The organism is Nocardiopsis coralliicola (assembly GCF_054779695.1).
Window position 1 is genome coordinate 1 of record NZ_BAAGXT010000028.1, and the last position, 57,388, is coordinate 57,388.

The window sequence follows — 57,388 nt, forward strand, 5'->3', positions numbered from 1 at the left end:
GGCCTGCTCCGGACCGCCCGGGTTGCCGCCGCTGGACGGGTTGCCGCCCGCCGCGGAGCCGCCGGCGAGCAGCCCGGCTCCGGCAGCTCCGGCCGCAGCGGCTCCGGCGGCGCCCGCGCCATCGACACCGCCCTGCTCGCCGGGGCCGGACGCGGCCGCGACCGGCGGCAGGCTGTCCAGCATCTGCAGGGCGGACTCGGCGTCGAGGCGCTCGTCCGGATTGCGCTCCAGCAGCCGTGCCACCAGCTCCTCCAGCGGCCCGGCCTGGGGCAGCGGCGCGATCGGCCCCGAGATGACGGCCGCGATGGTGCTGGTCAGCGTCGTACGCCGGAACGGGGAGGCGCCCGACAGCGCGGCGTAGAGGGTGACACCCACGCTCCACAGGTCGCCGGCCGGCGTGGCCGGCTGCGACTCCAGGCGCTCCGGCGGCATGTACTCCGGCGAACCGACCAGCGCGCCGGTCCGGGTGATGGAGGCGTCGCCCTCGGCGGTGGCGATGCCGAAGTCGGTGATGACGACCCGCCTGCTGCCGTCGATCATGATGTTGCCCGGCTTAATGTCCCGGTGGACCACGCCGCGCGCGTGCGCCTCCCGCAGGCCGTCCAGGAGCGGGCGGGCCATGGCCGCCACGTCGGCGGCCGTCATCGGGCCCGCGGCCAGGATGTCCTCCAGCGAGCGGCCGGGGAGGATCTCCATCACCACCCACGGGTTGTCTTCGAAGTCGAAGACGTCGTGCACGGTGACGACGGCCGGGTGCGGCACGCGCGCTGCGGTGCGCGCTTCCCGGAAGACGCGGGCGCGCGCCTCGGCGCGCTCCCGCTCGTCCAGGTGGGTGGGGAGGAGGATCTCTTTGACGGCGACGGCGCGCTGGAGCTGGGTGTCCCAAGCCTTCCAGACGACGCCCATTCCGCCGCGCCCGAGTTCCCCGTCCAATCGGTAGCGCTCGGCGACGATGCGGGCTCCGCTGTCGGTCGGCATAGGGCGGCCTCTCCAGGGGGATGACGCGCTGTGGGCAGCTGGCTGCTCCCGAGGCAGCCGCGGCACCGGGGGGATTCCCGCTTCGGGGCCGCTGTGCTCCGGTGGTGATGAGACGCAGCCCGCCCGGCAGAAGGTTCCCCGGCGCCGCCCATCATCGCGCACAGATCGGACGCGGTGCGACCCGGGCGCCACCCGCTGCGCCCCGGCGCAGCCGGACTTCCGGCCCTCGCGCGCGCCCGTCCGCGGGCGCCGGCACCCGCCACCTGCACGTCTCCCGCCACCGCGCCGGCGGGCAGCGTTCGAAGAGCTCCGCCGGACAGCGCTCAGGCCGGTGCGCCGCAGCGCACCGGCCTGAGCACCACCGCCCCGAACCGGGCGCGGCGGCGCTACTTGGAGTTGGTCATCGACAGCACGTCGAGAGCCGCGTCCAGCTGCTCCTCGGTGAGCTTGCCGTCCTCGATGTAGCCGCGCGCCAGCACGACCTCGCGGATCGTCTTCCGCTCGGCGAGGGCCTGCTTGGCGACCTTGGCCGCCTCCTCGTAGCCGATGTAGCGGTTCAGCGGCGTGACGATCGACGGCGAGGATTCGGCGTACTCGCGGCAGCGCTCCTCGTTGGCCTCGATGCCGGCGACGCAGCGGTCGGCGAAGACCCGCGCGACGTTGCCCAGCAGCCGGGCCGACTCCAGCACGTTGCGGCCGATCATCGGCAGCTGCACGTTGAGCTCGAAGTTGCCCGAGGCGCCGCCGAACGCGACTGCGGCGTCGTTCCCCACGACCTGCGACGACACCTGCAGCATCGCCTCGCACAGCACCGGGTTCACCTTGCCCGGCATGATCGAGGAGCCCGGCTGCAGGTCCGGCAGGAAGATCTCGGACAGCCCGGTGCGCGGGCCAGAGCCCATCCACCGGATGTCGTTGGCGAGCTTGGCGAAGCCCACCGCGATGGTCCGCAGCTGGCCGGAGAGCTCGACCAGCCCGTCCCGGGCGCCCTGCGCCTCGAAGTGGTCCCGCGCCTCGGTGAGGGGCAGGCCGGTCGCGGCGGTGATCTCGGCGATGACCCGAGGCGCGAAGCCGTCGGGGGTGTTGATGCCGGTGCCGACGGCGGTGCCGCCCAGCGGCAGCTCAGCGACGCGCGGCAGGACCGCCTCGAGCCGCTCGACCCCGTACCGGACCTGCGCGGCGTAGCCGGCGAACTCCTGGCCGAGGGTGACCGGGGTGGCGTCCATCAGGTGGGTGCGGCCGCTCTTGACCACCGAGGCGAACTCGACCGACTTGCGGGTGAGCTCGCCCTCGAGGTGCTGGAGCGCCGGGATGAGCTCCTGGACGACCGCCGCGGTGGCGGCGATGTGCAGGGAGGAGGGGTAGACGTCGTTCGACGACTGCGAGGCGTTGACGTGGTCGTTGGGGTGCACGTCCAGGCCGCTCGCGGCCTTGGCCAGCGAGGCGACCACCTCGTTGGTGTTCATGTTCGACGACGTGCCCGAGCCGGTCTGGAAGACGTCGATCGGGAACTCGCCGTCCCACTTGCCCTCGGCCACCTCGAAGGCCGCGGCGCGGATCGCGGCGCCGAGCTCCTCCGGGATCACGCCGAGCTCGGCGTTGACCTTGGCAGCGGCGGCCTTGATCTGGCCCAGGGCGGCGATGTTCGCCGACTCCAGGTGCTGTCCGGAGATCGGGAAGTTCTCCACGGCCCGCTGGGTCTGGGCCCGCCACTTGGCCTCGGCGGGGACCTTGACCTCGCCCATCGAGTCGTGCTCGATGCGGTACTCGTTCATCGTTGAAAGACACCTCCAGGGAAACCTGGCACTAAGAGTGCCAGAAGTGCGGCCCCGGGCACTGCCCGCCCCCGGCGGGAACCCCGGTGACCTCGTCGGACGTGGCCTTTGTCACGGGCTCCGCTGCCGGTCGGCGGGTGCGGCGGAGCAGGCGCACGGCGGCGCCGCGGGGGGCGGTTGGGGCCGGGCGGGCACCGGGCCGTTCAGCGCTCGCGGCGCAGCCAGGGCGGGCGCAGGCTGCGCCGCGGCGCCAGCACGTCGACCGACCCGAAGACGCAGAACCCCTGGACATGCAGCACCGGGCGGTCGCCGGCGGTGCGCGGACGCCGCACGGTCGTGTGCCGCCGGCCCAGGAATGACCATCCCGACACCCGCACCTCGACGCCGTCCGGCACGTGCATCGTGATCCGCCCGAAGACGGCGGTGGCGGTGACCACGGTGGTGTCGCGCTCCAGCAGCGCCTCGCGGAGGTCGAGCGTCGCTGAGGCGCCGGCGGCCAGCACCGGCTGGTGCGCCTGCACCACCCAGCGGCCGGAGCGGTGGGCGTCCGCGAGGAGCGCGATGACCTGCGGCGGCCCGTCGACCTGGATCGGCTGCTGGCGGTCGGGCACCAGATCGCCGGTGATGGGCGCCAGCGCACCCAGCGTGCGCGCCCGGTGGACCCGGTCCAGCCGCTCTTCGAACTCGTGCAGGTCGAGGCGCCCGTCCTCGGCTGCGGTGCGCAGCACAGCGACCACGCGATCCCGGTCGGCGTGGGAGGCGCGCATGTCGGCGGGGCGCATCGGCGGCGTCACCCTTCCACGGTAGACGGCCCCGCGGTATGCGGCCGGTCGAAGGGCGTGCGGCAGGAGGGGCGGCGGGGACGGGCTCTGCACTGCGGCCCGGCCCGGCCGGTCCGGTCAGCGCTGCCCGGGGGCGTGAATGCCGGGCGAGGGGGCGGCGCCCCGGCCACGGGGGAGGACGGGGCGCCGCGAGGGACGCCGAGAGGAGGGAGGCGTCCCAGGGGAGGGCTCGGGGGGACGAGCCCGGCCGAGGGCGGCCCGTGTACGGTATCCACCCCCGGTCCACAGGGTTCGGGACGGGACTATACACACCCCTTCTTTCCAGGGGGGAGTGTTCTGGATGATTCGTCCGTGACCAGTGGTGTTGTTCCGGCAGGGGACCGGTGCTGCTTCCGGCGGCATTTGTCCGCGGCTCCAAAAAGAACTGGTGGCGCCCGGCGCCGATTGCCTACCGTTCTCGCATGGCCTCATCGTCCCCGCGCCCGCCTGCGCGGCCCCCGTCCCCGCATGCCCCGGCCATCGAGCTGAAGGGGGTCGTCAAGGCGTACGGCTCCCTCCGCGTGGTCGACGGCCTGGACCTGGAGGTGCCCGCCGGCGTCGTCCTGGGCCTGCTCGGGCCCAACGGCGCAGGAAAGTCCACCACGATGCGGATGCTCACCGCGCAGAGCAGGGCCGATTCGGGCACGATTCGCGTGCTGGGCCACGAGGTCCCCCGTGAGTCCAAGGCGGCCCGCGCGCAGATGGGCGTCGTGCCCCAGCACGACAACCTCGACGAGGAGCTCACCACCGGTGAGAACCTCGAGGTCTTCGCGCACCTGTACCGCATCCCGCGGCGCGAGCGCGAGGGGGCGGTCCGCCGGGCGCTGGCGCTCGCGCACCTGGAGGATCGCCGCCACACCCGCGCCGACCGCCTCTCCGGCGGGATGCGCCGCCGCCTGCTCATCGCCCGCGGGCTCGTGCACCGCCCCCGCGTCGTCCTGCTGGACGAGCCCACCGTCGGCCTGGACCCGCAGGTCCGCCAGGAGCTGTGGGGCGTCATCACCGACCTGCGGAACGAGGGCGTCACCGTCCTCATGTCCACCCACTACATCGAGGAGGCCGAACGCCTCTCCGACGAGGTGGCGCTCATGGCGGCGGGGCGCGTGGTGTCCCGCGGCGTCCCCGGGGACCTGGTCGCCGAAGTCGCCGGCAAGACGGTCGAGGAGTTCCGCGTCGGGGCCGGCGGCCACGCCGCCCTGGAGGAGCAGGTCCGCGCTGCCGGGCTGATGTGCCGCCGCACCGGCCCGTCGCTGGCCGTGCTGCGCGCCGAGGAGATCCCCCCGCAGCTGCGCGACGCCATCGCCCGCCAGGGCACCGAAAGCACCGGCGACACCCGCGCCGCGAACCTGGAGGACGTCTTCGTCGCCCTCACCGGAGAGGAGGCCGGGTGAGCACCGCACCCGCCGCACCCGCACCTGCCGACCGCCGGAACCCGCCGGGCCGCTTCGAGCTCGCCCCGGTGCGCAGCGTGCTGGCCCGCGAATGGTCGCTGTACCGGCGCACCTGGATGCCCACGACCTTCGCCGCCGTCGCCGAGCCGGTGATCTACCTGCTCGCGTTCGGTTTCGGACTGGGCTCCCTGGTCGGCGCCATCGCCGGCTACCGCTACATCGACTTCGTCGGCACCGGGATCGTAGCGATGTCGGTGCTGTTCACGTCGATGTTCCCCGGCATGATCGACACCTACGTGCGCCGCGTCTTCCAGCACACCTACGACGGGGTCCTCGCGGCCCCGGTCGACGTCCGCGAACTGGTCACCGCCGAGGGCGCGTGGATCGCCCTCAAGGCCGGCGTGTACGGCTGCGCGCCGCTCGTCGTGGCCCTGGCCTTCGGGCTTCCGCCGGCGCCCGGCATGCTCACGGTGCCGCTGATCGCCACCGTCACCGGCTTCGGGTTCGCCCTGGTCGGCATCTGGATCTCGGCCCTGGTGCCGTCGATCAAGACGATGGACTACGTCATCTCCGGCGTCATCACGCCCCTGTTCCTGGTGGCGGGCACCTTCTTCCCGCTGGACACCCTCCCGGTCTGGGCGCAGAACCTGGCCGCCGTCAACCCGCTCTACCACTGCGTCGAACTCGTCCGCGGCGCTGCCTTCGGCATCGACGCGGTCGCCGCGCTGAAGCACTCCGCCGCGCTGGTGCTCTTCGTCGCCATCGCCTGGTGTGCCGCCGTCTTCCAGATGCGCCGGCGGCTCATCGACTAGGGCGTACGCAGCAGGGCGGCGATCTGCCGGCCGCGCCTCCCGTCCGAACCGCCGGGAGAGCGCGTGCAGCACGCAGAACACGCAGTGGGGGGCGGCACCCGCGGGTGCCGCCCCCCACTGCGTGGTACCGGCCATCCGGCCCTGGGCGGGCGGGGTGGGCGGCGTCAGCTATTCAGCAGACACGCCCTAGCGGCCGCCGGAGGGCATCCAGCGCAGCGTGCTGGTGATCTGCTCGCCGTCGAAGGCGCCGGTCATCCCCACCGCACCCCACTGCTCGGGGTCGGGGGCCTCTTCGGTGCCCTCCATCATCGTCCGCAGATCGAAGTAGGAGCCGATGGAGGCGTTCTCCATGTCCGGCATCACCTTGGTGAACAGCTCGTCGTCGCCGAGCCGGCCCTGTGACGTGGCTCCGGAGGACATGACGACCACGCCGTCCTCCTCCTTCACCCCGGGCGGAGTGGAGTAGCCGCCGCTGCCGGCGCTCTCCGCTGCGTCGGACCAGAGGCCCTGGTCGGCGCCTTCGGCGCGGAACTGGAAGTTCTCGCTCTCGAAGTCGGCGGAGTCCTCCCCCATCATGCCGAAGGCGGTCTGGGTGCCCAGCACCTTGTCCAGATCGCCCGGCAGCGAGAAGCCGGTCTCGGAGAAGCCCGCGGCCGCCTCGTCGGCCAGGTCCGGAGCCACCGCGGCGAAGTCCTCCCACGCCTGCGTGCCGAGCTTGTCCAACCCGCTGCCGCCCATCGCCGCTGCGGTATCGGCGGGGAGCTCGGCGAGCTCCGTCAGCCCGGTCTCCTCGGCCGTGTACCCCGAGATGTCGGCGTCGCCGACCGACAGGTCCACCACGGTGCTGTTGACGTCGACCGAGTCCGAGTTGATCGTCACCGCGGACGCCACCCGGCCGGACACGTCGAAGTCCGACACCTCCGGCAGCTCCGGCTGGTCGTAGCCGTATCCGTACTCGTCCTCGCCGTAGCCGCTGCCGCCCATGCCGCCCATGGCTTCCTGGGCCAGCTTCGCGCCGGCGCCGATGTCCAGCCAGGTCGCAGCGATGCTGGAGTCGGCCGACGCGGCCGCCATGTCGGAGGTGAACTCCTCGGAGTCGGCCAGGCTGGCGGACTCGATGCTGGTCTGCAGGTCGTTCAGTGCCGTGTCGCCCTCGGCGAAGACGGCGAAGCCGTCGACGAAGGCGTAGGCCATGTCCTCCTCGCTGGCGATGCGGTCGAGGGACGGGGTGGCCTCGTCCTCGTCGGTGACCGCGACCGCGGCGATGCCGAGCGGATCGGCGCCGTCCTCCGACGACGGCACCAGGCCCACGCCGAACCGCTTGCCGAGCCACGGCTCGACCTCGGTCTCGTAGTCGAGGTAGTCGAACCCGTCCTCGACGATCGTCTTCGCCGGGTTGTCGCCGCCGCCCATCTCGTCCTGCACCGAGTCGGGGAGCGTGCCGACGAACTGCGCGTAGTCCGCCAGCTGGGCGGCCGACGGCTTCAGGTCCATGCGCGCGTAGAAGAGGGTGTCCTCGGGGAACACAGTGTCCGGCTGCGCGCCGCCGAACAGGTTGTTCATCATCGAAGTCGACGCCCAGACGCCGGTGGCCATGAGCGCGACGGCCGTGACCGCGGCGACGGGGACCATCCACACGCGGTTGGGCCGCCGCCCGGACGGCCCCATCGGCGGCTGGCCGGCGAAGCCCGGTCCGGTCGGCATTCCGCCGGGAGGCATTCCTCCGGGGGGCACGGCGCCCGGGGGCATGCCGCCGGAGGGGCCGGTCGGAGGGAACCCGCCCGCCGGGTGCCCGGCCGCCGGGTAGTGGGCGCCGGGGGGCGGCGCAGCGCCGGGCTGGTGGCCGCCGGCATTCTGCCACTGGGGCGGACCGGGGGGATCGGGGTGGGACATCGGACCTCCGGGTAGCACGATTACTCGTAGAAGGTACCAATCTGGGCCCTGGCCCCGGTGCGAGTTGGCCAGGGTGAACGCGGGTTCAGCGCCGTTCCGGCGCCTCCCGCCCCCGGGCACTCGGCCTTTCCGGTCCCTGCCCGGCCCGCGCCTGTGACCGGTATCGGCCGCCCCGAAACGCGACTGGCTCCACTCTGCGCCCGGCCGTCCCGCCGGGCGCGGGCCCGATGCGGGCCGTGCCGATCCCGGTAGGCGAGGGAGCACTGCGGCGCCACGTCAGCGCGGTGTGCGCACCGTGGCTGCGGTCGCCCCCTGGCGGCGGCGCCGGCTCCCGGCACGCGAAGGAGTCCGGAGCGGCGGGCTCTCGCCGCGGAATGCCGCGGAGCGGCAGGCCACTGCGCGCGGCGAGGCAGCACGCTGCGCGGACACGGGGAGGGGGCGCGGCCGCGCCCCCTCCCCGTGTCGGCCGCTCAGGAAGCGCCGTCGAAGGCCACACCGCTGTAGGTGGCGAGCTTGGCGAGGCGGTGCTCGCTGCGGACCTGGCGGACGGTGCCGCTGCGCCCGCGCATCACCAGTGAGTCGGTCATCGCGCCGGCCGCCTCGTAGCGGACGCCGCCGACCAGTTCGCCGTCGGTGATGCCGGTCGCGGCGAAGAACACGTCGTCCGACGAGACGAGGTCCTGGGTGGTCAGCACCCGGTCCAGGTCGTGGCCCGCGTCCAGCGCCTTCTGCCGCTCAGCCTCGTCCTGCGGCCACAGCCGCCCCTGGATGGTGCCGCCCAGGCACTTCATCGCGCACGCCGTGATGATGCCCTCCGGGGTGCCGCCGATGCCCAGCAGCAGGTCGGCGCCGGTGCCCGGGCGGGCTGCCATGATCGCGCCGGCCACGTCGCCGTCGGTGATGAACTTGATGCGCGCACCGGCCTCGCGGACCTCCCGCACCAGGCCCTCGTGGCGCGGCCGGTCCAGGATCACCACGGTCACGTCCTGCGGGCTCTTGCCCTTGGCGCGGGCGACCGCACGCACGTTGTCGGCGACCGGAGCAGTGATGTCGACGACATCGGCGGCTTCCGGGCCCGTCGCGAGCTTCTCCATGTAGAAGACGGCGGAGGGGTCGAACATCGACCCGCGCGGTGCGACCGCGAGCACCGCGATCGCGTTCGGCATCCCCATCGCGGTGAGCCGGGTGCCGTCGATCGGGTCGACCGCGACGTCGCACTCGGCGCCGCTGCCGTCGCCCACCTGCTCGCCGTTGTAGAGCATGGGCGCGTTGTCCTTCTCGCCCTCGCCGATCACCACGGTGCCCTTCATGGACACGGTGCTGATCAGGTGCCGCATGCCGTGCACGGCGACCCCGTCGGCGCCGTTCTTGTCGCCGCGGCCCACCCAGCGCGCGGCGGCGAGGGCGGCGGCCTCGGTGACGCGGACCAGCTCCAGTGCGAGGTTGCGGTCGGGAACGTCGTCGACACTCGGGACGGACGGCGTGGGCGCGGTCATGGATCTCCTTCGTCCGGGGCGCAGCCGGGGCGCGCTGCAGGATGGTGCTGTGCGACGGGCGCTGTGCGGTGAGCGGTGCGGCTCAGCCAGTGCGGGTCGAACGGTGTGGGTCGGGCACTGCTGGTGGAGCGGTGCGGACCGGGCAGTGGGGGGCGGGGTGCGCTGCAGCGAGGCGCTCCAGCACGCGGCGTCCACCCGTTCGCGCACCCCTCACTCTAAATTGCCCGCCGGGGTGGGCAGCGGGAGGGCGCGCAGCTCGCGGCAGTCCCGGCGGCCCCCGTGCCGCCGCGGAGCCCGGGTGGCGAAGGGCGTAGCCTCGGTGCTGACGCGGAGCCGGAGACAGGACGGGAACGGGACGTGACAGCCGAGAACGGCGGGCGGCATACGCCCGAGGGCGCGGAGACCGATCGTCCGGAGCGCATCTCCGCCCGCGGCGCCGCGACCCGCGCCGCCCTGCTGAAGGCGGCGGGCACGGTCTTCGTGACGGTCGGCTTCGCCAAGGCCGGGGTCAACCAGGTCGTGGCCGAGGCCGGCGCGAGCGTCGGCAGCCTGTACCACCACTTCACCGGCAAGGCCGACCTCTATCTGGCTCTGTACGAGGAGTTCCAGCAGCGCCAGCAGGAGCGCACCCGCGCGGCCGCCGGCGCCGCGCGCGACGGCGGCGAGTCCGACCCTGCCGTCCTGATGTACGCGGCAGCGCGCGCGTACCTCGAAGGCTGCATCGACGAGCGGGAGACGGCGCTCCTCTTCTTCAGCGGCGACGGGCCGCCCGGATTCGAATCCCAGCTGCGCAGCCGCCTCCGGCAGTGGACCGACCGCAACGTCGCGCTGTTCCGCCGGGCAGACGAGCCGGTGGATGAGGCACTGCTCACGGTGGTCAGCGGGACCATGCTGGTGGCCGTCACCGAAGTCCTGCGCCGCGACGACGATGCGGCGCGCGCCTTCGCCGACCAGATCACCGCGCTGCTGTCAGGCCTTCGCCCCCGCGTCCGGGCCGACGCGGGCAGCTGACCCCACCCCGGTCCCGGGCAGTCCGCGACCTGCGGCAAGCTGGAGGCATCATGAGCACTGACACCCGCTCCGGCCGCACCATGGGATCGATGATCGTCTCGATGGGCGTCATCGTCGGCATCCTGGTGGTGATGGCACTCGTCGTGCAGGGGCGCTCGGGTGAGAACATCCCGTCGGTCGACTACACGCTCGACGCGGCGGCTCTCGCCGACGAAGCCGACTTCACCGTCCTTGCGCCCGAGGACCTGCCCGACGGCTGGGTCGGCACCAGCACCGACCTCTCCACCGGCGACCCCCTCAGCTGGACCGTCGGCTTCGCCACCCCCGACGACCGGCACGCCGACTACGTCATCGGCGACGCCGACACCCTCGTCGACTCCACCCTGGACAGCCCCGAACCCGACGGCACCACCTCCGTCGCCGGCACCGAGTGGGAGCGCTACCGGCACGACGACGGCCGCCACGCCCTCGTCGCGGAAGAAGGCGGTGCCACCCTCATCGTCTCCGGCGGCTCCGGCTACGGCGAGCTCGAAACCCTCGCCGGCTCCCTCGCCGAAGAGAAGGCCGAGTAGCGCCCAGGACGGCCCCGCCGGCGGTGTTTCCGCTCTGTTCCGCTTTCCGCGGACTGGGTCTGCAAGCAGTTCAAGCACGGGCGGCTGCGCCGACTGCGTTTCCGATCCGTTCCGCCTCCGCCGAGCCGCTGTGGAGCCAGAGCCGGAGCTGCACGCGGGCTGGGCTCACCGCATCAACACAAGGACGGCTTCGCCGCAGTCTTTCCCCACTGTCCCGCCGCTTCTGAGTCGGTGTGCAAACAGAATCGCTGCCGGTCGCGTGGCTGTGGCGGCAGGCACTACAAGCAAGGGCGGCTTCGCCGGCAGACTTTCCCCTCTGGCCCACCGCTTCGGGTGCGGTGTGTGGTCAAACTCTCTGCTGTTCGCAGGGCTGGGTCGGCTCAGTCCGCTGGCTCCCGCTCCTCGGTAGCCGACTTTCCGGTGTTCAGTGCGTCGGACAGGCGTAAAAGCGGCAGCGACGGCGAGCCTGGGCAGGGGCTCCGGCGGGTCGGCCGGGCGGCGGCGGGTCGTGGGGCGGGCGTGGGGGACAAATGCCAGGAAAACGAACACTGCAACGGGGGCCCCTGCGCATCCTGCCCAAGCAGAAGACGTCCTCCCCCTACGGACCCTGCGCGGAGAGCCGATTCCGCGCCGCACTGACCTGCACAAACATGGAGTCACGCAGAGTTGTCGTGTCCGATTCCCGCGGACCCACCTTTTCGCCTCCCGATCGGCGAAAAGGTGGCAACCGGGGCGCCGGATTGGCCGCTTCGGGCGATTTGGGACAGCAGTGATCTCGCCACTCCGCGAAATGGAACGCGATGCGCTTTTGCGCGTGGGTCCCCAAACCGGACATTCGGGCCCCACTGGTGACTGACGCCCGGTTTCGACCCTTATGTCGCCACGCAGAGTGAAAATTACCCGGTGAATGAGCCGCGGAACGGTCACACCTCCCGGGTTTTCCGCGCATCGGCCCTCGAAAAGGTGGGAGTCGTGGCGCCGACGAGGTGTTGCCAGCGGTTCGCGGACCACGCGCGCTTACCCGACCCGCCAGTCGCCGACCCTGAAGTCCCTGCAGCCCCGCCATTCACACCAGTCCCACCCGCCCCACGCGCCGCGACCAGCCCCGTGACCCAGCCCTGTAGCCCGCCCGCGCCTGGCCGCCGACCCGCGACACAAAAGCAAGGGCGGCTTCGCCGGCAGACTTTTCGCCCTGTCCCACCACTTCGGAATCGGCCTGCGACCAGGGTTTCTACTGGTCGCGGGGCTCGGGCGGCTGAGGCCGTAGGCTCCCGCAGCTCTGCAGCCGGTTTCCCGGTGTTCAGTGCGTCGGACAGGCGTAAAAGCGGCAGCGACGGCGAGGCCGGGAGGGGGCTCGGGCTGGTCGGCCGGGTGTCGGCGGGTCGCGTGGCGGGGGTGGGGGGCAAATGTCAGGAAAACGGACACGGCAACGGGGGCCCTGCGCACCCCGCCCAAGCAAGCGCGGTCCTCCCCCATGCGGGCCCTGCACGCAGAGCCCGATTGTGTGCCACGCTGACCTGCGCAAACACGGGGTCACGCAGTGTTGCGATGTCCGATTCCCGCGCACTCACCTTTTCCGCGGCCTGATCGGTGAAAAGGTGCGAGTCGCGGCGTCGGATTGGCCGCTATGGGTGATTTGAGACAGCAGTGATCTCGCCGTCCCGCGAAAAGGAACGCGGCGCGCTCCTGCGCATGGGCCCCAAGGCGGACACCCGTGCCCCGTCGGTGACGTTCGCCCGGTTTCGCCTGATATGTCGCCACGCAGAGTGAAACTGGCCCGGTGGGCGGGCCGCGGGACGGTCACGCCTCCCGGGTTTTCCGCGCATCTGCCCTCGAAAAGGTGGCAGTCGTGGCGGAGATGGGGTGTTGCCAAGGGTTCGCGAACACTTGCCCGCACCCGGCCCGCCCGCCGCCGACCCTGCAACCCCTGTAGCCCCTCTATTCACACCAGTCACACCCGACCCGCTGCCCGCCGTGAGGCCAGCCCCGCGGCCCAGCCCTGCGGCCAGCCCGCGCCCGGCGGTCGACCCGAGGTCCCGGCCGCCGCTGCCGTCGCTGCCGCTGTTCGTCTTTGCGACGCACTGACCAACCCGCCACCCGGCTGCCCTCGCGCGGGAGCCCGCGACCCACCCGTCCCTCCAGTCGCCCCCACCCCGCGACAAGCCGACGCCCGGCCGCCTACGCAAGGGTCAGCCCCGCGCCGCCGCCGCTTATCCGCTGGTCCGACGCCATGAACATCAGGCTGCCGGCTGCAGAGGTGCGCGAGTTTGCGCTCTGAAGCACCCCCGACGGGCAGCGCCATTGGCCGCACGCCACCGCCGAGAATCCGGCCAGGGGCGGCCTGCCGCTGTGAGAGGGCTCTCTTCCCGCCATTCTGGTGTCGGGTATGCGTTGTTCCTTGCGTTTTGTGAACGGTCTCTGCTGGGCCCTTGACAGCGCTCTTATGTCATCTGGGTAGGCAGGGAACCGACAGCGACGCCGGGCGCGCCGCGCCCCTCACTTCGGAGTGCGACTCACGATGTTCAGCGAAGTACTCGATTGGCTCAAGGGCATGTTCGGCGACACCGCGAGTGAGGCCGTGGAGCAGACCTTCCAGGCCGGGGGCGATGCGGCCGGGTCCGCGGCGGACGCGGCCGAATCCGCGCAGGCCGCCGGCGACCAGTTCGGCGAACAGGCGGCCGGAATGCAGGAGGACCTGGCGGGCGGAGCGGCTGATGCCGCAGCCGGATACCAGGAAGACCTCGCCGGTGCGGCAGGGGATGCCGTCCAGGGTGCGCAGGAGGAAGCGCTCGGCGGTGTCACCGACGCGGCCGCGAGCGCGCAGGAGTACGGCGACACCGTCAGCGGTATCGCTGAGGACCCGGCCGGGGCGGCGGCCGACGCGGCCCGGGACCGGCTCGCCGGCGAAGGCTGACCGGCCGGGCTGCCCGCCGGAGCCCGTCTTCCGGAGCGCACCGGGAACAAGGCGTCCTCCGGGCACAGGCCCGCCACCGTGCCGGACGCCGCTCTGCTGTGCAGAGCGGCACCACGCCGGGGGCGCAGCGAGGTGGCTCCACGGCAGCACAGCAATGAGGGCCGCCGCCCCGGAAACATCCGGGGCGGCGGCCCTCATTGCTGTGCTGGGGAGCTCTGCTGCGGCCGCACTCGGCGTGCAGGCACCCGGTCAGTCCACGCCTGCTCAGGCGTGCTGCGCCCGAAGGTCCTTGCGGAGCTCCTTGGGCAGCGAGAACGTCAGGCTCTCCTCGGCCGTCTCCACATCGTCCACGGTGTCGAAGCCGTTCTTGGCGAGCCGGTCGAGCAGGTCGCGCACCAGGATGTCGGGCACCGAAGCGCCGCTGGTCACGCCCACCGTCGAGACGCCCTCGAGCCAGGAGTCGTCCATCAGGTCGGCGGTGTCGATGAGGTAGGAGGCACTCGCGCCGGCCTCCAGCGCCACCTCGACGAGCCGCACCGAGTTGGAGGAGTTGTCGGAGCCAACGACGATGACCAGGTCGCACTCGGGCGCCATCGCCTTCACCGCGTCCTGGCGGTTGGAGGTGGCGTAGCAGATGTCATCGCTCGGCGGGTCGAGCAGGTTGGGGAAGCGCTCGCGCAGCGCATCCACGGTCTGGTTGGTCTCGTCCACCGACAGGGTGGTCTGGGAGAGCCAGGAGACGTTGTCGGGGTTGCGGACCTCGACCTTGTCCACCTCGCCGGGGCCGTCGACGATCTGGATGTGCTCGGGCGCCTCGCCGCTGGTCCCCTCGACCTCCTCGTGGCCGGTGTGGCCGATGAGGATGATGTCGCGGTCCTCGGCGGCGAACCGCTTCGCCTCCTTGTGGACCTTGGTCACCAGCGGGCAGGTGGCGTCGATCGTCTTGAGGCTGCGGCGCTCCGCCTCCTCGTGGACCTTCGGGGAGACGCCGTGCGCGGAGAACACCACGATGGCCTCCTCCGGCACCTCGTCGGTCTCCTCGACGAAGATGGCACCGCGCTTCTCCAGCGTGCTCACCACATGGGTGTTGTGCACGATCTGCTTGCGCACGTAGATCGGAGCGCCGTACTGCTCCAGGGCCTTTTCGACCGTGACGACAGCGCGGTCCACCCCGGCGCAGTAACCGCGGGGCTTGGCGAGCAGGACACGGCGGCGATTCGTCGCAGTCATGGGCAACATCCTACGTGCGGCAGCGAGCATGCGGCTCCGGTGTAGGGACAGTCACAGCGCGCCCGGTACATGGCTGGACGCGCACTGCCGCCCCGGTCGGAGGGCCCGCCCCGGGCGAAAACCCTGGGCACGGCGGGGTGCGCCCGGTGGCTGCGGGATAACGGAACGCGATCGGTTCCGTCCCGAGATGGCGAATTCGATGGCATACCTGGCAGGTTGGGGTGACCGTTGCCCGGCGGCCCTGGTTGACTTGTGGTGCGGGAGTCGCCCCTTCGGCTGCCCTCACGCCGCCCCCAGTGGGATAAAGGGCACCGGACGCGCCGGAATCCCGGCAGCGCCGGAGCTCGCGCCCGAGGCGACCCGGCACCGGCAATTCCGCGCGGCCGTCCGGAACGACCCGTCCGGAACCACACCGTCAGTACTGCGACAGCGGCAGGAGCCCGAGTCCCATGTCGAACCCCTCGATCGCCAATAAACTCCTGACCATCGTCAAGGGCATCTTCGGAGGCGGCAAGGGAGGGGCCGGCGCCCCGACCGCGCCGGAGCAGGCGCCGGCCGCCGCGCCCGCCGAGGCCCCGGCTGCCGAGAAGCAGGCGGAGGAGTCCGCGGCCGCGGAGAAGAGCGCCGCGGAAGAGAAGGCGCCCGCCGCCGCGAAGCCGTCGGAGAAGGGCGCCGCTGCGCCCGCCGAAGAGCCCGCCACCGGCCAGGTGACCGACGATGAGCCCGAGGAAGACCTGGTCGCTCCGGAGGAGAAGCCGGCCGTCGCCGCCGAGCTGGACGCGAACGAGACGGCCACCCAGGCCGCCGACCGCTCCTACCTCGACGAGGTCCGCAAGGCCGCCGCGGTCTCCTCCGACGAGCTGCCCGTGCCCGGCTACGACGAGGTCACCCTCCCCTCGATCAGGGCCCGCCTCCGCAAGCTCACCCTCGAGCAGGTCCGCACCCTGCGCACCTACGAGCTCGCCAACCAGGAGCGCCCCGAGTTCATCAAGATGTACGACAACCGCATCGCCAAGCTCACCGCGGAAGACGCCGGGTAGTACCGGCCGCGCAGAGGGCCGCCCCGCCTCAGGACGTGCCCCTGCACGGTCGCGGGTACCCGTCCCCGCGGTCCGGTCCGCCTCGGCGCCACCGGCCCGCGCCGCGCTCTGCCCTTGTCCCCGCAGGGTGGCGCTGTGCACCGGCCTGCGCTGCCCAGCGCTTTCAGTGGGCGGCCGCCCACCCGGCGCCCGGCGCCCGGCGCCCTGCCGCGGCCTCAGGCCCGGGGGCACCACTGCTCCAGTGCGTCTTCCAGGAGCCCGCTCGTACGTCCGTCCGGGAGCGCGATCCACGCGGCGTGCCCGTCCGGCCGGAGGAGGACCGCCGCCACTGGCGGGACTCCCGCGGGCGTGTGCCGCACTGCTGCAGCTCGGACCCGGTAGCCGTCCGGCGGATGCGGAGCGGGTGCGCCCGCCGACAGCAGGACGCAGTGGCCGGGACCGATGCGTGACGCGAGCGGCACCGGGGCGGCCCCGTCCGGCGCCGCCGTCTCCAGGTTGGGCACAAGGCGTCCGAGCCAGGGGTGCACGGGGGCGTCCGGCCCCGGCGTCCCATACCGGTTGTCCAGGCCGGTGACCGCTTCGGCTGCGGCGGTTGCGCCGTGCGGGCTCTCCAGCACCGACTGGAGGAGGCGCCGGACCGGCTCCAGCTCGTCAGAGCCTTCCGCGAGCAGCTCCTGGGCTCGGCAGTGTGCGATGAGGCGCGCCCCCGCCGGGTGCCGTTCGGCGTGGTAGCTGTCGAGAAGCCCCTCGGGGGCACGGCCCGCGACCTCCGCCGCCAGCTTCCAGCCGAGGTTGACCGCGTCCTCGATGGCGGCGTCGATACCGACGGCGCCGCCCGGCTGGATGTGGGCGGCGTCGCCCGCGAGCAGGACCCGGCCGGAACGGTAGCGCTCGGCCTGCCGTGCCGCGTTGCCGAACCGGGTGAGCCAGCGCGCATCGGCGATCTCGATCGGCCGGCCCAGGGCGCGGGACGCAACCTCGGCCAGCCGGTCCGCGCCGAACGGCGCGTCGCGGTCGTCCGGCGGATCCGGGTCGGCCGCCACGAGCCGCACGTGGTCGGGCCGGGGGATCGCGAAGACGGTGCCGCCCGGGCCGGTGTTCTCCCCGAACTCCACGGCGGCCGGATCGGCGAGTACGACATCGCCCAGGAGCGACACCGAAGTCGGCGCGGTCCCGGGAAACCCGATGCCGGCGCTTCGGCGGACCGTGCTGCGGCCTCCGTCGCAGCCGACCAGGAACGCCGCGCGCAGCGTGCGCGCATGCCCCCCGAACGCGAGGGATACCTCGACCCCGCTGCCGTCCTGGGTGAGGCCGGTGACGCTGCACCCGCGGAAGATGCCGGCGCCGAGCGCGCGGGCGCGCTCCTCGAGGAGGTCTTCCACTCGCGCCTGCGGAATGCCCAGGGTGAACGGGTGGTCAGTGGCGGCGCCTGCGAGGCCGAGTTCCACCGGCAGCCCGGTGAAGGGCGCGTGCGGCGCGGTCCAGCCCTCCGCGACCAGCGCTGCGGCGGCGCCCCGCCGGGCGAGCAGGTCGAGGCTGCGCGCGTTGACCGTGAACCCGCGGGAGTGCGGCGGCCGCACGGAATCGCGCTCCAGGACCGCGACGCCGATCCCCGCTGTTGCGAGATCGGCGGCCAGGGTGAGGCCGGCGGGTCCGGCACCGACGACGGCGACGTCGGCGGAGCTGGGGACCTCTGCCTGCGGGCCGGCGGACTGGGCCGGGCCGGAAGGCGCAGTCATCGGACCTCCCCGGGTGCGGGGGAGCGGTCGATGCCCTCCAGCGGGACGCCGTCGGGCCAGGGCAGTGTGCCGGTGCGGATCTCCCCGGCGGTGGCGGCCACCCACTCCAGTTCCGCCTCGAGGACGTGGAGCGCGAACTCGGTCTCGATGAGGTACAGCCGCGGGAGGCCTCCCGCCGCCTCGAGTCCGCTCCTGAGCTCGTCGGCCCGGGCGCGCAGCTGCGCGGCGCGTGCATCGAGGGCGCCCGCGGCCCGCTCGGGGCCGAGCGCTCCCAGGTAGGCCACGGCCGAGACGAAGGCGGGGTACTCGGGCTCGGGGGAGCGGATGATCGCGTCGAGCCACGAGGCCATCTCCTGCTTGCCCAGGCCGGTGATGCGGTACGGCGTCCGCTGGGGCCGGTTGCCCGCGCGGGTGCTCTCCTGCTCCTCGACCCACCCTTCGCGCGCCAGCGACCGCACGGTGTCGTAGAGCGTGCCGGTGCTGAGTTTGAAGGCGGTGTCGAGCTGCCGCTCCCGAAGTGTGGAGGCCATCTCATAGGGGTGCATGGGCTGCTCAAGGAGGAGCCCCAGTACTGCCAGGGCCAGGAGGTTCCTGGGTCGGCGCGGTCTCGGCATCGCTGCGGGCTCCCTCGGCACGATTTAGTCGGAAACGAATAGTCGGCGCCGAATATATACCGTGGGGTCCATCGGGGGAACCCCGAGATTTCCCGGAGAGTGGCAGCGATGGTGTCTGCACCCCTGTGAGGAGCGGGGTGCGGACCGCATAATGGCGGCATGAGCAGCGAGCCCGCAGTGAGCGACAGCGCTGCAGCGCCCCAGCGGCGTGCAGCCGAGAACGACGTGCGCGCGCAGGTGTCTGCCGCGCTGCGTGCGGGCCGCGAGCTCGGCCCGGAGTACGACGATGCGCTGGCCGCCACGATCGTCGAGCAGCTCGACGAGCGGATCGATGAGCGCGTGCGCGCAGCGGTCGCCCGGCAGCCGTCGGTGGCGCCCGGCTCCTTCAGTTCGGGCCAGCGGATGGCGCTCGTCGTCCTCTCGCTGGTGGCCGCCGTTCCGCTGAGCGCCATCGGCGCCGGCATGGGAGGCCCCATCGGGCTTGTCGGCGCCTGGCTCGGCATCTTCCTCATCAACCTCTTCGTCCTGATCCGCCGCTGACGCCGACCCGCCCAGCAGCGAGGCGCGGCGGCCGCGGCGCAGCGGCCAGGCCGGCGCCGGCGAACCCCCCGCACCTCCGGGGCCCGCGCCCCGGTCCCGCCCGCAGCCCGGGTGGCCTTCCGCGCCCGATACGCCTGCCCGCGGCAGGCTCCGGCCCCTGACTGACAGCCCAGTCCGGGGCGTGCGGCCCGGGGGACTCCCGCTGGCCCCCGGCGCGGTCCTATCCTTGCCAGCTGCGGGGGGGACACCGGGGGATGGCGGCCAATGGCGACGCAAGGAGCGGACATGCGCAGAGCCCTCGTACTCGGCGGCGGAGGTATCACCGGAATCGCCTGGGAGCTGGGGATGCTCGCCCGGCTCGCCGCCGATGGGCTCGACCTGACCGGCTCCGACCTCGTGGTGGGAACCTCGGCTGGCTCGATCGTCGGTGCCCAGATCACCTCCGGCGCGCCCATCGGCGAGCTCTACCAGCGCCAGCTCGCCCCGCCGAGCGGGGAGGCCGCCGCTTCGGTCAACCGCCTGCGCATCGCCCGCTTCGTGTGGGCCTTTCTGCGCGAGCGCGACGACGACCGGGCCCGCGCCCGCATCGGCCGCGCCGCCCATCGGACCGCGCGCTCCTCGCAGGAGGAGCGGCGCGCCGTCATCGCGGAGCGGCTCATCTCGCACGAATGGCCCGACGCCGACCTGCGCGTCGCTGCCGTTGACGCGCACACGGGCCGCCGCCGCGTCTTCGGTTCCGGCAGCGGCGTGCCGATCGTCGACGCGGTCGCGGCCAGCTGTGCCGTTCCCGGAGTCTGGCCGCCGATGGCGGTCGGCGGCTCGCTCTACATGGACGGCGGCCTCTACTCCACCGCCAACGTCGACCTCGCTGCGGGGTATGACAGCGTCGTCGTACTGGCGCCGGTGGCGGCAGGCGCGGGGCCGGTGGCGGCTCCGGCGGCCCAGCTGGAAGCTCTTCCCGGCGCCCCGCGCACCGCACTGGCTGCGCCGGACGCCGCGGCGCAGGAGGCCATCGGCGGCCGTCTCCTCGATCCCGCCCGCCGCGCACCCGCCGCCCGCGCCGGCTACGCCCAGGCGCCGTCGGTGCACGAGGCGCTGGCCGCTGCCTGGAACGGCGGCTGACCGCCGGCCCCGCACCGGCCGACCGGCACCGGCCGGCCGGGCCCAGCGGCGCGGATCGGCAGTGGGCGGCAGCCGGGTGGATGAGGGAAGCCAGGGCAGACCTCCCGTCCGGTGTTTCCGGCGGGCGGCGGTCCGGGCGGACGGATGCCGGGACAGCCGCTGACCGGGCGGCACGCCCTGGGCCGGTCGGGGCGGAAGGGTCGCTGGGCTGATCTAGGGTCGGTCGCATGGCATTGGAGAGTTCCGCCGAGGCGCCGCAGCCCGTGCGCGTGGTGATGCAGGCGGTCGGCGGATGGATCGGCCGGCTGGGCCGGATCTGGGTCGAAGGCCAGATCGCCGAGCTGAACCGGCGCGGCAGCACCGCCTTCATCACGCTGCGCGACCCGGTTGCCAACGTGTCCGCCCGCGTCGTCTGCCCGATCCGCGTACTGGAGGCGAACGGCGCCGCACCGCAGCCCGGGGCGCGCGTCGTGATCCACGCGAAGCCCGACTTCTACGTTGCCCGCGGAACCTTCTCGCTGCTGGCTCTGGAGATCCGGCACGTAGGCCTGGGCGAGCTGCTCGCCCGGCTGGAGCAGCTCCGCAAGACCCTCGCCGCCGAAGGCGTGTTCTCCGAGGCGCGCAAGCGCCCGCTGCCGTTCCTCCCGGGCACCGTCGGCCTCATCTGCGGCCGCGACTCGGCCGCCGAGCGCGACGTGCTGGAGAACGGCCGCCGCCGCTGGCCCGCGGTCCGCTTCGAGGTCCGCGAGGTCGCCGTGCAGGGCGACCGGGCCGTCGGCGAGGTCATCGAGGCGCTCAAGGAGCTCGACGGGCACCCCGGTGTCGAGGCGATCGTCATCGCCCGCGGCGGCGGCAGCCTCGAGGACCTGCTGCCGTTCTCCGACGAGGCGCTGATCCGCGCCGTTGCCGCCGCCGGTACACCGGTGGTGAGCGCCATCGGCCACGAGCAGGACACGCCGCTGCTGGACTACGTGGCCGACGTCCGCGCCTCCACCCCCACCGACGCCGCGAAGAAGACGGTCCCCGACGTGGGGGAGCAGCTGGAGCTGGTGCGGCAGCTGCGCGACCGGGCCCGCCGCGTCATCGCCGGAAGCGTCGAGCGGGAGCGCGCCTGGCTGCGCGGGATGCGCTCGCGGCCGGTGCTCGCCAGCCCGATCCGCGAGATCGACCGGCTTACCGAGCAGGTGGCGGGCCTGCGCGACCGGGCGCGCCGGTGCGTGACCGCGTCGCTGGACCGCGCCGGCGACGGCCTGGAGCACACGAAGGCGCGGCTGCACGCGCTGTCGCCCGCGACCACGCTCGCCCGCGGCTACGCGATTGTGCAGGGCCCGGACGGCGCAGTGCTGCGCTCGGCCGCCGACGTGGCCGAGGGCGACGCGCTGCGGTTGCGCTTCGCGGAGGATTCCCTGGCGGCGACCGCCGGGGAGAGGACCGAGCACGGCGCGTCCGCCGCGGACGCGCACGAATAGAGGGGGAGCAGGGCGAGTATGCCGAAGAAGACGCCCGCCGCGGAGCAGGGCAGCGCTGATCAGGCCGCGGCCGAGGAGCAGGGCGGCCAGGGCGCCGAGCCCGAACTCGGCTACGAAGAGGCGCGCGAGGAGCTCGACTCGGTGGTGCGCCGCCTGGAGTCGGGCGGTCTCACGCTGAAGGAGTCGCTGGCCCTGTGGGAGCGCGGCGAGCAGCTCGCCAAGGTCTGCGAGCAGTGGCTGGAAGGGGCGCGCGCCAAGCTCGCCGTGGCCATGGAGGAGCAGTCCCCGTCCGCGGCGGACGCCGACGCTCCGTTCTGAAGCGCCGCCAGGACGGCCCCGGCGGCAGGCGCCGCGCGGCGCCGGCGCGACCGGGGGTGTGCGCTGCGCGCCCGCTCGCACCCGGTGATGCCGGCCCGCAGCGGTGACCGGTGCTCCGTGTGCCCGCACCCTGCCGGCCTGCCCGGGCCAGGTGCACACGCCCCCTCTGAACGGCGGCCGGCGGGCAGCGCCGGCCGGCCCCCTGCGGCGCTGCCCGGCCGTTCCCGGCCGCTGGCCGCCGGTCCGGCAGTAGAGCGGCGGCGCGGGCGGCTTCAGTCCGGGCGGCCCGTGGCGGCCACCCCCACACCCAGCCCGATCATGGTGAGCCCGCCGGCCCCGCCGATCAGGGACATCCGGCGCGGGGAACCGGCGAACCACTTGCGGGCCGAGCCGGCCGCGAGGGCCCAGCCGCTGTCGAACACCAGGGCCAGAGCCGCGGCTACCAGACCGAGGGTGAGCATCTGGGCAGTGGCGTGCCCGCTGCCCGGCGCGACGAACTGCGGCAGCACCGCAGCGAAGAACACGATGGTCTTGGGGTTGGTGGCGCCGACGGCGAACCCGTCGGCGAACGTGCGCGCCATCTTGCGCTGCGGCGCTCCATCCGCGCCGGGGGCGGAGACCTTGTGTCGGTCGCGCCATGCCGTGGCGCCGAGATACACGAGGTAGGCGGCGCCGATAAGCTTGAGCGCCGTGAACGCCATCGCCGACCGCTCGAACACCGGGCCGAGCCCGACCGCGACCACTGCCGCAGGGATGAAGGAGCCGACGGCGTTGCCGAACGCCGTGGTGAGGGCAGCGCCCTGCCCGCGCGACAGGGCCCGGCCGATCACGAACAGCACGCTGGGGCCCGGCACGATGATCAGCACCACGGCGACAGCGGTGAAGGCGAGGAGGTTCTCCAGTGGGATGAGCATCCCTCAGCCAAGCACTGCGCCATGCCGGCCGCCACCTGCTTTTGCCGGCTGCACCGCTGGCCGGGAGAGCGCGGTCAGCCATCGGACCGGATCCACACGTAGGCCGCCGAGATCGGCACACTGCGGTGGCGCTCCCACTTCGGCTTCGCTGCGATCCACGCGTCATCGACCACCCCCTCCTCCATGCGCGCCAGCGTGAACCCGGCCGCACGGGCCGCCCGTACCTGGTCGCTGACGAGGTGGACGTGGGTGGCGATCGTGTAGGAGCTGCCGTCGGGCTCGGTGTAGTGGGTGGGCATGCCCGTCGACATGATGAACTGCGGGTGGTAGCTGACGTTCACGAACGCGCCGCCCGGCCGCAGCAGCCGCGCCGCCTCGGCGTAGAGCGGCCCCAGGTCGGCTAGGTGCTCGTCGACGAGTGAGCAGATCGCCAGGTCGTAGGCGCCGCTGTCGAAGCCGGTGTCGGCGGCATCCGCCAGCACGAGCCGGTCGTGCACGCCCTTGGCGCGGGCGATCTCCAGCATCTCGGGGGTGATGTCGGCGCCGTCGACCGCGCCCACCCCGCGCGAGCGCAGCCACGCCGCGGTGCGCCCGGTGCCGCAGCCGAGGTCGGCGGCCCGCGCGACCGATGGCCAGTCAGGCGCATCCAGCCGCTCCAGCAGGCCGATGTCCATGATGTCTTCGACGGTGCCCTCGTAGGTCTCGGCCCAGCGGCCGTACCCGGTGGCCACGTCGACGGTGGGGTAGCCGCGGGTGTCGAATTCGGAGAGTCGGATCATGCTGCGAGTGTCGCAACTCCCCCGGCCCCGGCGCGAGCAGGTTGTGCGCGCCTGTGGACAGCAGCATGTGGACAGCAGCCTGTGGACGGCGCGGCAGAGAGGGCGACTGCGGACCGGCCGCTCTGCCCCGCGCGGTGCCCTGTCCCGCACATCCGCGAAGGGATGGCTGGGGGTGGTCGCCGGCGGCGCCCGCGCGGATCACGCGGCACGGCAGCTGCGGAGGGGGCGCCGCGGGGAGCGGCACGGGGAGGGGCCCTGGCCGCGCGGCGGCCCAGGGCGGACACCCGGGTCAGCCGCGGGGGCGGCGGCCGTTGATCTCGTCGCTGAACTTGCGCACCTGGGTGGGCAGGCCGCGGAATACGGCGATGACCAGCACCAGACCGGTGCCGAGGAAGAGCGCGGGGGCGATGTCGGCGAGGCGGGTGCCGATGCCGATGGCGAGTCCGCGCACGAACCCGTCACTGCCCCACGTCAGCAGGCTCTCCGCGGCCAGTGCCGCACCGAAGTAGGCCAGCGGCGGGCTCACCGTCAGCGACAGCAGGTCGGCGGGGCGGACGAACACCGCGGCACCGACGCAGGCGGCGACGAACAGCACCCCGTTCAGCGCGGTCCAGCCGGTGGCCGTGGAGAGGAGGGCCGCTCCGAGGCTGGCGATGACGATGGTCAGCACTGCTCCCCGGCCGGTCAGCCGGACCGCCGGCGCAGCACGTGCCGGCGACCGCCGGGGCGGGGCCGCCGGAGTCGCCGATCCGGCGCCCGGCGGTGCCGCCGGCGTGGCCGTCGCGGTGGCCCCCGGTGTGCGGGCGGACGGTGGCCGCGGGCGGCGGCGCGGTGGTGTGGTGAAGAACGGGCCCCGAGGGTCCGCGGGACTTCCGGTCGTGCGCGAAGCCATGGCGGTGCACTCCCTTGTGTGACTCACAGTGTTCAGTGTGTCACTCGCGGTGAGAAATCCTGCTCTTTCTCGGGGGACGTGTCGGGGGCGCCATCCGTCGGCGCGGGGCCGAAGACGTCGCCGTACAGTGCGGAATCGGTACCGGACGGGCCGCCGTCCGGCAGCGTTTCGGGGGTTTCGGGTGAACCCGATTCTCCCTTTCCGTCCTCTTCGGAAGAGGGGGTGTCGGGGTCGTCAGCGGGTGCGGGCCGGGCAGCGAAGGCGCGCGCCCGGGCGAGCATGGCCGCGCGGGAGGCCTCGCTGCCCTGCTCGCCGTCCTTCTGACGGCCGTCCTGCCGGTGGCCGTTCCATCGGCCGCCGGCGCCGTTCTGCTCGTGCCCGCCCGGGCCGCGCTCAGCCGGTCCGCTGCGCCCGGCGCCGGGGTCGGCGTCCGCCTCCGCTGCCTCCGAGGATGCGCCGCCGACCGGGGCGCCGTCCAGCAGGAATCCACCGGTGTCGCCAGTCGGTGACACCGACGGCGCGGATGCTGCGGCGCCGTCCGCGCCCCGCCGGGCGAACGGCCCCGCAGGGAACGCGGCCCCGGGCCCCGCTTCGCCGAGACCCCCGTCTGCCGCCCCCTCCTCCAGGCGGTGACCGCTGAACTGCGCGGACTCCCCGGGCTCAGCCGCCTCAGCGGCGGCGGAAGCGCCCTCCCGGGGCACGGACCGCTCCGCGGGTCCGGCGGAAGGAGAGGCCGAGTCACCGGCCGGGCCGGCCGCGGCAGCCGCGCCGGCCGATGCCTCGCTCCCAGCCGCCGCGGCCTCTTCGACCTGCGGCTGGGCGCCGTCAGCAGCGCCCGCCGACTCCGACAGCTCCGCCGACGCCAGCGGCCGCGCCTGCTCCTCGATGCCGGACGGCCGGTCGAGCTCCCCGTCGACCAGGCCCAGCGCCTCGAACCGCCGCGCCGTCACCAGCACCCGGCTCTCCAGCGACCCCACCGTCTGGTTGTAGGCGGTGACCGCCTTCGACAGCGCCCGCCCCAGCCCGTCCACGTGCCCGCCGAGCGTGGACAGCCGCGCGTGCAGCTGCTTGCCCAGCTCGAACACCTCCCGGGCGTTCTGGCTCAGCGCCTCCTGCTGCCACGCGTACTGCGCCGTGCGCAGCAGGGAGACCAGCGTGGTGGGCGTCGCGATGTGCACCCGGCGCGCCATGGCGTACTCCAGCAGCGCCGCGTCCTGCTCCAGCGCAGGCGCCAGGAACGCCTCGCCCGGGATGAACAGCACCACGAACTCCGGTGCGGGGCTGAACGCCTTCCAGTACGCCTTGGAGGAGAGCTGGTCCACGTGTGCGCGCAGGTGCTTGGCGTGCGCCCGCATGCGGTCGGCCTGCCGGGCCTCGTCGTCGGCCTCCGCGGCCTCCAGGTAGGCCGCCAGGGACACCTTCGAGTCGACCACGATGCTCTTGCCGCCGGACAGCCGCACCACCATGTCCGGCCGCTGCGCCCCGTCCTCGGTGCGCACCGACGCCTGCTCCTCGAAGTCGCAGTAGGCGCTCATGCCGGACAGCTCGGCCACCCGCCGCAGCTGCAGCTCGCCCCACCGGCCCCGCGCCTCCGGCCGGCGCAGCGCCGTCACCAGCGACCGCGTCTCCTCGCGCAGCCGCTCCGAGCCCTCGCGCACGAACTCGACCTGCTTGGCCAGCTCGGCGTGCGCGGTGCGCCGCCCCGCATCGGCCTCCCGGAGCTGCCCCTCCACCTTCTCCAGCGTCTTCTGCAGCGGCTCCACCAGCCGCTCGACCGCCTGCTTGCGCTGCTCCAGGTCGTTCCCGGCCTCGGCTCCCACGGCGCGCATCCGGCCCTCGGCCAGCTCCAGGAAGCGCTGGTTGGTGGCATCCAGCGCCTGTGCCGAGAGCGCGCGGAACCGGTCGGCGAGCTGCTCCTCGATGTAGGCGGCGCGCTCCTCGGCGGCATCGGCGCGGGCGCGCGCGCCGGAGTCGCGGCTGCGCGCGAGCATCCAGCCGAGCGCCGCACCGATGGCGAGGCCGACCAGCAGCACCAGGATCATCTCAAGGCCGTTCATACCGGCTCATGTTCTCAATCCGCGGCGTCACCGGCGTTTCCGCCACGCCATAGACACCATGCGAACACCGTCCACAGCCGGCCCGAGGTCCGGCTCCCCGCCGCGGCGGCGATCCGGACCGGCCGCTGCACGCCGCTCAACCGGCGGTCCGGTCGGCGGCGAACGTGTCCATCAGGGCCTCCACCAGCTGCGGCATGTCGATCTCCGCCGGGGCGTACAGCCACTGCACCTGCAGCCCGTCCAGGGCGGCGACGATGAGCGCGGCGGCCTCCTCCGGCGAGAGCCCCGAGGGAAGCCGCTCGCCGTATCCGGCCGCGAGCAGCCCGGAGAACTCCGCGCGCATGCTGTGGAAGCGGTCCCGGAAGTAGGAGTGCGCGGGGTGGCCGCCGGGTGCCGCCTCCGAGCTGAGCACCGAGTACGCCTGCACGATGCCCGCCCGCTCCGTGTTGCGCCGGACCACCTCAAGCAGCCCTCTGCGCGCCCCCTCGGCGTCGGTGACGTTCGCCGCGACGGGGGCGTCCTCGCTGTCGCGGCGCTCCAGCACCGCGACCAGCAGCGCCTGCTTGCTGGGGAAGTAGTGCAGCAGGCCCTGCTGCGTGACGCCGACGCGGTCGGCGATCTTGGCCAGCGACGTCCCGTTGTAGCCGCGCGCCCCGAACGCCTCCATCGCGGCGTCCAGGATCGCGTCGCGCCGGCCGCCGGGTTCGTAGCCGGGGCGCCGGCGGCCCGACGCAGACCCGTCGTCCGCCGGTTCGCCCGGCGCCGTATTGCCCGCTGCTGTGCCCATCTGCTCCCCTCCCGCCAAAGTGCGTGAGAGGGTACCGCTGCCCGCCGCCGCTGTGCTCAGATGAGCAGAATCGGGCGGGTTTGCGGCGCCGCGGCGGTTCCAGCGGTGCGCCGAAACGCTCAGCGGCAGGTTGATAGGGCGCGTGTGGTGGGTGGCGTCCGTCGCGCGGCAGGGCAGCTGCTCACCCGATATGCCCTAACGCCGCCCGCCACTCCGCGGCCCGCCGCCACATGTGCTCGGGCACCGGCGAGGGCGCGAACAGCCACATGCTGCCGGTGCGCCCCGGCCCGCCGGTGATCGACGTCCGCGGGGCGCACGCCGTGCCGGACAGCTCGTACCAGTAGTAGTCGAGCGGCTCCAGCAGGGCCGTCAGCCGGTCGCCCGTGCTCCGCCCCGGCAGCACGTCGCAGAGCACCCAGGGCCGGAACCGGCGCAGCACCTCCAGGCTTCCGGAGATGACGTCGGGCTCGGTGGACTCGGTGTCGATCTTGATGACCGCCGGCGCCACGTTGGCCTCCTCGCGCCAGTGCGCCAGCGGCCGCACCTCCACCGGAAGGCGGCCCACCCGCGGCCGGAAACCGGGGTTCAGCGAGTTCGTCGCGTCACTGGTCGCCGAGAGATGGAGCTGTCCGGTGCCGCTGTGGTTGCTCAGCGCCAGGTCGACGACCTCGACGCCGAGCCCGTTCTCCGCCGCGATCGTCCGCGCCGTGCGCGCGGCCTGCGGCGACGGCTCGAACGCGAACACCCGCCGCCGGCTCCGCGCTGCCGCCAGCGCCGCGAACACCCCCACGTTGGCGCCCACGTCGAGCACCGCGCCGGGCCGGACCAGCTCCAGCGCCGCCAGGTAGAAGGACAGGGCGTGCGGCCGGTAGTCGGCCAGCCCGCGCCGGTGCAGCCGCGCCGGGATCGCCAGGTCCCCCGGTGCGGTGATGTGCAGCACGCCCGGACCGGTGCGCGGAGCCCCCGGCCGCACCGGAAGGGCCAGGTCGAAGCGGCGGATCCGCGGCGGTACCCGGGTCGGGTCGATGCCGCCGAGGCTGCGCGGCAGGCGGATGCGGAGCTGGCGGGTCGCGTGCCGCACCGCGGGGTGCCGCCGGACGAATGCGCGGACCTGATCTGTCACCATCGACGACTCCCCCCGAACCGCGTGCGCACGGCGCACCGGTGCGCGGCCCTCCCCCGACCGCGCATCCCGGCTTCGAACGTATAGCGCCGGGTGCCGCCCCCGCAGGGCTTGTGCTTGAGGAACGGCATGGTTTCCGAAGATCGGCGGGGAGTCTCCGAATCGTCCGCGTTGTTCTCCTGATCCGGTCACCGCTCCCCGCCCCGTGGCTGGGCCCGCTATCGGCTGCGGGCCTGGGCAGCAGCCCCTCAAGAACCATCCGGAACAGCCCTTGTTTCGGGCGGTCTGCTTCGCGATCCTCGGCCCGCCCGAATCCGGAAGCGGGGCGGCGGGGGGGAGGGGCCCACGGCGCCTCAGCGGGGTGCCCGGCAGGGGCGGAGCGCCCCGCGCTACTGCTCGCGGCGGTCTGCGGCGCGTCGCCGCCACCGCCCCGCCGCAACTAGACTCTGCACCTGTGAGTCTGTCTATCGGGATCGTCGGCCTGCCGAACGTCGGCAAGTCCACCCTCTTCAACGCCCTGACCAAGAACGACGCTCTGGCGGCGAACTACCCGTTCGCGACCATCGAGCCCAACGTCGGCGTCGTGGGGGTGCCCGATCCGCGGCTCGACGCGCTGGCCGAGATGTTCGGCTCCGCCAAGGTCATCCCCGCCACGGTCGACTTCGTCGACATCGCCGGCATCGTGCGCGGCGCCTCCGAGGGGGAGGGCCTGGGCAACCAGTTCCTCGCCAACATCCGCGAGAGCGACGCGATCTGCCAGGTGATCCGGGCGTTCGACGACCCCGACGTCACGCACGTCGACGGCGACATCGAGCCCTCCCGCGACATCGAGACGATCAACACCGAGCTGATCCTGGCCGACCTGCAGACGCTGGAGAAGGCCATCCCGCGGCTGGAGAAGGACGCCAAGCGCAACGCCAAGGACAAGGCCGCCCAGGAGACCCTCGAGGCCGCGCGTGCCGCGCAGCAGGTCCTCGACGGCGGCACCGGCCTCTCCGTCGGGGCCAAGGGCGGCGGCGTCGACCTGGAGCGCATCCGCGAGCTCAACCTGCTCACGGTCAAGCCCTTCATCTACGTCTTCAACCTCGACGGCGACGAACTCACCGACGACGCCCTCCGCGCCAAGCTGTCGGCCCTCGTCGCTCCGGCCGAGGCGGTCTTCGTCGACGCCAAGATCGAGGCTGAACTCGCCGAGCTGGACGACGACGAAGCCGCCGAGATGCTCGAGTCCATGGGCCAGTCCGAATCCGGCCTCGCCCAGCTCGCCCGGGTCGGCTTCGCCACTCTGGGCCTGCAGACCTACCTCACCGCCGGCCCCAAGGAAGCCCGCGCCTGGACCATCAAGCGCGGCGCCACCGCCCCCGAAGCCGCCGGCGTCATCCACACCGACTTCCAGCGCGGCTTCATCAAGGCCGAGATCGTCTCCTTCGACGACCTCATGGCCGCCGGCTCCATGCAGTCCGCCCGCTCCGCCGGCAAGGTCCGGATGGAAGGCAAGGACTACGTGATGCACGACGGCGACGTGGTGGAGTTCCGGTTTAACGTGTAGGCGTGCGCCCGCGGGCTGGTCTGAACCGCGACTGGCTGCTCTGACCTGGCGCTGCAGGGCAGCCCCGGGTGCCTCTTCCGCCGGACCCGGTCCGCGTGCCGGGGTCTGGCTGTATCATCCCTGGCTGTGTCAGACCGCTCTCGCAACGCGGCGATCGCCGCCATCCTCTTCGGTGCGTTCCTGGCCCTGGGCAACCACGCCGCGGGCGGGGACGACACCGCCGGCAGCGGCGCGAATGTGGACGCCGACGTGCTGTTCGACTTCGACGAGTCGGCGGTCACCAGCGAAGGCGAAGCGATCCTGGCCGAGGCGGCCGAGGACCTGCGCGAGGCTGCCGAGGGCGAAACCGTCGCCATCGACGGCCACACCGACTCCCTCGGGAGCGACGCCTACAACCAGGAGCTCTCCGAACAGCGCGCCGCGGCGGTGGAGAAAGTCCTGTCCGACGCGCTCTCCGGCGCCGACATCGACTTCGAGAGCGCCGGCCACGGAGCCGAACGCCCGGTGGCCCGGAACGAGATCGCCGGCGCAGACAACCCCGGCGGCCGCGCCATGAACCGCCGGGTGGAGATCAGCGTCTCCTAGTCTCCTCACGCTCCAGCTGTCCACCAACGCGGACGCGGGCGGGCTCAGCCCTTGACTGCGGCGCGGACTCCCAGCAGTTCTTCGATCGCATCGACGGTGGCGGTGAGACTTCCTGCTGACGCTCCGGGCGCGGAGAGCGCCGCCTGGACCCGCTGCAGCCCCGCGTCGGCGATCAGGCGCTTCTCGTTCAGTGCCCACAGCCCCTGTTCGGCGACGCGCGCATGCGCTTCGCAGAGGATCGCGCGGGAGAGCATGCCGAGACAGTTCGCGACATCAGCGAGCCCCGCGTAGCCGCGGGCGAACAGCAGGTTCACGCCGACCTGGCCGCGCCAGACCGGCGGCGCGGAGGCGGCCAGTGCCGGCGGGTACCCGGCGGGCTGCTCCAGATGCCCGTGCAGGACATGGCAGCTGGCCAGCTCGCCCACGGGAAGATAGGTGGGCGCGCCGACGATCGAGCCGGCCTGCAGCAGGACATCGAATGCTCCCCGCTCGGCCTGCCGGGTCCATTGTTCGATGTCGTCGAGATTGCGGAACAGCACATCGACCTGGGTTCCCTCGACGGTGAACCAGCCGCCGCCGTTGACGAGCGGTCCCCACTCTCCGAGCTCGGAGACGGCCCCCTGGTATCCGAGCCCGCGCACATGCTCCGGATCGAAGCTGTCGCCGCTGGAGCGGTAATACACTCCAAGGTCCCAGTCGCTGTCGCTGCGCGCGGCCCCCACGGCCCGCGACCCGCCGAGCACGACGGCCGCCGCGCCCGGAATCGACGAAAGGCCGTCTGCGACGCGTGCGACGTTGGCCGGCATTTCCACCATGGATCGGCTTTCCCTCTCTGGGTTGCTGCGGCGGTCCGTTCGACCGATCGAGTGTATTTCTCCGTTCACCACTCCAGGCGGGATTTGTTGTCGGCTCAGGCGTGCGCCGCCGGCTATGCCGTCCGGTCCGCCGAAGCCCTCGCCCCCGACCCGCTCCGAGCCGCGCTGCGTGACCGTGCAGCCGCCCCCCTGCTGCCCGGTGCGCACCCCATGACACCGCCGTGCCCGCGGACAGCCCTGCCCCTCTCACTGGCCGGCCATACGTTCCCGTGCCCGCCGGCAGAGCCATCCGCTACTCGCCGTGCAGGCCGGGATAGATCTGCTCGATCCGGTCGCGCCGGATGTACATGTCCCAGTACTGCTCGGCGAGATCGTCGGGGTCGACGACGGTCAGCTGCGCGGCCGCGTCCCCGGCACTGAGGAGCGCGTTCAGCTCGCTGCGGCCGATCGAAGCCCCGACGGAGAGGGTGCCCGCGTAGATGCCGGCTTCGGCCAGCTCCCCGTGGAGGGAGTACAGGTAGTTGCGCGCGGCTGCGCCGAGAGGGGCCAGCCCGCTGAGTCCGGGAAGCGGGTGGACCGCAGTGGTGCCGGTGCTCAGGAGGAAGGCGCCGTCTCCGCGCTCGGTCCATTCCGGCAGGAGCGCGCGGACTACTTCGACCGGCGTCAGTAGCAGCATCGGGAGGCCTGCCTCCAGGCTGGCGGCATCCATCTGGGCTGCGGGGACCAGCTGCTGCTCGGTACTGAACGGCCCGTACTCGACCACGTCGATGCGGCCGAACCGCTCCCGGATGGCCGAGACAAGCGCCGGGACGCCTGCGGGCTGTGCCAGGTCGGCGGTGAACCCCGCCGCCTCGATCCCCTCACTCGCCAGACTGCCGACGAGCGCGTCCAGGCGCTCGCGGCGGCGTGCCACCAGGGCGACGCGGAAGCCCTCCCGGCCGAAGCGGCGGGCGACGGAGGCCCCGAGGCCGGTGCCGGCGCCGAAGACTGCGATCACTTTGGACATGGGTTCCCCCTCATCGTAATTAAGTTGACCACTAGGTCAACTTGATTGAGACGCTATCATGGAGATTGACCGTGGGGTCAACTTTCCTTGGCGGGCAGACTCTGCACGGAGCTGCCCACCGCCAGATCCGGGAGGGGATCAGCGCATGCGGGCCGACGCCCAGCGGAACGCGGAAAAGCTGCGCGCAGCGGCCGCCGAGCTCTTCGCGGAACAGGGCCTGCAGGTCTCGCTGAAGGAGATCGCGCGGCGGGCGGGCGTGAGCCACGGCACTCTCTACAACCTCTTCGGCACGCGTGAGGCGCTCATCGACGAGGTGGTGGCCGATCGCGTAGCGGAGCGCCTGGGCGAGGTCGCGCGGCAGGCACTGGCGTGCCGCAGTGCCTGGGAAGGCTTCGCCCACTACGTCGAGAAGGTGTGTGAGCTCCAGGCCACCGACCCCGCCGTGGCCGACGTGGTCAGCGGCCGGTATCCGGGTGCCGAACGCCTCATGGCAGTCTGCGGGCAGGCGCGAGGCGATGTGCAGCGGATCATCGGGCGGGCCCACGACGCCGGGGAGCTTCGCCCCGATTTCACCAACGCGGACCTGGTGTTCGCCTTCGCCGCCAACGCCCTGCTGGCTCGCGCGACGCACTCCTCCGCCCCGGAATCCTGGCGCCGCCAGGCCGTGTTCCTCCTCGACGGCCTGCGGGCCGAGGCGGCCAGCCGTCCCCTCCCTGCGGAGCAGCTGACCCAGGAAGAGGTGCACGACGCCCTGGTCCACCTCGGCAGATCGTGAAAAACCGCTTCGTGCACCGCAGTGCTCTGGCGATAGCGTGGGAGCGCACTACCGCCGCCACCAGCAAGAAGGACCCGCCGCCATGAACACGCCCGTGCTCCGCCCCGTCCACGGGCCGGAGGAGTTTCCCGCCCTGGTGGCGATCTGGCGCTCCGCGGTGGAGGCGACGCACGACTTCCTGGCGCCGGCCGACGTCGACCACTACGAGGCCATGCTGCGCGACGTCTACCTCCCGAGCGGCGGCGCCGCCCTCACCGTCGCCGAGGTCGACGGGGCGCCCGCAGGGTTCTCCGGGCTGGCGGACGGCAACCTGGACATGCTCTTCGTCGACGCGGCCTACCGCGGCTCCGGAGTCGGATCGACCCTGCTCCGCGACGCGCTCGCCCGGCACCCCGACCTCCGCGTCGACGTCAACGAGCAGAACCCCCAGGCCCTCGGCTTCTACCTCCACCACGGCTTCCACCAGGTCTCCCGCAGCCCCCTCGACGGCGAAGGCCGGCCCTTCCCCCTCCTCCACCTGGCCGCCTCCGGCGCCTGAGCCCGAACCGTTTGGCCCCTCTCCGCCGGTGCAGGATGATGAGGCGATGATGCCGGGCGGAGAGGAGCCTTCCGTGGAGCTTGCGGGGGAGGCAGCTCCGCGGATGTCCCGCCGGGACGTCGCCGCTGAACGGGCCGCAGGGCGGAAGCTGCTGGATGCGGCCGCGGCGGCGGCCGAGGCCCACCGCCAGGCCGCCGACGCGGTGCGGGCAGCCGCGGAGCCGCTGGCGGAGGCCGCCGTCGCCGGGCAGCTGGCCGGCATGCCGGTCGCCCGGCTGCGCGACGCCACCGGCGGACGGCTGCGGCTCGGCGACCTGGAAGAGGCCGGCTACGCCACCGTCGGCGCCGTGCGCGGCGCCAGCCACTATGAACTGACGGCCATCCCCGGCATCGGCGACCGCACCGCCCGGCAGGTCGTGGCCGCCGCCGAAACCATCGCCGGGCACGCGCGCGCCGCGACCGCGATCCGCCTCGACCCCGAGCAGCGCGATGATGCCTCCACTGCCATCGCCACCGCCGTCCACCGCCTCGTCGCGGCCGGCCCCGAAGCCTCCACCGCCGCCGCCGAAGCCGCGGAGAGCGCCGCCGAGCTCCGCGCCCTCGTCGCCGACGCCGCTCCCGCCGCCGGGCTCATCCGCGGGCTCTTCTCCGGACCGAAGCGCCGCGCCCGCGCCCGCGAGGCCGCCGACCGCCTGCGCACCGCCAACGCCGCAGCACTGGCCGCCGGAGCCGAACTCCGCTACCACCAGGCCGCCGCCGACCTGCTGCGCCCGCCGGCCCACGCCATCGAGGCGTGGGAGGACTTCACCGCCCGCGCCGGCGCCTACTACGCCGTCCTCGGCGAAGTCACCGGAGCCGGCCCCGAACGCGCCGCCGCCGAAGGGTTCCTGCCCGACGACATCGCCGAACAGGTCCGCGACCAGCCCCTCGACACCTCGAAGCTCCGCGTCACCCTCCGCGGCTACCAGGCGTTCGGCGCCCGCTTCGCCCTCGCCCGCCGCCGCGTCCTGATCGGCGACGAAATGGGCCTCGGCAAGACCGTGCAGGCCATCGCCGCCATGGCCCACCTCGCCGCCGACGGCGCCACCCACTTCCTCGTCATCTGCCCCGCCAGCGTCCTCGTCAACTGGCTGCGCGAGATCGAGCAGCACAGCGCCCTGGCCGCGGTCCGCCTGCACGGCCCGGAGTTCGCCGCCGCCCGCGACCACTGGCGCACCCGCGGCGGCGTCGCCGTCACCACCTTCAACGGACTGACCCGCCTCGCCGGCGATCTGCCGCCCGCAGAGCGCCCCTCCGTCGGCCTGCTCACCGTGGACGAGGCCCACTACGTCAAGAACCCCGAGGCGCAGCGCTCCCGCTCAGTCGCAGACTGGGCCGGCCCCGCCTCCGGCGCCGGCACCGAGCAACCCGTCCTCTTCCTCTCCGGCACCCCGATGGAGAACCGGGTGGGCGAGTTCCGCTCGCTCGTCCAACGGCTCGATCCCGCGCTCGCCGACAGCCTGGACGGCACCGAGGGCCTCGGCGGCCCCACCGCCTTCCGGCGCGCCGTCGCCCGCCTCTACCTGCGCCGCAACCAGGAAGACGTGCTCGACGAGCTGCCCGAGATGCGCCGCATCGACGAATGGGAGGACCCCGACCCTGCCGAGCTGGCCGCCTACCGCCGCGCGGTCTCCGCGGCCGACTGGCACGGCATGCGCCGTTCCGCCTACGCCGCACCCGCCTCCTCCGCACCCGCCTCCTCCGCCAAGCTCGAACGCCTGCGCGAGCTTGTCGACGAGGCCGCCGGCAACGGCCGCAAGGTCCTCGTCTTCTCCTATTACCGCGACGTGCTCGCCACCGTCGCCGGCGCGCTCGCCGACCGGCGCGGCCGGCCGGCACCCGGCCCGCCGATCACCGGTTCGGTCCCGCCCGCGCGCCGCCAGGCCATCGTCGACGCGTTCACCGCCGCGCCCGGCCACGCCGTGCTCCTCGCCCAGATCGAGGCGGGCGGCACCGGCCTCAACCTCCAGGCGGCGTCCGTCGTCATCCTCTGCGAGCCGCAGGTGAAGCCGACCTGGGAAGAGCAGGCGGCGGCCCGCGCCCACCGCATGGGCCAGACGCGTTCGGTCCAGGTCCACCGGCTGCTCTCGTCCAGCGGCGTCGACGGCCGCATGGTCGAGATCCTCGGCCGCAAGCAGCGCGCCTTCGACTCCTACGCCCGCCGCAGCGACCTCGCCGACGCCGCCCCCGCCGCCGTCGACCTCTCCGACGACGCCCTCGCCCGCACCATCGTCGCCGAGGAGCAGCGCCGCCTGGCGGCCTAGGCAGTACGGCGAACGTACTCGCCATTACGAAGCGGTGTGGGTGCCGTAGTCGCCAGAGGGTGGGGGAAGGTGGCGCTCATGGCCGGCTGCAGGATCGATCGGCAGATCACGGACTTCGGTGAGCAGGTGCGCGGGTGGCGCATGGTCCTCAACCGGACAGCGCGGCAGGTGTCCGGGCGCGCCGACATCACGCGCGACACCCTGCGCAAGATCGAGTCGGGCAACCCCAACGTCAGCTTCAGCAACGTCGCCCAGGTACTCCGCGCACTCGGAGTCCTCGACCAGGTGGTGGACACGGTCGACCCGCTGAACAGCGACATCGGTCGGCTCCGCGCGGGCCACCTCGCCAAGAAGCGTGCCCGATGACCGCGATTGACGTGCATCTCGACGAGTCCGGCCGTCCTCGCCTGGTCGGCCAGGCCCACTTCACTCGGACCCGCGGCAGGATCTCCACGACCTTCCTGTACGACCCGCAGTACTTCGCCGCCGACGGCATGGGCATCGACCCTGCTCTCCCGAAGAGCAGTGCCTTCTGGCTGCGCTGCTAGCGCGGGGCGGGAGGTCACGTATAATGTAGGCACGTGCCTACACCTTGGAGGTGCTCGTAATGGCGACAGTCATCTCTTCGCGAGAGTTGAACCGCGATGTCAGCGCTGCCAAGCGCGCGGCATCTGAAGGGCCGGTTGTCATCACTGACCGGGGGGAAGCCGCCTTTGTGCTGCTGTCAATCGAGGAGTACCGGGGCCTCAAGGGAGACAGCGAGGACATAGTTGCCCGGCTCCGCATGGAGGGCGACGCTGACATTGAGTTCGAACCCTTCTGTGGGGACTTCAGCCTCAAGGTGCCCGAACTGTGAACTACCTGCTCGATACCAATGTCCTCAGTGAGCTGAGGAAGCCGGAAGGGCGGTGCGCCCCTGCTGTGGCGGCCTGGGTCGGTGCCCGGCACCCTTCGTCTTTGTACCTGAGCGTGATCACCGTCCTTGAGGTCGAGATCGGCATCCGTCGCCTTGAGTGCAGGGACCTCCCTCAGGCTCGCCGGCTGCGCCGATGGCTGGAGGATGACGTGCTCGATGCATTCTCGGGCAGGATCGTGCCCGTGGACATCGATGTGGCCCGCCGGGCCGCCACTCTGCATGTGCCCGATCCGCAACCGGAGCGCGACGCTTACATTGCTGCTACCGCGCAGGTTCGCGGCATGACGGTGGCTACGAGGAACACAGCGGACTTCGCCTCCACAGGGGTGGCGCTTCTGAACCCATGGGAAGCGTGACCAGTCCATCTGCTGCCTGAGCGGCTGCTTTCCATGTCCCTAGCCTGTGGCCCCCGGACCCGCTCCACCTGGCCAGCGGATCGCCTGCAGGCGCGATTTCCAAGCTGCTCACGGCATTCATCACCCGCCAAGCATCACTGTGTGTTTCTGTCCGGATGCATAAAGTGCTGGTGTATGGCAGGATCGAACCACGGCGAGCCCGGAGGGGGAACGGCTCGCCGACTGGGCCGGATGCCGGGGTGGGGGCATTGCGGTATTCGGCCAGCGTGCCCCCGTCGCGCAGCGGCGGGGGCAATTCCCATGCCTTGTGCCCGCGCTGGCGGCCGGGGGTGACCGCGGGCGGAACCGCAGCGGCGCCCTGAACCGAATCGCGCCCCGGGTGGTTTCCCCGCTCTCGCCGTGAATGCCGTCCGGAGCCCCGTCCGGCTGCCCGATGATCCCGGCGCGTTCCGTTCCCCATGCCCCGTCCCATGTCCCGCCGCACCTGGGGCGTGCCGGGCGGGTGGCGTTGCCGCCGCGCAGCAGGACGGTGCCCATCCGACACGTCCTAGTTGCCTGGCCTGCGGCCGCCATGTCTGACACGCCGGATGTGCTACTTAACGTGATCGAATCCGAGCCTTAATTACTCTGGGTTGCGAATTCGTGTCGTTGAGTGGGGGACTTCATGGCGCTTGGGAAGCGTGCTTCCATCGGGAAGCACCGATGGTTCTCCGGTCTGGCGGCGCTCGCCGTCGTTGCGCCGTTCCTCACCGTGCCGTCGCCGGCGACCGCTCCGGCCCTGAATCCGTTGCCCCCGCCCCCGGCGCCCAGCTGGCCCTCTACTCCGACCAGGCCGCCACCGACCCCATCGCCGAAGACTGGGCCCGCTGCACGTCGGATGCTGACGGCGACTGCTCGTTCGTCATTCCGAACACTGACGGGGACGGGGACAACGCCGGGGCGGAATACTGGGTCGGTCAGATCTCCCCGTCTGCCGACTACCTGATGAACACCGAGCTCCGTACCGGCCACGGCAACGGATCGGATTCGGAGCTGACGCCCTACCGCTTTCCGGTTCCTGCGCTGGCTGCAGGCCAGACCTATCGCTCCGGTTCGGACTTCATGACCGACCCCGGTGCTACTTCGCGGATGACGTCGTCGGGCATCTGGCAGCAGACCCGCGTCAATCCGCCGCTGGCGCAGCGCTGCGGCCTGGACGTCGCCGTCGTGCTCGACCTCTCCGCTTCGGTGGGCAGTGCGCTGCCCCAGCTGAAGCAGGCCACCGACACCTTCACCGACTCGCTCGTGGGCACGCCGTCGCGCATGTCCGTCTTCTCGTTCGACCGTGAATCCCCCAGCTCGGGCGCTGACGCCAACCACCCCGAGCTCACCCCGGTGTCCACCCAGGCCGGAACCGACCAGTTCAAGTCGCTCTACGCCGACTGGACTCTGGGATCCGGCACCAACTGGGACCGCGGAATCGCCGCGGTCAGTGAGGCCGCTCCCGAGTACGAGCTCGCCATCGTCATCACCGACGGCAACCCGACGCGGTACGGCCCCGGAGGTAGCGGCGGCGATGGCACGAACACCACCTTCCGCGAGGTGGAGAACGGCATTTACTCTGCCAATGCCGTGAAGGCCCAGAGCACGCGCCTCATCGCGGCCGGTGTCGGCGGCGGACTCGACCAGGAGTCGGAGCACAACCTCGCCGCGATTTCCGGTCCCACCGCCTACGACGGCACGAACGCGGGGGCCGCGGACTACTTCCGCGCGGACGACTTCGCCGCTGCCGGTGAGGCCCTGCGCGAGCTGGCCCTGCGCCAGTGCCAGGAGAACATCTCTGTCGTCAAGGAGATCGTCCCGCAGGAGAACGAGGGCGAGGACGTCTCCGGCGCCGTGCCCGCAGGCCCGGGCTGGACCTTCGACGCCTCGTCGTCCAACCCGGACATCGGCGGACTGCCGGCCACCGAGTCCACCACCGACGACGGCACCGGATCGGTCTCCTATGAGCTGACCTATCCCGCCGGCACCGACAGCGCCAATGTCTCGATCAACGAGCAGCAGCAGGACGGGTACGAGGTCGTCACCCAGAACGGGGAGAACGCGGTCTGCCGGAAACTCGGCGATGGCAGTCCGCTGCCCGTCGCCAACGAGGGCGACCCCGCCAACCCGGGCTTCACCATCGACGTGCCCTCCGGTGAGGCGGTGTCCTGCACCGTCTACAACCGAGTGATCCCCACAGCGCAAGTCCAGGTCGACAAGCGCTGGATCGTGGACGGCACCGAGTATGAGCACGGGAGCCAGCCGGACGGTCTGGACGCCGAACTCAGCCTCACCGGCCCGGGCAGCGACGGCGCCACTCCGCAGGAGTGGGGGGCGGAGCGCGGGGGCTACGCCGTCGGCGAGTCCGTCACCATGGCGGAGGACGTGCAGGTGAGCGCGCCCGGGTGCACGCTGGTGGATGCGCGCGTTACCCGGGGCCCAGGCGGCGAGCTCGCCGAGGACCTGCCGTATACCGCCGAACTCGGTCGGGACCTCAACTCCTACACGGTCACCAACCGCGTCGAATGCGCGCCCGAACCCGAAGACGGGTTCCTCACGCTGGAGAAGGAAGTCGACAACCAGCCGGGCGGGGACGCCGAGCCCCAGGACTGGACGCTCTCCGCCAGCGGCCCCACCACCATCGAGGGGAACAGCGGTTCGCCGGAGGTGACCCGGGTGCCCGTGGAGCCCGGCACCTACACGCTCAGCGAGTCCGACGGGCCCGAGGACTACACGCCCGGCGACTGGATGTGCCGCGACGCGGCCGGCGGCGAGGTACCGGTGAGCGGCGCCGACGTGCAGATCGCCCCGGCCGCCGACGTGACCTGCGTGATCGTCAACACCGCGCCGTCGCCGAGCCCGAGTCCGTCTCCGAGCCCGTCGCCCAGCACGAGCCCGTCGCCGACGGCGAGCCCGAGCCCGACCGACAGCCCGAGCCCCGAGCCGACCGCGTCGCCGACCGAGGGCCCCGGCGGCGGGACGGAAGGGCCCGGCGCCGGGGGGCCCGGTGCCGGCCCGGACACCGGCGACGCCGGCTCCTCGATGATGCCGAAGACGGGTGCGCAGACGGTGGGGCTGATCCTGCTCGGCCTGGCGCTCGTGCTCGGCGGAGCAGCCCTGGTCTACGGGCTGCGGGCCCGCCGGGCCGGCAGCCGCCGCGGACTGGTGTAGCGCCGCAGGTTGAGGTTCGGGGAGCACCCGGGGGAGCAGCGGCCCCGGGTGCTCCCGGCTGTCCCGTGTCCCCGGCCCGCAGCCGTGCCCAGCCCAGGCGCAGCCCCGCCGTAGGGGAGGGGGTGGCGCCGGGAGTAGGACTGAAGCAGCAGCGAAAAGGAGAGATGTCGACGTGGCCTTCACCGAAGACGAGCTGGCCTACATCCGCTCCCAGCCAATCGTCCGGCTGGCTACCGTGGGGCGCGAGAACCAGCCGGACGTAGTCCCGGTCGCCGCCGAGTTCGATGGCACCTATTTCTGGATCGGAGGTTCCGGTCGGTCGGTGCTCCAGACGCGGAAATTCCGCAACATCGCCGACGGAAACGAGAAGATTGCCCTGGTAATCGACGACATGGTGTCGTTCGACCCGTTCATCGTGCGCTCGCTCCGCGTTTACGGAAAGGCAGACGGTCCGGTGGAGCGAACCGGAATGGTGGGCCCCGGATACTTCCTCCGGATCACTCCCACGGTCTCGTGGAGCTGGAACATGGAAGGGCTCCCCGCCGGGGACGAGTGGTACGAGGCGCGGCGCACCCTGCACGCCCCTTCGGCCAACCCGTGAATCCTGCCGGGTGCGGTCGGGCTGCCCGGTGCGGAACAGCGCCGGCCGAAGGCGGCGGGGCGCGCCTCCGGCCCGCCGGGACCCGCCTACAGCGGATCCGCGCGGCCGGAAACGTCCGCGGATCCGGGCGCCGCCCCCGTTCCGCCTGCGAAGATTGTGCTTTTTTCGGCGGTTCGTCCAACTTTCCGCGAGAGCGCCCGGGGGGAGGTACGCTCGCCGGTGTCGCCCGCAGCGCCGTGCGCATTAGCGGTGCGTGGCGGCCACGGGTGTCTCCGGAAGGACCGGTCGACGTTGCCCAACGTCACACTGGTGTTGCCCTGAAGCAACACGACCGTTTCCGGATGGACCCGAATTCCCCCGCTGACCTGCACTAACCGGTGCACTGTGGCTGCTTTTGGCCTGCTTCGGGGGTATTGGCCGTTTGGCGGGGCGGGTACAAGGTGCGGTTGGGGAAGAAACACGGACACTATTGGCGTCCGAGAGCCTGAACAATGCCTCACCATAGGGATGGGGTAGACAAGGGCCGGACATTGGCCGGCGCCGCGGTCGCGGCATCCAGGGCCGCGACACCGATGGGAGGCGAGATGGCTCGCAGGTCGACCGCGCGGGGCGGCGGAGGTCCGGAGGAGGCCGATGCCCCGCCCGAGCGCGCGCCGGCGCAGCGCGTGCGCCGGCCGGTCGCCGGCGCCGGCGGGCGCTGGTGGGTCTGGGTCGGCCGCGCCGTACTCTGGGCGTTCATCATCGTCGTGATCTTCAACGGCATCTGGCACCCCCTGCGCGAAGGCTTCGCAACGCCCTCCGATGAGGAGCCGCAGCAGGAGGAGTCCGCGGCCTACCCCGAGACGGCTGCCGCGGCCTTCGCCACCCGCTTCGCCCAGCACTACCTCAACGCCTCCACCGACAACGGCGGCGAAGAAGAGCGCGTCACCGCCCTCGCCGAGTTCGTCCCGGACGGCGAGGCGGAGTCCTACGCCACCGGCTCCGCGGAGCTCACCGGCACCGACATCGAGGTCGTCACCGTCGCGCCTGAGGACGACCGCAACGCCGTCGTCACCCTCATGGCCGACATCAACGGCTCGCCCATGAGCCTCGACGTGCCCGTCTACGCCCAGAACGCCTCGTCGCTCGTGGTCTCCGGCCCGCCGGCCCTGCTGCCGCCGCCGGAGAAGGCGCAGCTGCCCGAGGCGCCCGCCGGCGAGACCGACGACGAGTCCCGCGCCGAGCTCGAAGAGATCCTCCCGGACTTCTTCGCCGCCTACGCCGACGACGCCGACCATCTCGACCGCTACCTCGAAGAGGGCGCCTCCCTCGGCAGCATGCCCGGCGGCACCCTCACCTTCGACAAGGTCGAGGACGTGGCCGTCCCCGCCGCCTCCGGCGTGGGAGAGGATGATGTCCGCCAGGCCACGGCCACGGTGGTGTGGGAGGTCCCCGGTGGCCGCGGCGAGGAGCCGGCCACCCTCACCCAGAGCTACGGGCTCACCGTCGTCAAATCCGACGGGCAGTGGTACGTGCGCGACATCCAGGGGGCGGCGCCCGGCGGCCAGTGAGCTCCCGGTGTCCCTGCGTGCCCCCGTGAACGAGGAGATGAATGCCCATGCTGACGAGAGCCGCCGCACAGGAGGACGTGGACTGACATGCTCCCCCTGCTGACCAGTGCCGTGACCGCGGCCGGCGACGCGATCGCCCCTGTCGTGCTCGCCGCCGGAAGCGGCGAAGCGCCCGACACCCAGGGGCTCGCCGAGTGGCTGCGCGGATTCTTCGGCCCGCTGTTCCTGGTGATCGTCTCGATCGTGGCGATCTTCTTCCTGTTCACCAGGGAGATCACGCGGTTCGCCCAGTTCGTCGTCCTCGCGATCTTTATCGGGATCGTCTTCTACGTTCCGAATGTCATCGAGACCCTGGCGACCGCAATCGCGCGGGCGCTGGGTGTTGAGGTAAGCACTTAGGAGCCCGGGACATGGACCTGCCCACTTACACCAACATCTGGCGCATCGAGAAGCGGTTGTACAAGCTGTACGACTTCCGGCTCCCGCAGCCGCTCTCGGTCGTCACTCTTGGTGTGTTCCTGGGCGTCCTCGCAATCTGGGCAATTCTGCTCAGGCTGGTCCATTTCCCGCTGGAGACGCCCTGGCACGTCGTCTGGATCGTCCCGCCGTTCGTCATCACCTTTCTGGCGACCCGCCCGGTCATCGAGGGCAAGCGCCTGACCGAGCTGCTCCTGTCCCAGCTCCGCTACTTCACCGAAGCCCGCGTCTACACCCGGATGGCGCCCGAGCACGAGCCCGCCGAGGTCCGGGTCACGGTGCGGGTCTGGCACCGCGACCCGCTCGCCGGCCCGCTGCCCGTCGTGGCCCCGCGCCGCAGCCGCCGCCGGGTGCCGAAGGCCGCCGTGGAGGCCGCGCCCGAGCGCGCGGCGCTGCACGAGGGCGGGAAGGCCGCGGGAGCCAAGGGGGCCCGCAAGGCGGCTCAGCGGGGCCGCGGTCCGAGCCGCGCGGCAGGGCTGGCTCCGGGCGCCCGCCGGGCCGACGCAGCGGCCCCGCCGCTGCCGGCAGAGCGCACCACCCCCGCATCGGGCCTTCCCGCCTCGGACGGGCCTCCGCCGCTTCCGGTGCGCCCCAGGGAGCCTCAGCCAGCCGGCGGTACCGGGGAGCACCCCTCCGCAACGGCCCAGCCGGACCTGCAGCCCGAGGAGCTGCCGGAAGGCGCCGCGGCGGAAGCCGCACACGGCGCAGCCGAAGCCGCGGAACCCGGACACCGCACCGGCGGACGCCGCATCCGCGCCTTCCCGGCTGCACGCGCTGATGAGCGCGAGGATGAAGACGTCGCGGTCTTCGTCGCCCCGCACCAGGACGGCCGTGCGCGCGCACCCGAGGAGGAACACGAGGAAGAGCGCAGGGCGGAAGAGGAGCACGGGCGGCAGTCCGCGGAGCCGCAGCAGGAGACCGGCGTCGCCGCGCAGGTTGCCGGCGTATCGTGGCCGGCGCCGGAGTCCGCGGGGGAGCGGGAGCCCCGTCACCGCGCACAGACCCGGGAGGGTCAGCCGGAGGAGGAGAAGGCACGGCAGGAGGCCGAGCCCGCGCGCCGGACCGCCCCGGAGCAGGTGGAGCAGAAGGACGCCCCCTCGCTGCGGCGCGCGCCCGCCGATCCGCCCGAGCCCGAACCGCTTCCGGCCGATGCTGCGCCCGAGGAGCCGGTCAGCCTGCGCTCCGAGGCCGACGTCCCCGGCGGTGCGCACGACACTGCGGACCGCCCCGCCAGGAAGCGCCGCGGCGTCGGCCGCGCCGTGCTCAACTACTTCGGCTTCGCCCTCCCCCAGGAGGACGAGGCCGCCGGCGAATCCGCGGAGTCCGCCTCCTCGGGCCCGCACCGCACGCTCGCCGCCGAACGCGCCGAGGCCGCGGAACGGCGCAAGCGCGAGCTGGCCCGGCGCCGCCGCGAGGGCGACCCGGACGCCTTCGAGTTCGCCGAGCAGCGCCGCGCGAACGAGGAATGGCTCCTGCGCTACCGCGAGAACGCGGCCAGGGGCGACGAGGCGGAGGAAGAGGCCGCCGCCGAGGCGGCCCCGGTCACCGCGCGTGCCGACGTCCGCGCCCGCCGCCGCGCTGAAGAGATGATGGCAGCCCCCGAGCAGGAGCCGGCCGAGGCCGGGGAGGCGCGGCAGGACGCAGAGCCGGCCGCCACCGCCGAAGCCGGTTCCGACTGGGATCCGGGCCAGGTCCACGCCGAACAGGCCGCCGAGCACGCTGCCGCGCCGGCCGCGCAGAGCAGGCGGGAGCAGGCCCGCGCCACCGGTCTGCCCGCCACCCCGGAGGAGGCCGCCGCGCAGGAGCACCGCTCCGAGCGGCCCCGCCCGCACGCAGCCCCGTGGGACCTTCCGGCGCCGGATGCGGACGCCGAAGGGGCCGAGGACCAGGCGGCGCACGACAGCGGTGAGGCCGCGGCGGCCGAGCGCCCCAGCAGCTCCACCCCGCAGCCCCGCCCGTGGTTCGAGACGGCTGCCCAGCCGTCCCTGCGCGCTGCTGCCCGGAACACGCCCTCCACGGCTGACGCTGCAGCTGCAACGGAGCGTCCCGCCGAGGAACCGCCGAAGCCCGACAGCGCTCCGCCGAAGGCCGCGACGCACAGCACACCCGCAGCGGGTGCCGGCTCCACCGAGGACGCGGCGCCTGGGGTGAACCAGCGCGACGGCAGCGCGGGCGAGCCCGGCAGCCGCTCTGCCCCGGCGAAGCCCGCCACGGAGCTCGACCACGGCACCGACGAGCACGACAGCCTCCGCGGGTCTGACGGCGCTGACGCCGGACCCGGGAAGCGCGAAGCCGCCACTACCGCAGCCCCCCACGAGCCGGACCCGGGCGCTGAGCAGAGCCATGCGGTGCAGCAGGGCGAGTCGGCCAAGCCCGCCACTGAGCTCGACCACGGCACCGACGAGCACGACAGCCTCCGCGGCACCGGTACCGGCACCGCAGCGGAGCCCCAGCACACCCCTGCCGAGCGCGCTGCCGCCGCGCCCGAGACCGCCCGCCGGGAGGGCGCGCCCGCCGCCGGCGGGCCGGACGAGCAGCGCGCCAAGCCCGCAATGCAGCTCGACCACGGCACCGGCGAGCACGAGAGCTACGTGGAGACCGCCGCCGCAGAGGAGCCGGCGCCCGCCGAAGCGCCCCCAACCGCTGCGGCGGGCCCCGAACCGGCCGCCGGCAAGCCCCAGACCCAGCTTGACCACGGCACCGGAGAGCACGAGAGCTACGCCGAGACCGCAGCGGCCGGCGGCCCGGCCCCGGCTCCCGCGCCGGGGCAGGCGGACACCAGGGCCCGCGAGTCCGCCGAGGGCGCCGGCAGCGCTGCTCCGGCCGCAGCCGACCCGGCCCCCTCAGCGCCGGGCTCTGCAGACCACACGGAGGCGTCCGGAGACACCGCGGTCACTCCGGCCGCGAATTCTTCTGCCGGATCCGCCGCCCCGGTCGGTCAGCCTGCCGCCGCAGCCCAGGCCGCCGCCTCCGCGGAGGCCCCGGCCAACGGCTCCGCCGGTGCGGCTTCCCAGGACTCCGGCCGGGCCGACGCCGGCCGAGCGCTGGCTGCCGACTCGAACGGGCCCGCGGTCCCCGAAGCACAGAAGGCCGGTTCGGCCGAGGCGCCTCCCGCCGAGCGCACGACCGACCGCGCGGACAGCCAGACCGCCGCCGAAGGCCCCGCCGGCAGCCCCGCCCCGGCCAGCCCGGCAGCCGTCGACCCCGCGCCCGAGGCGCCCGCCGCGGAGGCAGAGCCCAGCGCTGCCGCCGCGCCTGCCCAGGACCCCGCCGCGCGCGAGGCCGCCGCCGCGGAACAGGCTGCGCCCTCCCGGGCGCCCGAAGACCACCCGGACGCTGCCCGCCCCGCGAGCAGCACCCCCGCCGGCGGGTCCGAGGAGAGCGCCCAGCCGGCCGGGGCCTCCGCCGAGATGCTCCTGCTCCCCGACAACGGATCGGCCGCCTACCGGGCCGCCGCAGCAGCCTCCGAGGCCGGGGCCGAAGACCACGAGCCGTCCGCGGAGTCCGGGGATGCGGAGCAGGGCGCCGGCTCTGCCACCGCCCTCAGCTTCCGCGACCGGCTTGCCGCCGCCCGCGCCAGCACCGACGACACCCGCACCGGTCCCCCCGACGCCTCCGGCGAGCCGGCCGCGGACCCCCGCATCGGCGCCCCGGCCACCGATGCTGCCAAGCCCGCATGGCAGGTGGACCACGGCACCGGTGAACACGGCTCCTACACCGATGCGGTCAGCGGCGGCGTCGGCGGCGCCGCCGACGGTGCATCCTCCGTCCCTGCTGAGGCCGCCCCGGCAGCGGGCAGCGCAGCGCCTGCCGAGCCCGCCGCCCACGGTCCCGACGCGGCCCAGCCCGCGTCCAGCAGCGACGCCGGCCCGGCCGCTGCGGAGTCCGCGACCGCCGCCCCGGCCGCGAAGCCGGCATGGCAGATGGACCACGGTACCGGCGAGCACGGCTCCTACACTGACGCGGCCGGCGACACCGGCCGCGCCGGGCCCCGACAGGCGCCCGGCCACCGCCCCGGCACCGCCCGACCTTCCTCGTCGCGCGCCGCCTTCACCGAAGACCCCGAGATCTACGACGAGGCCGCCTCCGCCGCGCCACCCGACGACGATGTGCACCGCCGCACCGACGAAGAGCTCTCGGCCGCCGAGGAGAGCGCCCTGCGTGCCCGCGCCGCCCGCCGCGCCCGCGCGCGCGGCGCCGGCCTGCACACCGAGCCCGAACGGTCCGCGCGCCTCGGCCGCAGCATGCGCTCGGCTCCCACCGGCGGCCAGCCGAGCGCCGCCGAGCCGGCGTCGGAGCACGACGACCGCCCGGCCGCCGCTGAACACGCCCCGGACCAGTCCGCCGCCGAGGCCCACTCGGAGGCCGCGGAGCCGGTGGCCGAACCCGGCACCCCGTCCAACGGCGCCGCGCATTCCACCGGACCCGGAACCGACGACCGCTCTCCCGACGCGGGCGCCGCCGTCTTCAGCCGCGTCGCCGAGAACGCGCGCCGCCTCAGCAACCTCTTTGACAGTGCTCCCGGCGGCCCCGGAGGCCGCAGCGGCAGCGGCGGCAGCGCCACCGGCGCCCCCGAGCGCCACGGCCGCCGCGCCTCCGCCGCCGACGCCGACCTCGCCGACGACGCCAAGCCCGAACTCCAGCTCGACCACGGCACCGGCGAGCAGAACAGCCTGCCCGGAGCCCCCGGCCGCCCCGCAGTCGACGCCCCCGACCGCCCCGCTGACACCCCCTCCGGCGCCACCCGCGGCTGGCGGCGCCTCGCCCGGGTCGTCAGCGGCGGCTCCGCGGCGCCAAAGGCCGAAGTGCAGGGCGGCGACCTGGAGCGCCTCCGCACCCCGCTCGGCGCACCGCGCCGCATCGTGGTGCTCGGCTGCACCGGCGGTGCGGGCCAGACCGTCACCGCACTCATGCTGGGCCACACCCTCGCCGTGCACCGCGATCAGCGCATCGTCGCGGTCGACGTCAACCCGGGCGCCGCCGGCATGTCCCGCCGCATCAAGTCGCGCACCCCGGAGACGCTCACCTCGCTGCTCGCCAACGCCGACGCGGTCGACGGCTATCCGGCGATGAGCCGTTACACCACGGCCACCGCCACCGGCCTGGAGGTCGTCGCCACGCTCGACGACCCCTACGTGCAGACCCTCGACGACCGCGACTACGCCGGCCTCGCCGCGCTCCTCTCCTCCTACTACGAGGTGGCGCTCCTGGACCCGGCCGCGACCGGCGTCGCCCGCGCGCTGCCCACCGCCGACGGCCTCGTCCTGGTCGCGCCCGCCAGTGCCGACGCGGCCCGCTCGGTCGCCATGACCTTCGAGTGGCTCGACGGCCACGGCTACTCCGGCTTGCGCCAGCGTTCGGTGGTCGTGGTCAACGGCGTGAGCCGCCGCAGCCTCACCGACGTCGACGAGGCCGAGCAGGTGGCCCGCGGCCGCTGCCGCGCGATCGTCCGCGTCCCTTGGGACGACCACATCACCTCCGGCCGCCTCGGCGACGTCTCCGCGCTCCGCTCCACCACGCGCCGCGCCCACGCCGCGCTCGGCGGAGTCCTCATGAACGGCATCGCCGAGCAGGACCCGGTCCGCCCGGGCCCGCAGCCGGGGAGCGGCGCCAGCGGCTCCAATGGCGGCGCCCGCGCGGCGCGCTCCGACGAGGTGCAGGGCCGCAACGGCGCGCGCGGCTCCCGCCAGCCGGGGAGCACCGGCAGCACTGGCAACTCCGGCAGCACGGGCAGCACAGGCAGCACAGGCAGCGAGGAGGCCCGCCGGTGACGCTTCAGGCATCCTCCCGAGTGCTCCCGATCCGGTCTGCGTCCGTGGGAGCGGGCCGGAGCGCACCCGCTACTGCCGAGACCGCAGCGGCCGCCGCGCACTCCCGCGCACGCGGGGATGGTCCCATCGGCGATGTGACGCCAATGAGCATCTCGCCGTGCTCCCCGCGCACACGGGGATGGCCCCCGCCCTATCGGACCGGCTACCGGAACTGGTGGGTGCCCCCCGCGCACGCGGGGATGGCCCCACGACGACGTGTGGATCATCGGTTCGTCGACCGTGCTCCCCGCGCACGCGGGGATGGCCCCGACACATGGGTGGTGCACCCCGACCGCGTCCGGTGCTCTCCGCGCACGCGGGGATGGGCTCCGGCCGCTCCGCGAATGCTTCGCTGGGCCAGCGTGCTCCCCGCCCACGCGGGAATGGAGCGGCGGCCCCGCCCGCGCGTCGGCCGGTCGGCGCTTCTGCCCCACGCGCGGGGGAGCGGTGAGAGCCGCTCCATCACCGTGAGCCGAGCGGCAGCGCTTTCCGTGCCCGGCACCGGAGTCGGCACGCACCGCTCTGGGCGGCCCCGTCCGGCGGGCCTGCCGGAACGGCAATTCCGACGAGACCCAGAACCGCTGCACAGCACCGCCTTCACCCGGGCCGCCCCCGGACGCACGGCCCCAGCGGCCTTCGGCGACACTGCCTCCGCAGGCCCGCAACGCCCTTCGGGCAGCGCGGACACTCCGCCGAAGACCGCCGCCAAGTTCCATCCCCCTCAGGCAGTACGAGAGGCACGGCAGCCGGGCACTGCCGGCCCCGGCGCCGCCCAGTCCAGGAGCGGACGGCGTCCCAATGCCGGCGCAGCCATCCGACCAACGCCGACCACGACCAAAGAAGCACGGGGGGACCGATGAGCTCCAGCAGGGGCGGCAGCCGGCTTGCGGTCCGGTACTTCGACGACCGCATCCTGCTCAGCGACGCCGAGGCGTGGGCCTACTTCCGCCTGCCCACGGTGTCCTATGAGTTCTCCACGCCGGAAGAGCGGGAGGCGCTGGCCACCAACGTCACCATCGCCCTGGCCGCCATCCGCATGGACGACGCCGAAGTCCACCTGCGCCTGGCCCACCGCCCCTATCCGGCGGTCCAGTGGGCTACCCGGCTGGACCAGACCTCCGACGGCGGCTCCGGCTGGTACGACTACCTCGACGAGATGTACCGCCACGTGTGGGCGAAGGACTTCTGGAGCAAGGAGGTCTACCTCGGGGTCCGCCTCGGCATGCGCGGCGGCGTCGGCAACCAGCTCTCCCAGGGCCTCTCCCAGGGCGTGTTCTCCCAGCTCCTCGGCACCTACCAGCGCTCCGAGCAGTTCCTCGGCATCGAGGACGCGGCCGTCGACGCCAAGGAGATCGCCCGCTGGACCGAGCAGTCCGAGCGCCTCGGCCGCGCCCTCGCCGCGAGCTTCCTGCACGCCCGGCACGCCACCTCCAACCAGATGGCGTGGCTGCTCCGGCACGCGGTCGTCGGCAGCGCCGAAGAGCCGCGGCCCTCGGCCACCGGGCGGCGCACCTGGGGCAAGGGCGAGATCGAGCAGCTGGTCGAGGGCGTCGTGCACAACGGCCGCTCCATGCTGCGGCTGGAGCAGCCGCTCGGCGACACCTACGTCGCCTACCTCTCCTTCTCCCGCTTCCCCGACCTCATGCCGTTCCCCGACGGCGAGCCCTGGCTGCACCACTCCGACGCGCTGCCGTTCCCGGTGGAGATCAGCTCCCGGATGAAGCTCATCCCGCCGGCGAAAGCCAGCAAGGACGTCAGCCGCAAGCTCGCCCACGCGCGCGACATGGACGCCCACATCCGCGAGGCCGGCGCCGACATGCCGATCGCGCTCGCCGAGCAGATCGACGCGGCCCGCATGCTGGAGCACGGCATCACCAAGGAGCGGCTGCCGTTCGTCTACGGCTGGCACCGGCTCATGGTGTCCGCGCCGTCGGAGAACCAGCTCGGCCAGCAGGTCGAGGCGGTGGTGGAGCACTACCGCGACATCGGCATCGACGTGGTGAACTCCACCGGCGACCAGCTCTCGCTCTTCAACGAGTCGCTGCCCGGCGACCGTATCCGCCTCAGCGCCTACGCCCAGCGCCAGCCGCTCCGCACCATCGCCGGCGGCATGCCCACCGCGACGGTCGAGCTGGGCGACCGGCGCGACCCGAGCCAGGGCGGCGGCGGGTGGATCGGCCCCTACATCGGCGAGACGCTCGGCCGGGCCCGCTCCATTGTGCACTTCGACCCGATGGTCGCCGCGGCCCGCAACCGGCCCACCGCCATCGCGATTACCGGCGAGCCCGGCGGCGGCAAGACCACGCTCGCGCTGCTGCTCATCTACCAGCTGGCGCTGCGCGGCGTCACGGTCGCCGCGATCGACCCCAAGGGCGACGCCGAGTCCCTGGTCCGCCTGCTGCAGCGCCGCGGCCGCAAGGCCCGCATCATGTCGCTGGGGTCGGCGGAGCCCGGACTGCTCGACCCGTTCGCCTTCGGCGACGACCTGGCCATGAAGAAGACCATGGCGACCGAAACCCTCCGCCTCCTGCTGCCCCGCATGAGCGAGGAGCGCGAGTCCGCCATGATCCAGGCGGTGGCGGCCGTCGCGAACCAGCCGCAGCCCAGCCTGGCCAAGGTCGTGCAGTACCTGGAGCGCTCGCACGACCCCGCGTCGCGCAACCTGGGCGCGGTCCTGCAGTCCATGTCGGAGATGCGGCTCGCCAGCCTCTGCTTCGACCCGCAGGGTGAGGCCCAGATCGACTCCGAGGGCTGGACCACCGTCTTCACCCTGGGCGGCCTGACCCTGCCGGACTCCACCATCCAGCGCGACGACTACTCCTACGAGCAGCGGCTCAGCGTGGCGCTGCTCTACCTGGTCAGCCAGTTCGCGCGCCGCCTGATGAACGGCCTCGACCGCCACCTGCCGAAGGCGATCTTCCTCGACGAGGCGTGGGCGGTGACCTCCACGCCGGAGGGCGCCAAGCTCGTGCCGGAGGTCAGCCGCATGGGCCGGTCCCGGAACACGGCGCTGATCCTGGTCAGCCAGAACGCCGGCGACCTGCTGAACGAGCAGGTCACCAACTGCCTGTCCAGTGTGTTCGCGTTCCGGTCGAGCGAGCGCTACGAGGTGGAGAGCGTCATGTCGCTGCTCGGCGTGGAGCCGGTCGAGGAGCATCAGGGCATGCTGCGCAACCTCGGCAACGGCGAGTGCATCTTCCGCGACCTGGACGGCCGAGCTGGCCGGATCGGCGTGGATCTGGTGTCGGAGGAGCTGCTGCGGTGGCTGGACACCAACCCGACGCGGCAGCGTCCCGAGGACGACGAGGCCGCCTACGAAGAGGCGGAGGCCGCGGCGGCCGCGGCGCAGGCCGCAGGAGTGAGCACGGCGGAAACACTGGTGGGCACCGGCAGCAGGGGCGACGGGCAGGAACGGTGAGCATGCGGCACGCGCGCGTGGGCAGGGCACGGTCGGATGCGGAGGTCCCGGAGGGGGCGTCTGCGGCGGCCGGCGGGTTGTCCGACAGCGTTACCCCCCACAACAGGCTTCAGAGCGGGGATCGGCGGAGCCGGCAGAAGAGGCCGGGCGTTCGCCGGTCCATCATGATACTGCTGGTCGGGCTGGCGTTCCTGCTGGTCCCGAGCGGCTCGGCGTGGGCGGATCCGACGGATGAGGGCGGATCGCAGCCGGCGAGCTCCATGTGCCCGGGGGAGCCGGCGCCGCAGCCGGAATCCGCTGGCAGTGGCTCGGATGGTCTGTTGGTGCCGCCGCAGTCCCAGGCGTCCATCGCAGGGTCTCCCGATGGCCTCCCGCCGGACGCGAGCATCTACGGCCAGTACGGGACCGCGGGCCAGCAGTGGCACGTGATCCGCGAGAGCTGCGTCGACAAGATGGGGTCGAGCGCGGTCTCCACCTTGAGTAACGCCACCTGGGATCTCTCGAAAACCGTGAACCAGTCGACGATCACGGTTTACCAGGCCGCCACATCTGAAGGGCTGCTCGACAGCTTCAATGCACTCGTTGAGAGTGCAGTCGCGGAATTGCGGGAAGGAATCTGGCGTCCTCTGCTGCCGACGGTCATCATCCTCGGCGCAGTGTGGCTCGGGTGGTACGGGCTCATTCGGAAGCGTGTGACGCTGACGTTTGAGAGTGCTATCTGGATGGTCCTTGCGACCGCTCTGGGAATGTGGATTCTCGTCAACCCCGGACAGATACTCTCCTTGGCGGGGAACCTGGTGAATTCGGGAACCCAGCTGGTTAACTCCGCCACCTCGCGTATGTCCGTTCCAGGAGCGGGGGACGTCTGTCCCGCGGGAAGCCCGGAAATGAGCAAGGCGGATTGGGAGACCGACAGCGAGTACGCGGTGCGCAGTAATTCGCAAATGCTCTGGTCTGGGCTGGTCTGCCGCCCATGGATTGCTGGCGAGTTCGGATCCGGTCCGGTCGCCAACACGGCCGTCCGCGAGCACGGCCTAGAGCTTCTTCAAGCACAGGGCATCAGTCGCGCTGAGCAGGAGCAGTTGGCGAGCGGGGAGGTTGAGGCAACCGAACTCATTTCCCAGAAGCAAGACGATTATCAAGCGATCGCGTCGAGCGTGCAGGACAACTACCCTGAAGTCTATCCCCTATTCGAAGGAAACCAGGCGGGGAATCGGCTTGGAGTGGCGACGCTTGCGCTTTTTGCCGCAGTCTTCGCTGGCGGATTGATCCTTGCGGGATCAGTGGCATTGATTGTGCTGAAAATCGGATTCCTTCTACTTCTCTTGCTGGCTCCCATTTTCCTCTTGATCGGGGTGCACCCGGGCTACGGTAGGACCGTGCTGCTCCGCTGGTTGGAGATGATGCTCGGCCTGCTCCTCAAGCAGATATTTGTTGTTCTGCTCATCTCAATACTTGTTATGAGCTACAGCATGATCATGGTGACCAACCTTGCCTGGGGTCTCCAGATGATCCTTTTGGCACTCTTCACCCTGGCTCTCTTTATTTATCGAAAGCCATTCGCCCATCTATTCGCTTCGGTCAACGCCAACACGTTCACCTCCCGCATGGTCAACGACACGGTGAACAGCCGGGTGCTCGGCAACGCCGCAAACGTGCTGCCCCCGGTCGCCTACATGCGCACCCAGCGATGGGGCCTGCGCAACGCCGCACCGCTTGCCGGAGCAGCCGGGGCTGTCGGAGCGGGCTCGGCTGCGGGAGCCGCCGACGGCCAGGGATCTCCCGCGGGGCCCGGGGCCGAACAGGCCGACAGCGACGGCGGAAACGTCCGCACCGAAGGGCGGCGCCTCCGCGGCACGGCTGGCTACGGCCACGCTCGCGGGAAGTCCGCGCCGCCGCCGCTCAACCTTGGCAACGCCCGCGCAGACAGCGGAGCTCCGCAGGCGGCGCCGCCCGCCAGTGGGGCAGCGCGCAGCAGCTCCGAAGCCCCCGGCCTCTACGGGCTTGCGGCTTCCGGTGGGATCCCCAACGGCCGGCAGGACAAGGCGGCGTCCTCGATTCCGCCCCGTCCGGCCGGCGGCTACCGCGGCACGGGCGACACCGGGTGGGCGTCCGTCTTCGGCACGGGGAGTTCGCCGCGCGGCGGTGCGGGAGAAGCGCGCCAGGCGCCGCCGGAGCGGGGGCCCGCACCCAGCAGCGGCACCGGGATCTTCTCCGGGCGCCAGGCCGAGCGTCCGCTCGCCGGCGGCAACGAGCGCTCGCGCTGGGGCGGCGCACGCCCGCGCCGCGACCGCCAGGCGCCGCCGCCCCCGCGGCCGGCGGCAGCACCCTCCGACCGCGGGGAACGCGGCAACTGGTTCTCCGGTAGCGGACGCCGCGACCCCGACCGACCGATCAGCCCGTTCTGGACCGGTACCAACCAGCAGCGCCGAGCGGACCGCGATGTTCCGTTCTGGCTGCGCAACGACGACTAGGACAGGAGAAGGGGGCGCGATGGCATCCCCCGCATCGCGCCCCCTGAGCAGCGACCCCCTGACCGCGCGCCCCCGCACCATCCGCGCAGACCACGCAGCAGTGTGAGATCCCGGCGAGCGATAGCGAGCCGCAGCAGACACAGCAGACACAGCAGAGGAATAACGCGCGATGCCGAAGCCCCTCACCGAGCGCCAGCAGCGCTTCGTCTTTGGGTTCCTCGTGGCGGTGCTGGTGGCGTTCGGGCTCTACCTGAGCGTCGGCGGCGGGTTCGGCGGCGGGGACGAGCCCGCCGAGGAGAGGGAGGCGACCGCCCAGGAGAGCGGCGCCCCGCAGGAGCCGTCACCCATGCCCACGACCGCCACTGAGGACATGGACGTCCTCTCCTGGCTGCCGTTCCCCGAAGACGACATGAAGGCCGCTGCGGCCACCGCCCTGGCGTTCTCCGAGGCGTACGGAACGGTCGACTACACCAAGGAGCCGGAAGAGTACTTCTCCTCGATGGAGCAGTACGCCACCGCCCAGTACGCGAAGACGCTCGCGGAGAGCTCTGGCGCGGGGGCGTACTGGGAGGAGCGGGCCGCGGACGAGACCGTCACCGAGGGGCGGGCGAACGTGTCCAGCGTGCGCAGCTTCGATGACAGCTCGGTCGTGTTCGAGGTGAAGCTCCAGTCGATCGAGACGACGTCGGAGGGGTCGGGCGAAGACATCGGCGACTTCGCGGTGACCGTGCAGCGCAAGGGGAGCGGCTGGGAGGTCTACGACTTCCAGCCGGCGGACGCGGGCAACCTCGGCGGGGAGTGACCGGGCGAATGGGCAATGGGCACAGGGAGTCGGCGAGGAGGCGGACACCGTGATGATCCAGCAGGCGGGGCAGCACGGTCCCGGGCGGAGCCCCTGGGCGCTGCGTGCGGCGATTGCGGTGGGCGTGCTGATGATCGGCGCGCTCGTTCTCGTGATCGTGACACTGCCGTCCGCCGTGATGAACCCCGGCGCGGTCATGGCGGTCTCCTGCGTTCCCGGCGGTTCAGCGGGGGAGCAGCCGGAGAGCAGCTCGTATGCCGAGGACTCCATTCCGGGGAACTACCTGGAGCTGTACCGGGAGTGGGGCGAGAAGAAGGACGTCCCGTGGACGGTGCTCGCCGGCGTCGGGCAGATCGAGAGTAAGCACGGCCGGTGGGAGGGGCCGGGCATCACCGAGGGCCACAACGACTGGGGTGCGGCCGGCCCGATGCAGTTCGGCTCCCTCGACGGTTCGGCGGCCGGCAACAGCTGGGGCGGCGAGCCGGTGATGCCGACGGAGGACCGGCCGGAGCAGGGGTACGGGCAGGACGGCAACGAGGACGGCACCGTCAGCGTGTACGACCCGGAGGACGCGATCCCGGCGGCGGCGGACTATCTCATCGCCCACGGGGTGAAGGACGACGTGCGGGAAGCCCTCTACGGCTACAACCGTGCCTGGTGGTACGTCGATGACGTGCTGGAGTGGTCCGAGCGGTATGCCGACGGCGATTACGACGAAAGCGATTCGATCGAGCGGGAAGTCAACTGCAATGTGAACGAGGACGGGGACCCGATCGGCCGGGCCCCCGATGAGCAGTCGCAGGCAGTGGTGGACTGGGCGCTCGACCAGCGCGGAAAGTCGTACGTCTATGGCGCGACCGGGCCGGAAACGTTCGACTGCTCCGGGCTGACGATGGGGGCGTACGCGAGCATTGGCGTGACGATTCCGCGGATCTCGCAGGACCAGTGGAACTTCGGCCCCCGGGTGGAGCAGGGCGAGGAGCAGCCGGGGGACCTGGTGTTCTTCGACGTGTCCCGGTCGAATGAGCCGCCCGGCCCGGGGCACGTGGGAATGGTGATCGGCGACGGGCTCATGGTCGAGGCGTGGTGCACGGACTGCGGGCCGATCGCGACGCGCGAGTACGATGACCCGAGCCGCGCGGACATCCTGGGATTCACGCGGCCGCTGGAGGAGCCGAGCGTGAAGGCGCAGCTGGAGCAGTGAAGTTGAGGCGGATGGAGAGGGACGGATGCCGGAGTCGGCCACGGGAGAAGTGAAGGCATCACGGAAGCGTGGGCTTCACGGGTGGAAGGCCTTCCTGGCGGTGTTCGTCTCTGGAACGGCGGCCGCATTCCTCGTTTTTGGAATCATCGTCGGCGGCCTTCGGCTGGTCTTCGGAGGGCTCTTCTCAGGAACGGGGGATCAGCCGCAGACCCCGGGAGATGTACCCCAGCGAGAGCCGCGTCAGTCTATGGAGGTTGGCGCTCTGGACCTCTGCGGCGTTGCTGAGACGGACGTGATGGCGGGTAAAGGCGCCAATCCGCAAGGTGACGCGGGCGGCCCGGGGGATTCAGGGGAGAGCGAAGGAGCGGATGCTCCCGGGCGTACCGTCATCGACTCCTGCTCCTGGCAGTTCACGATCTCTGGGCATGGCCCGGCTGAGATGGAGTTTCAGTACTGGGCTTACGTGAACGATGGCGAATCTGAAGGGAAGGCGGAGAGCGCGGAGGCCAAGTATCGAGAGCAGCTGCAAGAAGTCAGCTCTCAAATGGCTGCGCCCATTGGTGAGGGTACTGCGGAGTACGCTATGTCTGACGCAGAGTACTTCATCGGCGAATCGCAAGTCGGTGGCGCCGAGTATTCTCTGGTCAGCCAAGTTAAAAGTGCGGTCTATGTAGCAACGATCTCCGAGTCCGCGGCGCCCGAGGATCCCATGCAATCTTACGAAACATCGA

At 72.6% G+C, this 57,388-nt stretch carries 44 protein-coding genes and 1 pseudogene (1 of these 45 cut by a window edge); 29 read left to right on the forward strand and 16 right to left on the reverse strand.

Annotated elements, in window-relative coordinates:
• The 3 genes from ACYVGT_RS18530 to ACYVGT_RS18540 form a co-directional block, all read right to left on the reverse strand.
• Positions 1-978 (reverse strand): serine/threonine-protein kinase (locus tag ACYVGT_RS18530; protein WP_460860025.1); only part of this gene is annotated, 978 nt, incomplete at its 3' end.
• A gap of 386 nt (positions 979-1,364) precedes the next feature.
• Complete coding sequence (locus ACYVGT_RS18535) at positions 1,365-2,753, reverse strand: class II fumarate hydratase (protein ID WP_460860027.1); 1,389 nt, start codon at positions 2,751-2,753, stop codon at positions 1,365-1,367.
• A 203-nt stretch (positions 2,754-2,956) separates the two neighbouring features.
• The gene (locus ACYVGT_RS18540) at positions 2,957-3,547 is read right to left on the reverse strand and encodes a DUF1707 SHOCT-like domain-containing protein (RefSeq protein ID WP_460860030.1); all 591 of its coding nucleotides are present in this window, start codon (positions 3,545-3,547) and stop codon (positions 2,957-2,959) included.
• Positions 3,548-3,996: 449 nt separating this feature from the next.
• Between ACYVGT_RS18540 and ACYVGT_RS18545 the strand changes: the two genes are divergently transcribed.
• Complete coding sequence (locus tag ACYVGT_RS18545; protein WP_460860032.1) at positions 3,997-4,965, forward strand: ABC transporter ATP-binding protein; 969 nt, start codon at positions 3,997-3,999, stop codon at positions 4,963-4,965.
• Positions 4,962-5,777 carry an ABC transporter permease gene (locus tag ACYVGT_RS18550; RefSeq protein ID WP_460860035.1) on the forward strand — a complete coding sequence of 272 codons (816 nt, stop codon included), beginning with the start codon at positions 4,962-4,964 and terminating at the stop codon, positions 5,775-5,777. Before ACYVGT_RS18545 ends, ACYVGT_RS18550 begins: the two co-directional genes overlap by 4 nt.
• 186 nt (positions 5,778-5,963) lie before the next feature.
• Here ACYVGT_RS18550 and ACYVGT_RS18555 read toward each other — a convergent pair whose 3' ends face one another.
• Entirely contained in the window at positions 5,964-7,481 is a 1,518-nt protein-coding gene (locus tag ACYVGT_RS18555; RefSeq protein WP_460860036.1) for a hypothetical protein, read from the reverse strand.
• A 659-nt stretch (positions 7,482-8,140) separates the two neighbouring features.
• The gene (gene glpX / locus ACYVGT_RS18560) at positions 8,141-9,166 is read right to left on the reverse strand and encodes a class II fructose-bisphosphatase (RefSeq protein WP_460860038.1); all 1,026 of its coding nucleotides are present in this window, start codon (positions 9,164-9,166) and stop codon (positions 8,141-8,143) included.
• A gap of 357 nt (positions 9,167-9,523) precedes the next feature.
• Between glpX and ACYVGT_RS18565 the strand changes: the two genes are divergently transcribed.
• From ACYVGT_RS18565 to ACYVGT_RS18575, 3 genes are all read left to right on the forward strand, one after another.
• Positions 9,524-10,177 carry a TetR/AcrR family transcriptional regulator gene (locus tag ACYVGT_RS18565; RefSeq protein WP_460860040.1) on the forward strand — a complete coding sequence of 218 codons (654 nt, stop codon included), beginning with the start codon at positions 9,524-9,526 and terminating at the stop codon, positions 10,175-10,177.
• Between the two features lie 50 nt (positions 10,178-10,227).
• Positions 10,228-10,749, forward strand: a complete 522-nt coding sequence (locus tag ACYVGT_RS18570) for a DUF4245 domain-containing protein (RefSeq protein WP_460860042.1) — start codon at positions 10,228-10,230, stop codon at positions 10,747-10,749.
• A 2,518-nt stretch (positions 10,750-13,267) separates the two neighbouring features.
• On the forward strand, positions 13,268-13,663 hold the full coding sequence (locus ACYVGT_RS18575) for a hypothetical protein (RefSeq protein ID WP_460860045.1): 396 nt from the start codon (positions 13,268-13,270) through the stop codon (positions 13,661-13,663).
• A gap of 264 nt (positions 13,664-13,927) precedes the next feature.
• Here ACYVGT_RS18575 and ACYVGT_RS18580 read toward each other — a convergent pair whose 3' ends face one another.
• Complete coding sequence (locus ACYVGT_RS18580; protein WP_460860048.1) at positions 13,928-14,893, reverse strand: 4-hydroxy-3-methylbut-2-enyl diphosphate reductase; 966 nt, start codon at positions 14,891-14,893, stop codon at positions 13,928-13,930.
• 449 nt (positions 14,894-15,342) lie between these two features.
• Between ACYVGT_RS18580 and ACYVGT_RS18585 the strand changes: the two genes are divergently transcribed.
• Entirely contained in the window at positions 15,343-15,933 is a 591-nt protein-coding gene (locus tag ACYVGT_RS18585) for a hypothetical protein (protein ID WP_460860050.1), read from the forward strand.
• Between the two features lie 215 nt (positions 15,934-16,148).
• On the opposite strand, the gene ACYVGT_RS18590 is transcribed toward ACYVGT_RS18585, so the two are convergent.
• Both ACYVGT_RS18590 and ACYVGT_RS18595 read right to left on the reverse strand, forming a co-directional pair.
• Positions 16,149-17,672, reverse strand: coding sequence for an FAD-dependent monooxygenase (locus ACYVGT_RS18590; protein WP_460860053.1), 1,524 nt, complete (start codon positions 17,670-17,672; stop codon positions 16,149-16,151).
• The gene (locus tag ACYVGT_RS18595) at positions 17,669-18,286 is read right to left on the reverse strand and encodes a PadR family transcriptional regulator (protein ID WP_460860055.1); all 618 of its coding nucleotides are present in this window, start codon (positions 18,284-18,286) and stop codon (positions 17,669-17,671) included. The genes ACYVGT_RS18590 and ACYVGT_RS18595 overlap by 4 nt, the downstream gene beginning before the upstream one ends.
• 159 nt (positions 18,287-18,445) lie before the next feature.
• On the opposite strand from ACYVGT_RS18595, the gene ACYVGT_RS18600 reads away from it, so the two are divergent.
• The 4 genes from ACYVGT_RS18600 to ACYVGT_RS18615 all read left to right on the forward strand — a co-directional run bounded on the left by ACYVGT_RS18600 (position 18,446) and on the right by ACYVGT_RS18615 (position 21,735).
• The gene (locus ACYVGT_RS18600; protein WP_460860057.1) at positions 18,446-18,826 is read left to right on the forward strand and encodes a hypothetical protein; all 381 of its coding nucleotides are present in this window, start codon (positions 18,446-18,448) and stop codon (positions 18,824-18,826) included.
• A gap of 285 nt (positions 18,827-19,111) precedes the next feature.
• On the forward strand, positions 19,112-19,948 hold the full coding sequence (locus ACYVGT_RS18605) for a patatin-like phospholipase family protein (RefSeq protein WP_460860059.1): 837 nt from the start codon (positions 19,112-19,114) through the stop codon (positions 19,946-19,948).
• A gap of 227 nt (positions 19,949-20,175) precedes the next feature.
• Positions 20,176-21,417, forward strand: coding sequence for an exodeoxyribonuclease VII large subunit (xseA, locus tag ACYVGT_RS18610; protein WP_460860062.1), 1,242 nt, complete (start codon positions 20,176-20,178; stop codon positions 21,415-21,417).
• An 18-nt stretch (positions 21,418-21,435) separates the two neighbouring features.
• Positions 21,436-21,735, forward strand: coding sequence for an exodeoxyribonuclease VII small subunit (locus ACYVGT_RS18615; RefSeq protein ID WP_460860064.1), 300 nt, complete (start codon positions 21,436-21,438; stop codon positions 21,733-21,735).
• 272 nt (positions 21,736-22,007) lie between these two features.
• Here ACYVGT_RS18615 and ACYVGT_RS18620 read toward each other — a convergent pair whose 3' ends face one another.
• The 6 genes and pseudogenes from ACYVGT_RS18620 to ACYVGT_RS18645 form a co-directional block, all read right to left on the reverse strand.
• Complete coding sequence (locus tag ACYVGT_RS18620) at positions 22,008-22,649, reverse strand: LysE family translocator (RefSeq protein ID WP_460860066.1); 642 nt, start codon at positions 22,647-22,649, stop codon at positions 22,008-22,010.
• Between the two features lie 74 nt (positions 22,650-22,723).
• Entirely contained in the window at positions 22,724-23,428 is a 705-nt protein-coding gene (locus tag ACYVGT_RS18625) for a class I SAM-dependent DNA methyltransferase (protein ID WP_460860067.1), read from the reverse strand.
• A gap of 289 nt (positions 23,429-23,717) precedes the next feature.
• Positions 23,718-24,098 carry a DUF6542 domain-containing protein gene (locus tag ACYVGT_RS18630; protein ID WP_460860070.1) on the reverse strand — a complete coding sequence of 127 codons (381 nt, stop codon included), beginning with the start codon at positions 24,096-24,098 and terminating at the stop codon, positions 23,718-23,720.
• Between the two features lie 1,037 nt (positions 24,099-25,135).
• Positions 25,136-26,377, reverse strand: a pseudogene (locus ACYVGT_RS18635) (DNA recombination protein RmuC); the annotation flags it as partial.
• A gap of 136 nt (positions 26,378-26,513) precedes the next feature.
• Positions 26,514-27,164: a TetR/AcrR family transcriptional regulator gene (locus ACYVGT_RS18640; RefSeq protein ID WP_460860072.1), complete on the reverse strand. Its 651-nt coding sequence runs from the start codon at positions 27,162-27,164 to the stop codon at positions 26,514-26,516.
• A gap of 181 nt (positions 27,165-27,345) precedes the next feature.
• On the reverse strand, positions 27,346-28,290 hold the full coding sequence (locus tag ACYVGT_RS18645) for an FkbM family methyltransferase (protein ID WP_460860074.1): 945 nt from the start codon (positions 28,288-28,290) through the stop codon (positions 27,346-27,348).
• A gap of 451 nt (positions 28,291-28,741) precedes the next feature.
• On the opposite strand from ACYVGT_RS18645, the gene ychF reads away from it, so the two are divergent.
• Together ychF and ACYVGT_RS18655 are read left to right on the forward strand one after the other, a co-directional pair.
• A complete protein-coding gene (ychF, locus tag ACYVGT_RS18650) occupies positions 28,742-29,836 on the forward strand; it encodes a redox-regulated ATPase YchF (RefSeq protein ID WP_460860077.1) in 1,095 nt (364 codons plus the stop codon).
• 126 nt (positions 29,837-29,962) lie between these two features.
• On the forward strand, positions 29,963-30,421 hold the full coding sequence (locus tag ACYVGT_RS18655) for an OmpA family protein (protein WP_460860079.1): 459 nt from the start codon (positions 29,963-29,965) through the stop codon (positions 30,419-30,421).
• A 44-nt stretch (positions 30,422-30,465) separates the two neighbouring features.
• Here ACYVGT_RS18655 and ACYVGT_RS18660 read toward each other — a convergent pair whose 3' ends face one another.
• Both ACYVGT_RS18660 and ACYVGT_RS18665 read right to left on the reverse strand, forming a co-directional pair.
• On the reverse strand, positions 30,466-31,236 hold the full coding sequence (locus ACYVGT_RS18660; protein ID WP_460860081.1) for a nucleotidyltransferase domain-containing protein: 771 nt from the start codon (positions 31,234-31,236) through the stop codon (positions 30,466-30,468).
• 292 nt (positions 31,237-31,528) lie between these two features.
• Entirely contained in the window at positions 31,529-32,242 is a 714-nt protein-coding gene (locus ACYVGT_RS18665) for an SDR family NAD(P)-dependent oxidoreductase (protein WP_460860083.1), read from the reverse strand.
• A 145-nt stretch (positions 32,243-32,387) separates the two neighbouring features.
• On the opposite strand from ACYVGT_RS18665, the gene ACYVGT_RS18670 reads away from it, so the two are divergent.
• The 17 genes from ACYVGT_RS18670 to ACYVGT_RS18750 all read left to right on the forward strand — a co-directional run.
• Positions 32,388-33,017: a TetR/AcrR family transcriptional regulator gene (locus ACYVGT_RS18670; protein WP_460860085.1), complete on the forward strand. Its 630-nt coding sequence runs from the start codon at positions 32,388-32,390 to the stop codon at positions 33,015-33,017.
• A 37-nt stretch (positions 33,018-33,054) separates the two neighbouring features.
• A complete protein-coding gene (locus tag ACYVGT_RS18675; RefSeq protein WP_460860086.1) occupies positions 33,055-33,555 on the forward strand; it encodes an acetyltransferase in 501 nt (166 codons plus the stop codon).
• A gap of 73 nt (positions 33,556-33,628) precedes the next feature.
• Positions 33,629-35,857 carry a DEAD/DEAH box helicase gene (locus ACYVGT_RS18680; RefSeq protein WP_460860089.1) on the forward strand — a complete coding sequence of 743 codons (2,229 nt, stop codon included), beginning with the start codon at positions 33,629-33,631 and terminating at the stop codon, positions 35,855-35,857.
• A 78-nt stretch (positions 35,858-35,935) separates the two neighbouring features.
• Positions 35,936-36,223, forward strand: a complete 288-nt coding sequence (locus tag ACYVGT_RS18685) for a helix-turn-helix domain-containing protein (protein ID WP_460860090.1) — start codon at positions 35,936-35,938, stop codon at positions 36,221-36,223.
• Entirely contained in the window at positions 36,220-36,405 is a 186-nt protein-coding gene (locus ACYVGT_RS18690; RefSeq protein WP_460860092.1) for a hypothetical protein, read from the forward strand. The genes ACYVGT_RS18685 and ACYVGT_RS18690 overlap by 4 nt, the downstream gene beginning before the upstream one ends.
• Positions 36,406-36,464: 59 nt before the next feature.
• A complete protein-coding gene (locus tag ACYVGT_RS18695; protein ID WP_460860095.1) occupies positions 36,465-36,713 on the forward strand; it encodes a type II toxin-antitoxin system Phd/YefM family antitoxin in 249 nt (82 codons plus the stop codon).
• Positions 36,710-37,129, forward strand: coding sequence for a PIN domain-containing protein (locus tag ACYVGT_RS18700; RefSeq protein WP_460860098.1), 420 nt, complete (start codon positions 36,710-36,712; stop codon positions 37,127-37,129). Before ACYVGT_RS18695 ends, ACYVGT_RS18700 begins: the two co-directional genes overlap by 4 nt.
• 702 nt (positions 37,130-37,831) lie before the next feature.
• Positions 37,832-40,321 carry an LPXTG cell wall anchor domain-containing protein gene (locus ACYVGT_RS18705; RefSeq protein ID WP_460860099.1) on the forward strand — a complete coding sequence of 830 codons (2,490 nt, stop codon included), beginning with the start codon at positions 37,832-37,834 and terminating at the stop codon, positions 40,319-40,321.
• Positions 40,322-40,493: 172 nt separating this feature from the next.
• A complete protein-coding gene (locus tag ACYVGT_RS18710) occupies positions 40,494-40,922 on the forward strand; it encodes a PPOX class F420-dependent oxidoreductase (protein WP_460860101.1) in 429 nt (142 codons plus the stop codon).
• Positions 40,923-41,506: 584 nt separating this feature from the next.
• On the forward strand, positions 41,507-42,472 hold the full coding sequence (locus ACYVGT_RS18715) for a conjugal transfer protein (RefSeq protein ID WP_460860103.1): 966 nt from the start codon (positions 41,507-41,509) through the stop codon (positions 42,470-42,472).
• Between the two features lie 87 nt (positions 42,473-42,559).
• On the forward strand, positions 42,560-42,871 hold the full coding sequence (locus ACYVGT_RS18720) for a hypothetical protein (RefSeq protein WP_460860105.1): 312 nt from the start codon (positions 42,560-42,562) through the stop codon (positions 42,869-42,871).
• 11 nt (positions 42,872-42,882) lie between these two features.
• A complete protein-coding gene (locus ACYVGT_RS18725) occupies positions 42,883-48,720 on the forward strand; it encodes a TcpE family conjugal transfer membrane protein (RefSeq protein ID WP_460860106.1) in 5,838 nt (1,945 codons plus the stop codon).
• Between the two features lie 895 nt (positions 48,721-49,615).
• The gene (locus tag ACYVGT_RS18730) at positions 49,616-52,177 is read left to right on the forward strand and encodes an ATP-binding protein (protein WP_460860108.1); all 2,562 of its coding nucleotides are present in this window, start codon (positions 49,616-49,618) and stop codon (positions 52,175-52,177) included.
• A gap of 164 nt (positions 52,178-52,341) precedes the next feature.
• Positions 52,342-54,651 (forward strand): type IV secretion system protein, encoded by a 2,310-nt coding sequence (locus tag ACYVGT_RS18735; protein WP_460860110.1) that lies wholly within the window; start codon positions 52,342-52,344, stop codon positions 54,649-54,651.
• A gap of 169 nt (positions 54,652-54,820) precedes the next feature.
• Positions 54,821-55,453, forward strand: a complete 633-nt coding sequence (locus ACYVGT_RS18740; protein ID WP_460860113.1) for a hypothetical protein — start codon at positions 54,821-54,823, stop codon at positions 55,451-55,453.
• 52 nt (positions 55,454-55,505) lie between these two features.
• A complete protein-coding gene (locus ACYVGT_RS18745) occupies positions 55,506-56,657 on the forward strand; it encodes a C40 family peptidase (protein WP_460860165.1) in 1,152 nt (383 codons plus the stop codon).
• A gap of 25 nt (positions 56,658-56,682) precedes the next feature.
• Positions 56,683-57,388, forward strand: partial view of a hypothetical protein gene (locus ACYVGT_RS18750; RefSeq protein ID WP_460860116.1) — the 5' portion only. Its footprint extends 68 nt past the window's final position; only the first 706 of its 774 coding nucleotides appear in the window; it begins with the start codon at positions 56,683-56,685; its stop codon lies off the right edge, out of view.

What these genes read in the sequence shown, in the direction of transcription:
- ACYVGT_RS18535 (WP_460860027.1), bottom strand. Translation starts at nt 2,753, where the DNA reads ATGAACGAGTACCGCATCGAGCACGACTCGATGGGCGAGGTCAAGGTC.
- ACYVGT_RS18545 (WP_460860032.1), top strand. Translation starts at nt 3,997, where the DNA reads ATGGCCTCATCGTCCCCGCGCCCGCCTGCGCGGCCCCCGTCCCCGCAT.
- ACYVGT_RS18555 (WP_460860036.1), bottom strand. Translation starts at nt 7,481, where the DNA reads ATGCCGACCGGACCGGGCTTCGCCGGCCAGCCGCCGATGGGGCCGTCC.
- glpX (WP_460860038.1), bottom strand. Translation starts at nt 9,166, where the DNA reads ATGACCGCGCCCACGCCGTCCGTCCCGAGTGTCGACGACGTTCCCGAC.
- ACYVGT_RS18570 (WP_460860042.1), top strand. Translation starts at nt 10,228, where the DNA reads ATGAGCACTGACACCCGCTCCGGCCGCACCATGGGATCGATGATCGTC.
- ACYVGT_RS18575 (WP_460860045.1), top strand. Translation starts at nt 13,268, where the DNA reads ATGTTCAGCGAAGTACTCGATTGGCTCAAGGGCATGTTCGGCGACACC.
- ACYVGT_RS18580 (WP_460860048.1), bottom strand. Translation starts at nt 14,893, where the DNA reads ATGACTGCGACGAATCGCCGCCGTGTCCTGCTCGCCAAGCCCCGCGGT.
- ACYVGT_RS18585 (WP_460860050.1), top strand. Translation starts at nt 15,343, where the DNA reads ATGTCGAACCCCTCGATCGCCAATAAACTCCTGACCATCGTCAAGGGC.
- ACYVGT_RS18590 (WP_460860053.1), bottom strand. Translation starts at nt 17,672, where the DNA reads ATGACTGCGCCTTCCGGCCCGGCCCAGTCCGCCGGCCCGCAGGCAGAG.
- ACYVGT_RS18595 (WP_460860055.1), bottom strand. Translation starts at nt 18,286, where the DNA reads ATGCCGAGACCGCGCCGACCCAGGAACCTCCTGGCCCTGGCAGTACTG.
- ACYVGT_RS18600 (WP_460860057.1), top strand. Translation starts at nt 18,446, where the DNA reads ATGAGCAGCGAGCCCGCAGTGAGCGACAGCGCTGCAGCGCCCCAGCGG.
- ACYVGT_RS18605 (WP_460860059.1), top strand. Translation starts at nt 19,112, where the DNA reads ATGCGCAGAGCCCTCGTACTCGGCGGCGGAGGTATCACCGGAATCGCC.
- xseA (WP_460860062.1), top strand. Translation starts at nt 20,176, where the DNA reads ATGGCATTGGAGAGTTCCGCCGAGGCGCCGCAGCCCGTGCGCGTGGTG.
- ACYVGT_RS18615 (WP_460860064.1), top strand. Translation starts at nt 21,436, where the DNA reads ATGCCGAAGAAGACGCCCGCCGCGGAGCAGGGCAGCGCTGATCAGGCC.
- ACYVGT_RS18620 (WP_460860066.1), bottom strand. Translation starts at nt 22,649, where the DNA reads ATGCTCATCCCACTGGAGAACCTCCTCGCCTTCACCGCTGTCGCCGTG.
- ACYVGT_RS18625 (WP_460860067.1), bottom strand. Translation starts at nt 23,428, where the DNA reads ATGATCCGACTCTCCGAATTCGACACCCGCGGCTACCCCACCGTCGAC.
- ACYVGT_RS18640 (WP_460860072.1), bottom strand. Translation starts at nt 27,164, where the DNA reads ATGGGCACAGCAGCGGGCAATACGGCGCCGGGCGAACCGGCGGACGAC.
- ACYVGT_RS18645 (WP_460860074.1), bottom strand. Translation starts at nt 28,290, where the DNA reads ATGGTGACAGATCAGGTCCGCGCATTCGTCCGGCGGCACCCCGCGGTG.
- ACYVGT_RS18660 (WP_460860081.1), bottom strand. Translation starts at nt 31,236, where the DNA reads ATGGTGGAAATGCCGGCCAACGTCGCACGCGTCGCAGACGGCCTTTCG.
- ACYVGT_RS18665 (WP_460860083.1), bottom strand. Translation starts at nt 32,242, where the DNA reads ATGTCCAAAGTGATCGCAGTCTTCGGCGCCGGCACCGGCCTCGGGGCC.
- ACYVGT_RS18670 (WP_460860085.1), top strand. Translation starts at nt 32,388, where the DNA reads ATGCGGGCCGACGCCCAGCGGAACGCGGAAAAGCTGCGCGCAGCGGCC.
- ACYVGT_RS18685 (WP_460860090.1), top strand. Translation starts at nt 35,936, where the DNA reads ATGGCCGGCTGCAGGATCGATCGGCAGATCACGGACTTCGGTGAGCAG.
- ACYVGT_RS18690 (WP_460860092.1), top strand. Translation starts at nt 36,220, where the DNA reads ATGACCGCGATTGACGTGCATCTCGACGAGTCCGGCCGTCCTCGCCTG.
- ACYVGT_RS18695 (WP_460860095.1), top strand. Translation starts at nt 36,465, where the DNA reads ATGGCGACAGTCATCTCTTCGCGAGAGTTGAACCGCGATGTCAGCGCT.
- ACYVGT_RS18705 (WP_460860099.1), top strand. Translation starts at nt 37,832, where the DNA reads ATGGTTCTCCGGTCTGGCGGCGCTCGCCGTCGTTGCGCCGTTCCTCAC.
- ACYVGT_RS18715 (WP_460860103.1), top strand. Translation starts at nt 41,507, where the DNA reads ATGGCTCGCAGGTCGACCGCGCGGGGCGGCGGAGGTCCGGAGGAGGCC.
- ACYVGT_RS18720 (WP_460860105.1), top strand. Translation starts at nt 42,560, where the DNA reads ATGCTCCCCCTGCTGACCAGTGCCGTGACCGCGGCCGGCGACGCGATC.
- ACYVGT_RS18725 (WP_460860106.1), top strand. Translation starts at nt 42,883, where the DNA reads ATGGACCTGCCCACTTACACCAACATCTGGCGCATCGAGAAGCGGTTG.
- ACYVGT_RS18730 (WP_460860108.1), top strand. Translation starts at nt 49,616, where the DNA reads ATGAGCTCCAGCAGGGGCGGCAGCCGGCTTGCGGTCCGGTACTTCGAC.
- ACYVGT_RS18735 (WP_460860110.1), top strand. Translation starts at nt 52,342, where the DNA reads ATGATACTGCTGGTCGGGCTGGCGTTCCTGCTGGTCCCGAGCGGCTCG.
- ACYVGT_RS18740 (WP_460860113.1), top strand. Translation starts at nt 54,821, where the DNA reads ATGCCGAAGCCCCTCACCGAGCGCCAGCAGCGCTTCGTCTTTGGGTTC.
- ACYVGT_RS18745 (WP_460860165.1), top strand. Translation starts at nt 55,506, where the DNA reads ATGATCCAGCAGGCGGGGCAGCACGGTCCCGGGCGGAGCCCCTGGGCG.